This window comes from Sphingobacterium sp. UBA3549 (genome assembly GCF_002376635.1).
In the GTDB taxonomy this organism is placed as follows: domain Bacteria; phylum Bacteroidota; class Bacteroidia; order Sphingobacteriales; family Sphingobacteriaceae; genus Sphingobacterium.
In genome coordinates this window covers 1-48,466 of record NZ_DFOE01000026.1, presented here as the reverse complement: position 1 = coordinate 48,466, position 48,466 = coordinate 1, and the positions used below count along the sequence as shown (strand labels likewise).

Below are 48,466 nucleotides of genomic sequence, written 5' to 3'. Positions count from 1 at the left end.
GACTTTTTCAGTGCCCTCCTTTAAAGTAGCCTGTTTTTTTACATGGCTTTTTTACTATACCGAGGTACACCTCAAATTTCGTCCAACTTAAAGATATCTTTTACCCGTATCCCTTTCTCGGTACGTTGTAGGGTGCAGCATTCGTGAACTGAATCGTGTTCGAAAAACAGGATATATTCGTTATCTACTATTTCGTTCCAGTAGCTATGGCGTTCTTCCATAGTAACTAACGGACGTACATCATATCCCATCACGTAGGGAATAGGTATATGACCTACCGAAGGGAGTAAATCTGCCATATACAGCATTGTCTTTCCTTTGTATTGGACCTGAGGTAACATCATGGATTCTGTGTGGCCATTTGCATAGCGCATGCTGATATCGCTTCCGAACGGATTTTGTACATCTTCAACAAACTTTAATTGTCCGCTTTCTTGTATCGGAAGAATATTCTCTTTTAGAAAAGAAGCCTTCTCCCGGGGGTTGGGATTAGTTGCCCAAGACCAATGGTCTGCATTACTCCAAAAATGAGCGTTTTTAAAGGCTGGAACAAGTTGATCACCTTCTCGCGCTATGGCACCACCACAATGATCGAAATGTAGGTGGGTAAGGATAACATCGGTGATGTCATTTCTGTCAAATCCAATATTTTTTAGTGATTTGTCTAATGTCGCATCACCATGAAGGTAATAATAGCTAAAAAATTTTTCATTTTGTTTGTCTCCAAGGCCCGTGTCGACTAGCATTAATCGATTATTATCCTCGATGAGAAGCAGACGATTTCCCCAGGTACACATATTGTTTGAATCGGCCGGGTTTGTTTTATTCCAGATGCTTTTAGGGACCACACCAAACATAGCACCACCATCGAGTTTAAAGAACCCCGTTTCTATAGCATATAATTTCATCTTCTTATTTTGTATTTACTTTTTGACCAGTACGTATAACCATTGTTTGCTGTTTTGCATAATCAACGTTTGCTTAAGCTCAAAATTTTACTCTTATTAATATATGTAAAGGATGGAACAATTTACGAAAAATAAATTATATTTTTTAATTAGCATCACTTGAGTTGCTAAAAAAGTATGCTAAAAAATGTAATTTATTTTATCTGTGTAAGTGGTTGGTAGTGAGTGTTTTGGTTTTGTGTTTTTTGTACAATAAGCTTGATTTTTAGATGATTATGTTTTGTTTTTAGCGAAAATTGCCTTTAAATTTGAGCACATTTTAAAACAAACAAAAAATATGAAAAAGGGTAACATTGGAAACGCGCCTGATTTGAAATATTTGAAAATTGATAGCACGAAACGTGTATTTTATCAATTACCCGTTTCTGAATTGGTTCAACATGCTTTGGCAAATCAAGAGGGGAGGCTTTCTGATACAGGAGCGCTTGCCGCTGATACGGGAAAATTTACGGGGAGGTCGCCAAAGGATCGCTTCCTTGTAGAGGATTCTTTAACTAAAGACAGCGTCTGGTGGGGGGAAATCAATCAACGGATGTCTCCGGATCATTTTGAGGCGCTATTTTCGCTGGTAGCCTCTCACTTGGCTGAGCGAAATATCTACATAAGAGATTGCGCTGCGGGTGCCGATCCGATTTATCAAATTGGTATCCGTGTTGTAACAGAGACAGCTTATCAAAGTATATTTGCCAACAACTTGTTTTTACGTCAGGAGCCGAATCCAGAAGTTCGGCCACCTTGGTCTATCTTAGCTGCTCCGACCTTGTTTATTAAAGAACCGCATGCATATGGTATCCTTAACGAAAATTTTGTTGCAATTGATTTTACGAAGAAAATTGTATTGATTGCTGGGACGGGTTACACGGGGGAAATTAAAAAGAGTATTTTTTCGATATTGAATTTTATTTTACCATTCGAGCATAACGTCCTTTCTATGCACTGTTCAGCCAATACTTCTAAAGATGGGGATACTGCATTGTTTTTTGGGCTTTCGGGTACTGGAAAGACGACACTGTCTGCTGATAAAAACAGGCGGTTAATTGGGGACGATGAGCATGGTTGGAGTGAACGGGGAGTTTTTAATTTTGAAGGAGGTTGTTATGCAAAATGCGTTGGTCTAACAGCCGATAAGGAACCGGAGATCTATCATGCCATTCGTTTTGGTTCGCTGCTAGAAAATGTGGTTTTGGATGAGCAGGATAAACCTGATTACAATGACATCAGTAAAACCGAGAATACGCGCGTGTCTTATCCAATAGACTTCATGGAAAATGCTGAAGTAAGCGGTATTGCTAATGAGCCGGCTCATATTTTTTTCTTGACAGCAGATGCCTTTGGTGTACTTCCGCCTATTTCATTGTTGTCTACCGACCAGGCTGTCTATCATTTTGTAAGTGGCTATACAGCTAAGGTTGCAGGTACAGAAGTGGGAGTAAAGGAACCTATGGCTGCATTTTCAACTTGCTTTGGACAGGCATTTTTGCCGCTTCATCCCGCGAAATATGCGGCGTTGCTGCGTTCAAAACTTGAACAGAATCGTAATATCAAAGTCTGGTTAGTGAATACGGGCTGGATTGCAGGTCCTTATGGAATAGGGCGAAGAATTAAACTCGCCTATACGAGAGCGTTAATCCGAGCCGCAATCGATGGTTCATTATTAGAATCTCAGTTTAATAGACACGATATTTTTGGCTTAGATTATCCGACCAGTTGCGGAGCGTATGTTCCCGAGCAAATCATGGATGCCCGGGGATTATGGAATAACGATGAGGCTTATGATATGCAGGCAAAACGCTTGGCGAAACTATTCATAGCAAACTTTGAAAAATTTAATAACGAGATGCCAGAGACAGTTCTCGCGGCAGGTCCTAAGATTGACCGTAGTGTCCTCGTTTAATTAAGTTTGCATTCGTACAACAAAAAGAGTAAACATGGGATTTCTCTTTTTGTTGTACGATTTTTTTTGGTGGGGATGAAAATCTTTAATCGTGTTTTTTAACGAAAGAATCTACTTGCTCCTGTTCGCTTCCGACAAGGGTATTGATAATAAGCTTAATAGCCGCCAATCGTGCTTTTTTCTTATTGTCTTTAACAATTTCAAACCAGGGTGATTTTTTTGATCCTGTTTTCTTAAAGAGGTTCCCAATATAATTGGTGTAAATATCCCATTTTTCCTGTGCCTGTTGGTCGAGCGTTCCTATTTTCCATCGTTTAAGAATATCTTCCTGACGCTCTTTTAACCTTTCGGCCTGCTCTTCTTTGCTGATGCTCAGAAATAACTTGATGACAATGATTCCATCGTCAATTAATTGTTTTTCAAATTCTGGCACCTGACTCATAAATAATTCGTGTTGCTCTTTGGTGCAGAATCCAAATATGGGTTCAACTACAGCACGGTTATACCAACTTCTGTCAAAAATTACAATTTCTCCGGCATTAGGAAGCTGTTTGATATAGCGTTGAAAATACCACTGTCCGGATTCTTCTTCGGTTGGCTTCGGTAATGCGACAATGCGAATCTTTTTAGGATTTAAATATTGGGCTACGCGGCCTATTGTGCCGCCTTTGCCAGCAGCGTCCCTACCTTCAAAAATAATTAGTACCCGCTTTCCTTTTTCAATAATTTCGTATTGGAGCTTCAACAACTTGACCTGTAGTTCATAGAGCTCTTTTTCATAATCGTAAACATCGTTGAACTTTTTTATTTCAAGAATGCCATGTTGCTCTAGGTAATTTAAAACATCTTTGTTTTCGTGGATCTTCTGAAGTTCATTTAAATCGTATTCTGCCATAGGATATTTATTTAATCGATCGTTTTTATTAAAGTTACTTATTGAATTGTTAAAAAATGTCAAATTTCAAATAAAATTAATGTATTGTAATACTAATATATGGCTACAGTACGTTTATTAATCAGAACACCAAATGGATGTTCAAATAGATTAGACTTTTCATAAATTTAGGTTAATAATTGGTTAGGTTAGCTCGGAGTTCCCCACTTCGAGCTTTATTTTTTTTAACAATCCGACGGTATCCTTGAGAGCTAGTGTTTTAGCTATCATACGAATGCCCTAAATGTTAAAAAATGTTAAACGGATATTGTCGACATAATGATTAGAAAAAAGCATCGTTTTTACTACAAATACTTTTCATAAATAGGTTAATATATGGCTAACGAAAGCTCAGAGTTCCCCACTCTGGGCTTTTCTATTTAATTATAATTTATCAATAGCCGCAAGATAGGATTGTTGAATATGTTTAGGTATTGCATTATGCTTCTTTCAAATAGATGAGGGATGGTACGGGATTTGAAGATTGATTAAAAAAAAGGCCGAGATTTATAGTCTCGGCCATTGTTTTAAGATATTGTTTTGTGTTGTCAGGCCACTTCCCTTAGATCCACAGCCACTACTCGAGATACACCTTGTTCTACCATGGTAACTCCATAAATGATATCTGTGCTTGCGATTGTTTTCTTATTGTGCGAGACCACTATAAATTGTGAGTTTTTAGAGAAATCCCGGATAATATTGTTGAATTTATCGATGTTGGTATCGTCCAAAGGAGCATCCACCTCATCGAATATACAAAATGGCGCTGGCTTGGAAAGATATAGTGAGAATAGCAAGGCAGTAGAAGTCAATGTTTTCTCGCCACCCGATAGCTGATTAATAGACAATGGTCTTTTCCCTTTTGGTCTAGCGATAATATCGATATCTGAATCCAAAGGATTGCTTGGGTCTGTTAAGATCAGATCACAGCTATCTTCTTCGTTAAATAACGATCGGAATACTTTGACAAAATTATTTCTTACTGCATCGAATGTAAACATGAACTGAACTTTAGCGGTGTCGTCGATTTCTTTGATCGTTGCCATCAAAGAACCTTTTGCTTCGATCAAATCTGCTTTCTCTTTATTGATGAAATCATAACGTTCATTCATCTCATCGAAAGCCTCTTTGGCCATCAGGTTGATGGTACCGAATTCGTCAAGCTGTTTTTTGAGTTTACTACATTTTGCCGCCAGTGTAGCTTGGTCTTCTACAAGCTGAGGTACATCCTCTCGATCGATTAGGTCTTTAAGTTCAATGTTGAATTCGACGGAAAGGCGTTCTTTTAACGCATTCAAATCAATTTGAAGACTTGTTTTTTTATCTTTAATTTCGGAAACAAGGAAATCGCTTTGTTCTTTCGAACGGCGTAATTGCGTTAACGAATCTTCTAGGTTATTGATTTTTTGCTTATCTGCATAATAACTGTCTTCCAATTCTTTCAGTCCATCTTCTAAGGCGATCTTCTGCTCGTACATGGCGATAAGATCTTGATCTTCATCGTCCTCAAATGGAATGGTGGTGCGCAGCGCTGCTTGCACTTCAACCAGTTCTACACTATTTTTTTCGATACGAATCTCGTGGTCGTCTTTTTGTGTTTCTCTAAATTCCAGATCTTTGGTGATATTAGAAACTTTGTTTAACTGTTGGTGGTAAGCAATATTCTCTTGATTATATACAGTCGATTTTTCGTTGAGTATTTCAGAGATTTCATGAAATTGGTCTTGAAGTAGCGCTAACTCAAGAACGCTCTGTTCCTTCTCTAAGCGTAAGTTTTGTATTTGGGGCTCAGCAATTTTTAAATTCGACTCCATCGCTGTAATTTTCTCCTCAATATCTTTTTTGCGTGTTTGGGAGTTGTTGATGAAAGTTTGATATTGCTCTTGCTTTGTTTTGACTGTAATTAATTCATTATTGAGCCGGTTGAACTGAAAGCGCAACTCATTGATCAGCTCTTTCTGGGAATTGCCTCTTAAGGTTTCTAGACGAGCTGTTTCGGCCGTTATCTTATTTTCAAGTTTTACAATTTCTTGGTTGATTGTCTTGATCTCTTGGGATAGTACTTCGAGGTTTTTAGCTCTGCCAATACGTTTTCCTTCAAACAGTCCTACAGATCCACCTGACAGACCCAAATGATGTTTTGCATAACGTCCGTTTTTTTGCAAAATTACCTGTCCTGATTCGGGAAGTTTCTCATCCAGTTCTTTTTCATGTTCATGTTTAAGGATGAAAACCTGTTGGAGTAGTAAGGTGCACAAAGACCTGTACTTTTCGTCTACTGTAATCACATCCAAGGCCGACATCAAATTATTATTCGGTATAGGAGGTGGGGTAGGAGTCGTCTTTATTGCATCTAAAACAAAGAAATTGGCGCGTCCTTTTGCGGCGTCGCTTAGTAGCTGAATGGCTTGAACAGCATCCTGTTGTGTATCGACAACATAATGGTTCATAATGGGCTCGAGATAATTCTCGATAGCCACTCGGTAATCTTCCTGACAAAACAATACATCTGAAAGAAGCGGTGGTTGTTTTTTCCAGCCTGCATTTTTCTTTAAAAAACGGATGGAGTCTGGAAAACCTTCTAAATTGTCAACGAGAGATTTAGTCAGATTATATTCGTTTTGTTTCGCATCTACCAGACGAAGATCTTTGGCAAGTTGGGCTTTGAATTCTTCTAAGTTTGCTTGACATTGACTGATTTGCCCTTGGAGCTCTTCTTCCAGTTGATTTGCCGCATCGTACTGTAATTGCTGTGCTTCTACACGACCTTCCAGCTCTACAACAGCGGAATTGAACTGTTGTAATTCATTTTCTTTCGCTTCGGTATCCTCACTATTGCGAATTAGTTCTTGTAAAAGAGCCTCTTTCTGTATCGTAAACACGGCAAGATCTTTTTCCAATTTATAGATCTTCGCTTGCAAATCGGCGTTACTTTTATTAAAAATATCAAGCTTTCCTTTTGCAGATTGTTGCTGCCCTCGCAGTTCTTCAACTTCTGATTTATTCGACTCCAGGTTACTTTTTAATCCGTCCAGTTTATTTTGTTCGTCAAATAACTCTTCATTTAATCGCTTAATGGTATAGACTACGTGATTAAGTTGTTGTTTGTCGCTGTTAATATCGATGCTTAGACGATTTTCTTTATCTTGGAGATTTTTAACCTTTTCGTTTTTGATCTTTTTTTCAGATTCGTAACCACGAATTTTATTTACGAATTCCTGTGTCGTTTTCTGCTGTACCGACAGGTTTTTTTCCTGCTCTAAATTTGTTTGACGGAGCGATTGGAGTTCATTTTCCGCATGCAAGATATTCTGCTGTGCATTTTGTGCATCTTTTTGGACTTTGGATTCTTGTGTCTGAAGCCGTTCTAGTTCTGTCGAGAAATCTGCTATTTTATAATAGGCCAGATCGATACTGCTCTGTCGGTATTCTGACTTGAGTAAGGTGTATTTCTCTGCTTTTTTAGCTTGATTCTCTAACGATTTAAGGTTTTTTGTGATTTCAAAAAGCAGGTCGTCCACACGACTAAGATCGGCTTCGGTATCTCTTAATTTCGCTAGGGTCTGTTTTTTACGTACTTTATATTTCGAAATTCCGGATGCTTCTTCAAATAGGTTTCGACGAGAGTTATCTTTATTATTGATGATTTCGTCAATCATTTTCAATTCAATAATGGAATAACTATCCGCGCCCACACCGGTATCCAGAAACAAATCAGTAATATCTTTTAAACGACATTTCACATCATTCAACCGATATTCACTATCGCCGTTTCGGAATAATTTTCGGGTGACAGTAACTGTGGAGAATTCAGTTGGTAAAATATTATTGTTATTATTGAAGGTCAGCGATACCTCTGCAAGATTTGCGGGCTTTCTATTTTTTGTCCCGTTGAAAATAATATTTTCCATTTTATCGGAGCGCAGCATCTTCGTACTCTGCTCTCCGAGTACCCAGCGTATTGCATCGACCACATTGGATTTTCCGCATCCATTGGGGCCAACAATCGCTGTGACACCGTCATTGAAGTTGATCGTGATTTTATCTCCGAAACTCTTAAATCCTTTAATTTCTAGTTTGGTTAACTGCATTTATACCAAATTTGTTTGTCGTTATAAGCTTGCGAAAATAGTAAAATTAAACAAGATTTTTTTCTTTGTTTATTCACATTTTCCTGTTTCAGGATCACATGAAGGGCCTTCTTCACCTCTTTGTTGCAGCGGAGCAGATTGGCTTGCTAAGCATTCATTTATGGTATTATGAAAAACTTCCATGGGCTGTGCTCCGGGGATGGCATATTTTCGGTCGAATACAAAGAAGGGAACACCCCGCAGTCCTAAGTTAACGCCTTCTTGGATATCTTGAGCAACATCGTAAGCAAAATCATCCGATTCGAGCAAGTTTTGAATTGCATGAGCAGGAAGTTCGTATTGAGTCGCAATATGGGTAAGAACCTGGTTGTCATTAATATTTAGACCGTCTGTGAAATGCGCTTTAAACAACGCTTTCTTAATTGGCGTACCTTTTTGGTTGCCTTGGGCAAAATGAATCAGGCGATGCGCTTTTCGTGTATTTACGACAACTGCTTTGTCAAAATTCAGGGCAATTCCCAGCTCCCTTCCCTGTGCACTGAGTTGTGATGTCATTGCAACCACATCATCCATACTCATTCCTTTCGTTTGTACGAGATAGTCATAAGTAGGTATTGCCGGTGCATCTTCGGGATAGTCGGGGTTAAGCTGATAAGATTTCCAGATAATTTCAGCCGCAGGCTTATTTGCAGATTCCTGAAGTGCCATTTCGAGCTTTGTCAGACCAATATAACAAAATGGACAAATGATGTCCGACCAAATTTCTATTTTCATATTTCTTTTTTTACTGCGTATATTGTAATCAAAAATACATATAATAACGATGATAATCTGCTTACATTGTTTTTCGAATGTCAACAGATTATTATTTAATGTTTATCCATGTTAGAGAAATCTTTTTTGAATCGTAAAGTTACTCTCGTCCTGGGCGGCGGCGGTGCTAGAGGACTGGTACATATTGGCATCATCAGGCGGTTGGAAGAGCTTGGTTTTGAGATAAATGAGGTCGTTGGCTGCTCTATAGGTGCACTCGTTGGCGGAATTTATGCGCAAGGAAAGATGGATCTTTTAGAAGATTGGATGCTTCGGTTGACGAAGAAGTCGGTCTTTAACATGATGGATTTTAGCTGGAGAGGATTGGGCATGATGAAGGGGGTAAAGGTGTTCAACGCATTAAAGTCCGTCATCCCTGATGGTAATATAGAGACATTTCCAATTTTGTTTAAAGCTGTGGCTACGGATCTCAATTACGAAAAGGAGGTCGTGCTGGATTTTGGGAGCATGTATGATGCTATTCGGGCTTCCATCGCTATCCCGGCAGTGTTTACGGCGGTGGAAGAAAACAAGCATGTGTATGTTGACGGTGGTGTACTGAATCCATTACCCATAAATCATGTGACAAGGAAAGAAAATTTAATCATTGCGGTTAATCTTGAATCGAAACCAGACAAACAATATTCTGTCATCAAAAAACTCGATCCGAAGACGTCAAATTCATTGGATATCCTGCAGGCGTCTTACTATGTGATGCGCAGGAAAATGAGTCAGATGATAGTCGACTTGTATCGCCCGGACGTCGTTGTTGACATACCTTATAATATCTGTAATTTGTGGGATTATCATCGGACTGAATTTCTGGTTCAAAAAGGAAAGGATTATATAGAGCAGGCGCTAAAAGAAACAACGTCCGCGTAAAATAAATTTTAATCCGGACGTTGTTTTGTTCAATGGTGAAGATCGTTGAGCGCTCAATTTTTTGAGTATTTTATGCGAGCATTCGATCTGTTTATTAAAACAAATTGGGATAATCGCTGATGATGCCATCCACTTTCATCGTTTTTAATTGCTCTATTTCTTCTTTGGTATTGACCGTCCAAGGAATTACTTTGATGCCAGCCTTATGGCATTGTTTAATATAATCGTTTGTCACGGTTTTATATTGCGGGCTTATAATATAGGGTGTAAAACCGAGCTCCGTAATTGTTTGTTGGACATTTTTGCGTTCGTCTCCATCAATGAGGTAGGACACCCTGATCTGGGGGTAAGCCTTGTGTAGGTATTTAATTGCTCTACTGTCAAATGACTGAATGATGGTTCTTGTTGCGATTTTTTTATCGGTGATAACCTGAATGATTAGGTCGACAAACTCTTCTACTCGAGGATGCAAGATACCATCTTTACCGTCTTTACTTTTAACCTCGATGTTGTAGAAAATCGGAGCGTTTCTTTTGTGTTGAGCATATGCTTCGGTACTATCAATAAGATCCGACAGTTTTGCGATACGTGTAACTTGTTTTTTCTGTTGCGGAAATGCTTTGTAAAATTTAGATCCAATATCATATTTAATCAAATCTCGATAAAGCATGTTATAAACTTTTAAAGGTTTATCTTTTTCTGAAATTTCAGCACCGTTGGGTTTCAATACAAATTGGGGATTGAGATAGTCATCGTGAAAAACGATCACTTTGCGATCTTTGGTGGTATGGCAATCCATTTCTAACGTGGTCACTTTTTCGATGTCTATCGCGTTTTTCATTGCAGCGATAGACCCTTCAGGATAGAGTCCCCGGCCCCCCCGATGGGCTTCCAAACTTAGTTTAGGGAAATTGTCTGAGTTTGCTTTTACAGACTCTTTCCTGGCTGAACAAGATACAAATGGTAATAATGTGCCCAAAATGGCAAATTTCAGAAAACTACTTTTCATTGTCTATCATATTTAAAAGAATAGGGAAGGTTGTTGTATTGCCCTTTCAAAGGTGCAAATATACGGATATATCTTATTTTTTATGTCTTTTAGATCGCTCAGAAATTTCGTTTTGCAGGTGTTTAACACATTTTTTGAAGCTAATTAGGTTGGAACAAATCTGTTTTATCAGCGGTTGGTGGAATCGTAATGTTTGATGGTAGCAAATTGCTGTAATGCGGTCTGTTATTTGTATTGGTCGAATAGGGGAATGAGGCCTTTGCTTTCAGCGGGATTTGGCGATTATCGTTATGAAATCTATTTTTTTTGTCTTTTTTGCAATAAATTATTGCCATTCCTTTCAGAATTGCCTTTATTTGCACAAATCTCAAATTAGATGGCGAAAAATTTATTGATAGTTGAGTCTCCAGCGAAAGCGAAAACGATAGAAGGATATTTAGGAAAGGATTTTTTGGTTAAGTCGAGTTATGGACATATTCGCGACTTGGTGAAAACCGATGATGCGATTAACACCGAAAATAATTTCGAACAAAAGTATGAAGTTCCATCCGATAAAAAGGCTGTTGTAAGTGAACTGAAGAAATTGGCTAAAGCTGCTGAAACTGTTTGGCTAGCATCCGATGAGGACCGCGAAGGAGAAGCGATTTCATGGCATTTATTTGAGACATTAGGATTGAAAGATGAGAGTACGAAAAGAATCGTTTTTCATGAAATTACGAAGCCAGCTATTCTAAAAGCTATTGACAATCCTCGTAAAATAGACTATAACCTTGTTAACGCTCAGCAGGCCCGGCGCGTGTTGGATCGGTTGGTTGGTTTCGAGTTATCTCCAGTTCTTTGGAAGAAAGTTAAACCTTCATTGTCTGCAGGACGAGTACAATCTGTTGCAGTTCGTTTAATTGTTGATCGTGAACGTGAGATCAATAAATTTGAGCCAGAGGCTGCCTTTAAGATTGTAGCGTTCTTTCATACTGGAAAAGTTAAAGATAGTTTCAAAGCTGAGCTTCCACAGCGTTTTGCTACGGAAGCGGAGGCTACCAAATTTTTGGAAGATTGTAAATCAGCCTTGTTTTCTGTCAAAAATTTAGAAACAAAACCTGCCAAACGTTCGCCATCGGCTCCGTTTACAACGTCAACATTACAGCAGGAAGCCAGTAGAAAACTTGGATTTTCTGTAGCGCGCACAATGCAGGTCGCTCAAAGGCTATATGAGTCAGGACGGATTACCTATATGCGTACCGATTCTGTCAATTTAAGCGATACGGCAATTGAGGCGGCTGAAAAAGAAATTAAATCTGCTTACGGTAACCAATATCATAAGGTCAGAAAATACAAAACGAAGACATCGGGTGCACAGGAGGCACACGAAGCTATCCGTCCGACCTATTTTTCCGAGCATACCATCGATGGAGATGCTTCTGAGAAGAGGTTGTACGAACTTATTTGGAAAAGAGCTATCGCATCGCAAATGAGTGAGGCTGAGTTTGAACGTACGTTGGCAAAGATTTCCATATCAACGCGCTCAGAAGATTTGAGTGCTTCGGGAGAGGTAATGAAGTTTGATGGATTTCTAAAAGTTTATATGGAATCTTTGGATGACGATCAGGAAAATACTGTGGATGAAGATAGTGATAATGCTATCCTTCCACCGTTAACTGCGGGTCAACCATTGACTTTGAAAAGTATGTCAGCAACGGAGCGGTTTACACGCCCTCCTGCACGATATACAGAAGCTGGTTTGGTGAAAAAATTGGAGGAATTAGGGATTGGTCGTCCTTCAACATATGCACCTACTATTTCCACAATTCAAAATCGCGGTTATGTCGTGAAAGAAGAGCGTGAAGGTAAATCGCGTGATTACCGTGTACTGACATTGAAGGATGCTGAATTAACGGCAGTCACAAAAACCGAAATTACTGGTGCTGAGAAAGGAAAAATGTTCCCAACGGATATCGGTGTTGTGGTGAATGATTTTTTGGTTGAACATTTCAATGGCATTGTAGATTTTCACTTTACGGCTAATGTCGAAAAAGAGTTTGATGATATTGCGCATGGTTTGACGGAATGGACAAAAATGTTGCATGATTTCTATGGACCATTTCATTCTGAAGTAGAGGATACTTTAGAAAATGCTGATCGTGCGAATAATGAGCGTGAACTTGGTGTCGATCCGGTTTCGGGAAAACCCGTTTCGGTTCGTATCGGTAAGTTTGGTCCATTGGTACAGATTGGTTCTCCGGACGACGAGGAGAAGCCCCGCTTTGCTTCTTTACGTAAAGGACAGATGATTGAAACCATCACTTTTGAGGATGCCATGGAGCTCTTTAAATTGCCTAAAAAAGTTGGTTTATTTGAGGATAAGGAGATGACTGTTGCGGTGGGTCGATTTGGACCTTATATCCGGCACAATTCGGCTTTTTATTCTATACCGAAAGGTTTGGATCCTTTGGACGTGACTGAGGAAGAAGCAATACAGATTATTAAAGACAAGCGTCAAAAAGATATAGAAAAAGTCATTCGCGTATTTGATGAAAATGAGGAAGCTCAAATTGAGCAGGGCAGATGGGGGCCATTCATTCGTTTTGGTAAGCAAAATTTGAAAATCCCGAAAGGGATGGAAATTGAAAAAATAACGTATGCTGATGTGTTGAAATGGGCTGAGGCTGATGCACCGAAAGGTAAAGCTACTAAAGCAAAAGCAACAGAAAAGAAAAGCGTAGCTAAAAAAGCTCCCGCGAAGAAGGCTCCGGCTAAGAAAACTACAAAGTCTAAATAAGGATGAAAGCAGATTTGCCTGAAAATATTGTCAAAGACATTATGATCGCCGTTGTTTTGGAAGGCGAGACCGTAGAGACAAAAAACTGGACCGTTTATGTAATTAATGATAAGAACATCGCAATTCAGAATGTGTTGATCAGCTCAAAAGGCTATGGCGAAAAGGATGGACGTCAGGTTACTACCACTACTTTACGCCATTTTATAGGAAATATAGCCGCTAAATCTTTTGATCGTGTGGAAGCAATAGACGAGCAGGTTTTTGGTTTGACAAACGAATATTGGGTGAGTTTCTATATCGACAACATCATTTACGATAAGAAATACATTTTCTTGCCCGAAAGCATAGTAGATGGCAACCTGATGAAAGTTCCGTTGGTGAATAAGCCGGGTGTAATTATAGGAGGAAACGAATAATGAGTGGGCGTCACAATTTCATTATCGCAATAGACGGATTTTCATCGTGTGGTAAAAGCACATTAGCCAAATCTTTAGCAAAGAAACTGAAATTTGCGTTTATTGACAGCGGTGCAATGTATAGAGCCGTTACGCTCTATTTTATCCGTCATAACATCGCCCTGGATGACCAGGCAACTATTGAAAGCGCGCTGAAAGATATCCATATCGATTTTATACCCAATGCAATAAAGACGGAAATTCATTTAAATGATGAGGATATCTCTGAAGAGATTCGTCAGATGTATATTTCGGATAAAGTGAGTGATGTGAGCGCAATTAAAGCTGTTCGCGTGGCGATGGTTGCGCAGCAGCAAAAGCTAGGAAGCAGAAGGAACATTATTATGGATGGCCGGGATATAGGGACTACCGTTTTTCCCGATGCTGATCTCAAGATTTTTATGACAGCTGATCCTAAAGTTCGGGCTGCGAGGCGTTACCTTGAATTAACCGAAAAAGGGGAAGATGTGACTTTAGAAGAAGTCGTTGAAAATTTAGCAACCCGTGACCGTATCGACAGTACTCGCGCAGAAAGTCCATTACGGCAAGCAGAAGATGCAATTGTATTGGATAATTCCAATTTAACACCTGAGCAGCAATTGCAATTTGTTGAAGAAGAATATTTGAAAGCGAGAGCTGCAAAAACTCAAGCATAGAAGAAAAAAAGCAGGGGAGATTTATGAATCTCCCCCGCTTTTTTTCTTCTATGTGTTTTTAATTTTACTATTTCACACTATTGATTTGCTGTTGTTCTAATAATTTATTCACATTATTTTTTTCTCCGAATTCCTCTGTTTGCTCTTGAAATGATTCCAGAAGAGCTTTTATAGCATCTGAATTATCTGCTGTACGTTGATAGATATCAGGAATTGTCTTTTCAATATTTTTATCGCCTAGCTCGATGTTATCAACTTCGATTTTGCCTATTTTTTCTAAAACAGCTTGTTGACTATTCCGGACATCTTCTAATTCTCTTGCTATTTTTTCCATCAATTGGAATTTCTTCAATTTATCCATATGCAATATCTTTTAGTTACTACAATAAGAACAAGGTGCTTCAAAAATTTGTTTTGTTTTTTTTAAAAAAGGACACGGGGCATTTTTTTAAAGGAATGAAAATATGGCTAAAGAAAAAGGCGAACCATAGCTGGTCCGCCTTTCCTACTTGCTTTAATTTCATTATTAATTTGTTCGTCCTGGATAAACTTCAAGTGCTTTTTCTAAACAAATCAAGGCATTATTAAGATCAACTTGATTAAGCACGTAGGCGAGTCTCACTTCATTTATACCAGCTCCCTCTGTGCTATAGAAACCCGTAGCTGGAGCCATCATGACTGTTTCATTGTTATACGAAAATTCTTCCAGCATCCATTGGCAGAATCTGTCTGCATTGTCAATTGGTAGTTTGGCGACGACGTAAAATGCTCCTCCAGGATTTGGAGAATAGACCCCTTCAATGGCATTCAGTCCTTTCACAAGGGTATCTCTTCGCGCTGTATATTCCTTCGACACAGCTTCAAAATAGCTGTCGGGTGTATCAACAGCTGCTTCACCTGCAATCTGTCCTTCCAAAGAAGGGCTTAAGCGAGCTTGAGCAAATTTAAGTGCCGTTTGGTATAGTTCTTTATTTTTTGTAATGATACATCCAATACGGGCACCGCATGCAGAGTAACGTTTTGATACCGTATCGAAGATAACGACATTATTTTCGAGCCCTTCCAAGTGCATTGGAGAAATAAACTCTCTACCGTCATAGCAGAATTCGCGATACGCTTCATCCGAGAAAAGGTAAAGATCATATTTTAAGCAAAGCTCGCGTAAAGCCTCTAGTTCGGCTCTGGAATAAAGATAACCCGTAGGGTTATTTGGGTTGCAGATACAGATCGCTTTGGTTTTGGACGTAATTACTTTTTCAAACTCGGCGATAGAAGGGAGGGCAAATCCGCTTTCGATGTATGACATGATAGGTTTTATCACAACATCTGAGGAGCAGGCAAAACCGTTATAATTCGCGTAGAACGGCTCTGGAATAATAATTTCTTCGCCTTCATTCAAGCAGGCCTGCATTGCGATCGTAATGGCTTCCGAGCCACCGTTTGTTACCAATATATCTGTAGGCTCGATATTATAATTCAGTTTATTATAATATTCAGCTAATTTGTTCCGATACGAGGCAGTACCTTCAGATGGCGTGTAGGCCCATACTTTGAACTCAATATTTTTCAAAGCATTAAGCATAACTTCAGGCGTCTGGATATCAGGCTGTCCGATATTAAGGTGGTATATCTTCTTACCTTCTTTTTTTGCTTGATCAGCATACGGCGTCAGTTTTCTGATTGGTGACGCAGGCATATTAAGCCCCTTTTCTGATAGTACTGGCATTATAGTTTTTTTAAAATTAGTCGTGCAAATTTAACCAAAATAAAACGAAAAAAGCCACATCATAATGTGGCTTTTTTCGTTTTATATTTCTAGTATTATTATTCCACTATACCCTTAATATAGAGCGTCTTTACAGGAGTCTTGGTATTTGACTGTACTGTAAAGCTCTTTGTGAATGGAGCTTTGGCAGCTGCGTTATATGTCACTTTGATGGTGCCACTTTCACCCGGTTTAATCGGGGTTTTTGTAAATTCTGCCACAGAACAACCACAAGTCGGCACAACGTTTGAAATGATAATTGGCTCACTACCAGTATTTGAAAATTTGAAATTATACGAAACGGGTGTGCCTGCTGGTATTTTTCCAAAATCGTGGGTTTCTTTTTCGAACTTAAATTCCCCTTGGCCGGCCTGCATAGACGAAAAACCGATAAAGGAAATGATCACTGCTAAAATTGTTATATACTTTTTCATGCTTCTAAGATATTACTTTATGATTAAAATAGAACAACTGATATGCCAAATGTAGTATTTATTGCCAATTAATCTCCTATCTAACAACTTTATTACAGTTATATTATCCCTTCTTTAAGTAGGTCCTGAATATGAATAACGCCGGCATAATAATTTTTGTCGGATACCAATAGCTGCGTGATGTTATTTTCACGCATAATATGAAGGGCATTTGCCGCAAGTTCATTTTTATCAATGATTTTGGGTGATTTTCCCATAATGTCTCCGGCGGTAATTCTCGCTAGATCGTTATGTTTTTCCAACATTCGTCGTATATCGCCGTCGGTGATAATGCCAACAATACGGTCTTCGTCCAGTACAGCCACGGCACCCAGTCTAAACTGTGTAATGGTAATGATAATATCGCTGACAGTAGCCTGTTGTTGGACGCTAGGTTTTCCGTTCTGATCAGACAGGTCGCCCACCCTTAAGTACAATTTTTTGCCTAATGCTCCTCCAGGATGGTATTTGGCAAAATCTCTGTCCGTGAAATCGCGGCATTCCTGTAATACAACAGCAAGTGCATCACCCATGGCTAATTGTGCAGTTGTACTCGAGGTAGGGGCCAGATTGTTGGGACATGCTTCTTTTTCGACTGTGGTGTTCAAGATGTAGTCGGCATTTTTTGCCAAATAGGATTCCGTATTTCCAACCAAAGCAATCAGTACATTTTTCGTTTGCTTTAAAAAGGGGACCAACACTTTAATCTCAGGTGTGTTACCGCTTTTGGAGATGGCAATAATTAAATCATTTTGCTGGATGATCCCGAGATCGCCATGAATAGCATCAGCTGCATGCATGAAGATGGATGGTGTTCCAGTGGAATTTAACGTTGCTACGATCTTCTGTGCAATAATAGCACTTTTGCCAATCCCGGTAACGACAACTCTTCCCTGCAGATTTAATATGCGATTAACAATGGTAACAAAATCATCATCAATATATTGGGCTAAGGCAGCTACTGCTTTGGCTTCTTCTTGAATAGCTTGAATAGCTATATTTTTTATTTCGTAGTTGTTTTTCACAAAAAATACTCTTACTTTTATGTATTAGAATAGATTGCAAAAATAGATTATTTTTCAAGATTATTTCTTCATTTATCTATCTTATTTTTGCCCAAGGCGCAATGGAAATAGAAAAATCACTTTTCGACAATTTACAAGATTTTTTTGGTTTTGATACTTTTAAAGGAGATCAAGAGGCTATTATAACGAGTATTCTTCAACGAAGAGACACGTTTGTAATTATGCCGACCGGTGGGGGAAAATCAATTTGCTACCAACTTCCTGCACTCATGAGTGAGGGGACCGCAATTGTTATCTCTCCGCTGATAGCTTTAATGAAAAACCAAGTAGATCAACTTCGTGCATTCGGTGGCGAAGACAGTATCGCTCATTTTTTGAATTCTTCTTTAAATAAGAGTGAGATTACCAGGGTTAAGGATGATGTGGTCGCTGGAAAAACCAAGTTGCTGTATGTTGCTCCTGAATCGCTTGCCAAGCAAGAAAATTTGGAGTTTTTACATCAGATAAAAGTATCCTTTGTTGCTGTTGATGAAGCGCATTGTATTTCCGAATGGGGGCACGATTTCAGACCAGAATATCGTAAAATTCGCCAGGTAATTAATGAAATAGGGCCGAGTATTCCAATTATTGCGCTCACCGCCACGGCTACCCCGAAGGTACAGTCGGATATTCGTAAAAATTTACAGATGAATGATGCTGTTTTATTTAAATCATCATTTAATCGCAGTAATTTATATTATGAAGTAAGGCCAAAAAAAGATGTCGTTAAAGAGATTGTTCGTTTTATCAAAACAAAATCCGGGAAAACTGGCATCGTTTACTGCTTAAGCCGTAAGAAAGTGGAGGAGATTAGTGAAGTTTTAAACTTAAACGGGATTAAAGCTTTACCTTACCACGCGGGCTTAGATGCTAAAACCCGAGCGGATACGCAAGATAAATTTCTGATGGAGGATGTTGAAGTGATTGTGGCGACAATTGCTTTCGGTATGGGAATTGACAAACCGGATGTTCGCTATGTGATTCATCACGATATCCCTAAATCAATGGAAGGATATTACCAGGAAACTGGGCGTGCTGGACGTGATGGGGGAGATGGTTACTGTTTGGCTTTTTACTCCGAAAAGGACGTAGAAAAACTCACTAAGTTTATGAAAGATAAACCTGTGGCTGAACGGGAGATTGGTACACAGATTTTAAAAGAAGTTATCGATTATTCCGAGTCTGCTGTTTGTCGTCGTAAGCAGATCCTTCATTATTTCGGAGAAAATTTCGATGAACAAGGTTGTAATAACATGTGCGATAACTGTCGTTCCGCGAAGGAATATTTTGAGGCAGAGGAATCGTTGCGTGATGTACTGGGATTTATTCAGGAACAGGGAGAGAAGTTTGACGATCATCATGTGATTAACGTGATGATGGGACAAAATAATCAACCGGTGTCATCCTATAAGCATGATGAGCATCGCTTATTTGGAAAGGGGAAAGACAAAGGCGTTATCTATTGGAAGTCTTTGGTCAGACAGGCTGTTCTCGATAATTTTATTGAAAAAGATATTGATCATTATGGTCTTTTAAAATTGACGGATATTGGCAGGCATTATATAACCAATCCTTATCAGCTAAAATTTGTCATAAATCGTCCTATAGAGGGTAGCGACCATACAAATTCGGACGATGCTGGGCATGGTACAGGAGCTTTAGATACCGTATTGTTGGGCATGTTGAAAGACCTGCGTAAGAAAATAGCAAAGGGAAAAGCTTTACCTCCATTTGTCATTTTTCAGGATCCTTCGCTCGAAGAAATGTGTACGCATTACCCAATTAGCATCGATGAATTGAAACAAATTCAGGGTGTCGGCAATGGCAAAGCGATCAAATTTGGGCCGCCCTTTATTGCCTTGATCAAAGAGTACGTTGAGGAAAATGAAATTGACAGACCTGTGGACCTTGTCATTAAGAGTACAGCGAATAAATCCGCGTTAAAGGTATCTATCATTCAAAATATTGATCGTAAAATAGCTTTGGATGATATTGCTTCGGCTAAGGGGATTACTTATGAGGAAATATTGAAGGAAATTGAAACCATCGTAAATGCGGGTACTAAAATAAATATCAATTATTTTATTGACGAGATTATTGATGAGGATCGTCAGGATGAGGTGTACGACTATTTTAAGACGGCGGAGACTGATTCAATTAACAATGCATTGAAAGAACTTGGAGGCGATGACTATAGCTATGAGGATCTCCAATTGATGCGGATAAAATTTTTATCAGAGCTTGGCAATTAATTTTTTATAATTATATGATTAACAAATACATTCCTGAAATTAAGAACGGGACATCGCAGAACTTCTTTTTAATGGCGGGACCTTGTGCGATTGAAGGAGAAGAAATCGCTTTGCGTATTGCTGAGAAGATTGTTACTATTACAGATAAACTTAATATTCCCTATATTTTTAAAGGGTCTTACCGTAAGGCTAATAGATCTCGCCTCGACTCGTTTATGGGTATCGGTGATGAAAAGGCGTTGAAAATTTTGGAAAAGGTTGGTAATACCTTTGGTGTTCCGACCGTGACGGATATTCATGAAAGCCATGAGGCAGAAATGGCTGCTGCATATGTTGATGTTCTTCAAATTCCAGCTTTTTTATGCCGCCAAACTGATTTGCTAGTTGCTGCCGCAAAGACAAATAAGGTCGTTAATGTAAAAAAGGGACAATTTTTGAGTGCCGGGTCAATGAAATTTGCAGTCGATAAAATTTTGGAATCAGGCAATGAAAAGGTTTTTTTAACTGATCGTGGCAACACATTTGGGTATCAGGATCTTATTGTAGATTATCGTGGAATTCCTGAAATGCGTGCTTTTAATGTGCCTACAGTAATGGACTGCACACATTCTTTGCAGCAGCCCAATCAGACTTCTGGTGTAACGGGAGGGAAGCCAGCTTTAATTGAAACAATAGCGAAAGCTGCAATCGCAGTGGGAGCTGACGGTCTTTTCATAGAGACCCATCCCGATCCAGCAAATGCGAAGTCTGATGGAGCGAATATGTTGCATTTGGATTTGCTTGAAGGTTTGATGGAAAAGCTGATACGGATTAGACAAGCTATTTTATAGTATAATAAATAAATCGCAACAAAAGGGGGCCAATAGGCTCCTTTTTTAATAATCAATTGTATCAAACTTAAAACTCGTTATTGTATGTTCCCAAGAATAGTGTTGACAGTATATTTACTGTTATCTTTTTCTGTTATCAAATCGCAGGAGAATTATCGTTGGTTTTCACCACTTGAAGATGGGCATGTACAGGGTAGATTGGCAAATCAGAAACTCTCTGCCTTCAACCGGCTTCCGGATCAATTGGAAAGTCAAGTACGAAAACCTGTATGGGAGCTAGGTAAGAACAGTGCGGGTTTCTATGTCGACTTTCAGACATCTTCTCCAGAGATTACTGTTCAGTATCAGGTGGCCGGCGGACTCAATATGCCACACATGCCAACAACTGCTGTCAGCGGCGTGGATCTTTATGCCTTTGATACAGCAAAAAAGGAATGGAAATGGGCATATGGCAACTATGATTTTTCGGACACCGTCTCTTATAAATGGAAGAATATCGGTCGTAATGAAAAGTTTAATTATCGCTTATATCTTCCATTATATAATACAGTTAAGTGGTTAAAAATCGGTATTCCAAGCACAGCCAAATTTTCATATACGCATACAACTCCAAAAAAGCCAATAGTCGTCTATGGAACATCAATTGGCCAGGGGGCCTGTACGAGTCGGCCGGGTTTGGCTTGGACCAATCAAGTTGGACGTGCATTTGATCACGAAGTAATAAACTTATGTTTCTCGGGAAATGGCCGATTGGAAAAGCCAATTTTGAATGTGATGAATAGCGTGGATGCGGCCTGTTTTGTACTGGATTGTATTCCCAATCTCGCTATTTCGAATTCTTTAACAGAAAAGCAGTTGGATTCTTTGTTGGTCTATGCGGTAACATTTTTAAGAAAAGAACATCCGACTACGCCTATTATTTTGACACAACACAGTTCTGGGAATATTGAACAGGTTTTTAATGAAGATAAAAATGATGAATATCAGCAAAGCAGCCGGGTACTGAAAGCCACGTTTAGCAAATTACAGTCAAAGGGTGTTCGCCAGCTTTTTTTGTTATCGAGTCAAGAGCTTAATTTGGATCTGAACTCTACGGTTGACTACGCGCATCCAAATGATGAAGGGATGGAAAGAATTGCAAATGCTTATATTAAGTTGTTGAGAAAAGTTTTAAATTACCACTAAGAAGGGAAGTCTAAACTTCCCTTCTTAGTGGTAATTCTTTTTGAATTTCTATTTCTTTTTCATTTTCATGGTCATTTTCGCTTTTTCACCGCCACCATAATTAAAAGTTTTGGCATTGCTTTCTTTCTTTTGGTGAAATGCTCCTCCACGAGAACTATCTGTCTGGTCTTCTTCCTTATTGACCTTTTTCTTCTTATCGGTGGTCGAGTTATATATGGAAACATCTTCGGGTAGCTCTAATATGTCCATCCTTTTACCAACGGCCTGTTCGATTTTTTTCACCATAGGTAATTCCAGGTCCGTAGCAAAAGTCAGTATTATCGTTTCTTCATTCTCTTCATTCTTGAGGAGGTGATTTAAGAATTGTTCCTTTTCATTTGGTAATTCAAATTGGAAAACGAACGGAATAGCGGAAAGATCGATATCATTTGTGTTTTCTCTCGCAATGATCAATACACGGGATAGACTATTTTCTTTGAAGTCTTCAATGGCTTCATAACCGAAATCGTCGTAAAATAATGGATTGAGTACTGCAATTTCTTCTTTATTGCTGCTGAATAAGTGGCTGGCTAATTTCTGGGCCGTAAGTTTGGTGTTTACAAAAACGACTACTTTCTGAAATACTTCTTTATCTTGCAGCAGATGATTTAATAAATTGATTTTCGTTGTGAAATTAGGGACATGATATACGAGCAAATCCAAGGTGTCAACAGTATCGTTTTCGAGTTCGTCTACCTCTATGACGGCATAATCTTCATTCATAAAATTCTCTACCATGTCATAAAGTTTCTGGTGTTCAACCGTACTGTACACGATATGTTGCACCTTACCACAGCTTTCTGCCAATTCGCGTACGGGTGTTTGCATCCCTTGTTTGATAATCTCTTCTGCATCATCGATAATTAACGTTTGAATTCGATTGAGATTTAATGCTAGTTTAAGATAAATCGCTCTAGCACGATTTGGCGTAGCTACAACAATGTCCTTTCCATCAACTAATTCTCCGATTTCCTCTTCCATACTGCCTGAAGCGCGTAATCCAATGATGCGAAGATCTCTATTTTTGCTTAGTTGGTGGAACTTTTCAACGATTTCGTCGATACGTTCTTCATTTGGCGCCAAGATCAAAAACTTTGGAGCTTCATCTGTTGTGAATTTCAACTTCATCAAGGTGGTTAAAACATAAGTTGTGGTTTTACCAGCTCCTTCAGGAGCGATGGCAATGACATCCTGTCCACCAAGAATTCTGGAAATGCACCTACTCTGAATTTCCTTTGGAGCCAGATAACCGAGTTCAGTCATCGTAGCAGTCAATCTTTTGCTAAGTTTTAGTTTCTCTAACGACACGTATCCTTTAATTTATGTAAGTTACAAAAATACAAATTTAGATCTTACATCAGCTAATGTGCTCCCATTTTTGAAAACAGATTGATAACGATGACTCCAGCGATGATTAAGACCATACCAACAATCGCTGCTGTATCGGGAATCTGTTTAAATAAAAACATACCCACTAGTGTAATCGCTACAATTCCAACTCCTGACCAAATTGCGTAGGATATACCCACAGGTAAATATTTCAGGGTGATACTTAAAAAGTAGAATGCAATGATATACCCAACAATACTGATAATAGTAGGTTTTATCAGGGTAAAGCCTTCAGACTTTTTGAGGAAAGTGGTTGCGAAGATCTCAGCAGCTATAGCAAGAAATAAATAGATATACTTCATTATAGCAAAGGTATGATTTTTTGTTTAGCAAGTCCCGTCTGATTTGCATATCGAGCGCATCCGTTTAACTTGTATGTGCGATAATTTATTGTGTATAAAGCTAAATTTATCTAAGTTTGGACTATTCACTTAGCTAGCTGCAACAATTGATTTTATGGGGTATGTTCAGAATATTTGGTATTCAATTCTAATATTTTTTCTTTTTCTGTGTCCATGTTGTGCTGTATTTGCGCAAGAACAGCTGCAGGAGTTAAAGAAATCGTATTACAATCTTCCTTTAGGAAGCAGAGAGCGGTTTGTACTGACGGGAAAATACGCACAGGCCCTGTATTTTAATAATGAGAAAGCCCTGGCTGGTCAACTACTCCATGACAATATTCAGTTGGCTAGAAACTATCCTGATAAGCAGTATTATGCTTACTTGAATTGTATTGCTGCGATGAATAGTTTTAATGATCATGCTTTTGAAAAATCGAGATTTTATTTGGAACATGCTAAATCTGTGCTTCCGATTGTCAATGAAAATGGAACAAAAGGATATGTATATTACTGTGATGGATGGATTATGACACGGCAGAATAGAGAAGATGAGGCCGTTGCCCAATTTCACAAAGCGATTTCTTATTTAGAGAAGGCACCGCAGACAGAGGCAAATATCGCTCGTAAATTGGCCGTTTATAAAGAGCTAACAGCAATCTACGCCAATCAGCGTAATTATGATTTTCAAGAAAAGTATACTTCATTATTGTTGGAAACGGCTAAAGCAGGTGGGAATGTCAATAGCTTATTTGATGCCTACATGCAAGCTGGTTATCTGTTTGAAGAACAGTACAGGTTAAATAAAGCGAATTTTGATCTATTGCGTAAAGCTGAACAACACTATCTTGATGCGTATAGCTTGGTGAACAAGAATGATAAACATCTTATCAATCCAACGGATCGAGCCTATGTTTCCGTTAATCTTGCAAATTTATACCACGAGTTTTATTCGGATAGTGGTGTTAAAAAAGCGATAGCCTACGCTAAGCAAGCTTTAGATATCGCTGCTGAAACTGGACAATATGCCATCACGATACCCGCTTATGGTATCCTCGCGGATGAAGCTTTCAAAGCTGGCGCTCGTGATGAAGGTAAGAAATACCTGCAAAAAGCTTTGGATAATCTTAATCGAGAGCCGCATTATGATTATCAGGTGGGGTTAAGTCTATTTAGCAGACTGGCTGAAGTAAGTGTTGAAGAAGGAAAATATAAAGAAGCGTTCAACTATCAAAAAAGCTATATTGATGTATTTGAAAAAGCTTTTAATTCGGATAAACTAGATAAGACCAAACAGCTGGAGCTGAAGTTTGAGCGAGAATTACAGAACCAAAAGTTAATGCGTCTTCGTTTGGAGGGAGAGAAAAAGGAACAGCAGATTAAGTTGATGAAAGCTTTGAATGACAGACAGCATCAACTGGTTGAGAATTTGAAATTGAATGAACTGAATCGTACCCAGCAGCTTAAAGTATTACAACTCGAAAGAGATAAAAAGGAGCAAGATTTGCAATTAAGCCGACTGGAAAATACACAACGTTTACAAGAGCTTGACGTGTCAAAAAAGAAAATTGCTTTTAAGTCGCGAATGAATTCGATTTATATTTGGTTATTTATTAGTTGTTTGGTTGTCATCGTTTTGCTTTTTTACGCCTATTGGCAGCGTTCCAATGCATTGAAACAGCGGGAGCATTTGCATCAATTAGAAATCGAAAAGAAAAATCAGCAACACGCGATTGAAAGCCTGACAGCAATGCTCGCTGGGGAAGAGAAGGAGCGGACACGCATTGCCCGTGACCTGCATGATGGGTTGGGTGGTTTACTGTCTAGTACGAAGTTAGGTTTATCGGAGCTTAATAAGGCTACTTTAGAAAAGGAATCCGTACAGGAAGGAATAGATCGAAGCATTGATCTGTTGGATGGGGCGGTAGATGAACTTCGTCGGCTTGCCCATAACCTTATGCCTGATCTAATTGTGAAATATGGTTTGAAGGAGACTTTAAGAGACTATGCGAGTCGTATGAGCCAGGTTACATGTCTCGTTGAATGCGAATTTCTACAATTTGAATCAACGTTGAGTACTGAACAGGAAATTTCTTTATATCGAATTATTCAGGAATTGGTCAATAACGCATTGAAGCATGCTAGTGCTTCCAATATTTTAATACAGCTTTCTTCACATAATGAGCGTTTACATATCACAATTGAAGATGATGGCAAGGGTTTTGATATAGAAAGTGTCGATTTGCAGCATGCAGCAGGAATGCATAATGTGCGTTCAAGACTTTCGTTTTTAAACGGCGAAATGAAGCTTATGTCTGATTACGGCTCGGGTACTACGATAGAGTTGGAAATACCCATGGTTTAACTTTTAGAAAAATGATAAAAATAGCGATTACAGACGATCATCCCTTGTTGCTTGAAGGATTGAAAAACATTATCAACGCGCATGAAGATTTTGAAGTTGTCGGCATGTATTCTAGCGCAACCGAGCTGTCGAAGAATATTGCTGTAGACATGCCAATGGTACTGCTCCTCGATATTAATCTACCGGACGCTAATGGAATAGATTTAGTTAAAGGCCTGAAAGAGAATAACAATGGTCTGAAAATAATCGCGTTTAGTGTACACAATGAATTTGCTGTCATCAATAGTATTCTAAACGAGGGAGCCGATGCCTATTTACAGAAAAATGCAAATGGCGATGAAATACTGACTGCTATTTCACATGTTATTGTTGGAAAGCGCTATATCTGTGAGAAAACCCAGACTATTTTGAATAAGAAATCGGAGATAGGGCTAAAGCAGGTGCCAAAATTGACACGTCGTGAAAAAGAAGTGCTCAGTTTCGTAGCGAAAGGTATGACAACTAATCAAATTGCTGAATCTCTCTTTATCAGTTCGCACACAGTAGAAAGTCATCGCAAAAATCTAATGGAGAAATTTCAAACGAAGAGCGTTACTGCCGCTGTAAAATCTGCCCTGGAATATGGTTTAATTCGAGAATCTTAAATGGAATTACCAATTCCCTGATTTCAGGGGGGAAAAAAGCGCTATTTGATTGATATTTTTGATCTCGTTATTTTAAATCTCGCTATTTTTAGGTTGAACGTGTCAAACTCCAATATTGAAAACTAAACACATACTTTATGTCAAAAAGGCAAATAGTTTCATTAGCTGAATTGTAGGATTTTTATACTGAGTTTGCTTCAGCCATAAATAGTGTGGTATAGGTTTCTGTTGGCGTATCCAACGCGATAGATTTAATTCATTGGAAGACTAGGGTTCCCTTTTGACGGGTATTAGATAGGCAACTCACACTTATAGATTGAATCGATATGATAAAAAAGACAATAGTTTGGACGATAGGGATTGTTATACTTTTGATAATTACCGTATGGGGAATATACATACTCAGGCAGCAAGAGTCTTACAAATCATTGGTCCATAAAGAAAGTAAAGCATTATTAACGGTATCATTGGATGATATTTTGTTGAATCAGTTTTTTAATAAATGGAAGATATCACAAAAAGAAAGTTTGAATTTCGGCAAAAGGCTAAGTAAACTTCAAGATAATGGCATTGACATGAAAGCGAATGTCTTTCTTTTTACTTTGGAGGAACATCCAAAAAATTTTTATGCTTTTTTTCAGCTAAAGGATAAACAGCAATTCTTATTTTTTCTAAAAGAAGTCATACAAGTAGATTCTATCGAAAGAGGCGCCGATTCCGGGATGACGTATGCGTATGATCGGGCGAATAAAATGGCATTTTTGTGTAGAGGAAATGATTTATTGATTGGTGTAGGTTTTGATCTTGATAATAAGAAGGAAGAGATGCTGCAGCTCATTCAATCAAAAGGCGATATGGTGACTATCAAACAATTTATCGCCGATCCGAGCACACTTACCGGCCAATCGGTACGTTATAGTGATTTATCCACTAACAATTATGTTGAATTCACATTGAAAGGTGATCAAGTTGATGTTTATGGTGAATTTACCTCAAAAAATTGGAACTTTCCGAAAGAGTTCATTGTCAGGGAACTTGCATCGACACAATATATTGCAAAAGCTTGGGTCAATATCCCTACGAATCAACTGAAAAATAAACTAAAACAAGCGTTTGCAGAATTTCCGATGATGACCGATTCTCTTATCACACATTTGGACGGTAGTTATATTGATATTGAAATATTAAAAAATAAGGTAACTCAGACGGATACTATTGTCAATTATGCGGTTGATGAGAATTTCGAAACGGTCGAAGAGAAAACGCTATATAACACACTTGTTCCAGAAGTAAGAATTACCATGGGGGGAGATAGTAACCTCAATAAGTTTCTGCCAGATAAGCTGTTCTACCAATGGTTTAAAAAGCAAGATAGGGGATTCAGTATGTTGTCGACATCGCAAGACGTAAACAGACTAAACGGGAACTATAAGAAGACTGATGAGTTATCTCATGTTGCGATTCATCTGGCGGACTGGCCAAATGAAGTCAAAGTGTCGCCTATTTTAGGACTGAAAACCCTTGTTTCAGATCTCATCCTTAGTCTAAAAGTCGTAAAACAGGATCGATTGGTTCTGGAAGGTACTCTAAAAGACTATTCGCATTAAAACGTATAAAGGACAAACTTTCTCGACTACTTAATGGTTTGTTGTTGAGATAAAACGCGAAAATATGGCTATCAGAACTAAGAGTAGCAGTAAAATAAAAACGTATTGGCGAATTTTGAAAAGTACTGTTGCGGGATTTCTCAATGAAGATTCAATGAAGTACAGTGCGTCACTATCTTATTATACGGTTTTCTCGATCGGTCCAATATTCGTTCTAATCATTGCCTTGGCTGGAATTTTTTATGGAGAGGATGCCATTGAGGGGAGAGTGTTTATGGAGTTACGCGGTTTTGTGGGGAATAGTGCTGCTAAGCAGATTCAGGAGGTTATTCAGAATTTACAATTGTCAGGAAAGTCAAATCTGGCATTGCTGATCAGTAGTGTTACCTTAATTTTAGGGGCAACAACAGTTTTTGGGGATATCCAAAATTCCATCAACAAGATTTGGCACGTACGCGCGAAGCCAAAGAAAGGTTGGTTAAAGTTAATTCAGGACAGACTTTTGTCTTCATCATTGGTTATAGGATTGGGATTCTTGCTGGTTGTTACACTTATTATTAATGGTGTGATTTTGGCATTAATGGATCAGCTGCAGCGTTATTTTCCAGATATGACAGTTATGTTAGTGAACGGGATTAACTTTGGTTTATCCTTTGGAACTATTTTTCTTTTGTTCAGTGTCATATTTAAAATACTGCCGGATGTCAATATTCACTGGCGAACGGTTCGTGCTGGCGCTTTATTTACCTCAATTTTATTTGTGGTAGGCAGGTACTTAATCGGGGTGTATTTAGAACATTCGGCTACACAAGATACTTATGGTGCAGCGGGCTCGTTTGTGTTGATCTTGTTATGGGTTTATTATACAGCCGCTATCTTATATTTTGGTGCTATTTATACCAGAGAATATGCGACTGTAATGGGTATTCCAATAGAACCTTCGCCATATGCTGTTCATCTCGAAACTCAGGAAATCGAACGAGATGTTGCTGAAATTCCTCCAGCTCCACTAACACAACAAGAACAAACTATAGTGATAGAGGAAGCTCCAAAGTATCCAAAAAAATAATAGCTGTTGAATAGAAACACTTCTATATACGCTGAGCAAAAATGGGACGAAGCGTATATGCAGGAAACTTTATTCAAATGAGTAGAACTATTTAAATCCGATGCGATAATCACAAGTGACTTCGCTAAAATAGCAACCAATGTGGTTTCCCCGCCTGCGGGGGACACCACATTGGTTCTTTTATTTTATTCACTTAGGAAGTCAGTCCACTTTTGTTCAGATTCTGCTGAAGCAAGTACAGTTGCTAAAAACTTCATGCCCCGGACACCATCACTTACGGTCGGGAAGTCAGTCTCTTCTTCTGTCGGAACTTTACCTTCCATGGACGCTAAAAGTGTAGTTGCAAAATTTCTATAGATATTGGCAAATGCTTCAATATATCCTTCTGGGTGACCAGCAGGTAAGCGTATATTATGTTGTGCGAGTGGTGAAAGGTATGGTTGGCCCGTTCTAAAAAGCTGAGTCGGCTGATTGATATGTTTGACGATTAGTGTATTGGCATCTTGTTGGTTCCATTCTAAACCGCCTTCCTCACCATATACTCTAATTTTTAAGGCATTTTCTTCTCCGGCAGCGACCTGCGAGGCAGATAACACTCCTGTTGCACCGTTTTCAAATCGAAGTAAAATATTGCCGTCGTCTTCCAGTTTTCTGCCGTCGACGAAAGTTTGTAAGTCGGCACACATTTTAGTTATTTTCAGGCCTGAGATATATTCTGCTAAATGTGCTGCGTGCGTTCCGATATCACCCATACATCCGCTTTTTCCACTTTTTTCGGGATCTGTGCGCCAGAATGCCAGTGAGAGGCCGTTTTCGATGAGTTTACTGAGCCAACCTTGTGGGTACTCAACCATAATCTTTCTGATTGGACCTAGTCGACCTTCCTTCACCAGTTGACGGGCCTGTTTTACCATTGGATAAGCGGAGTATGTGTATGTCACACAGAGTGTTAATCCGGTTTCTTCCACTTTTTCTTGAAGTAAACTTGCTTGTTCAAGTGTTAAAGTCATCGGTTTTTCGAGGACGACATGAAAGCCATGGTCTAAAGCCATCATTGCCGGTTCAAAATGAGCAAAGTTAGGGGTGACGATGCTGACGAAGTCCATGCGTTCTTGCGCAGGGCGCTTGCTTTCTTGGAAGATCATTTCCTGATAACTTCCATAACTTCTTTCTTTTGGAAGTCCCAAAAGTAATCCAGATTCTTTTGCAACAATAGGATCAGAGTTTAGCGCTCCACAACATAATTCAATATGGCCGTCGATTCCGGCCGCCATACGGTGAACAGCACCAATAAAAGCATTTTTTCCTCCGCCTATCATACCCATTTTAAGTTTTGTAGTGCTCATAAAGTTAAATTTATAATGACGAGATCATTTATTTTACAAACCCAATAGTTTGCGATTGAGGCTATCATTTGTTTCTACTGCCGCGAAATTATCGAATGCCTTATCGGTAACCCGTATAATATAGTCTTTAATGTGCAGGGCACCTTCCCGAGCACCATCTTCAGCATTTTTAAATGCGCACTCCCATTCGAGTACAGCCCAGCCTTTAAAATCATACTGTGTAAGTTTGGTAAATATGGCTTTAAAGTCCACTTGTCCATCGCCAATTGATCTAAATCTACCAGCTCTGGCTTGCCAGTTCTGGTAGCCACCATACACACCCTGACGGCCAGAAGGTGTAAATTCAGCATCTTTAACATGAAACATCTTAATTCGCTCGTGATAGATGTCAATAAATTCGAGGTAATCGAGGCATTGAAGGACAAAATGGGAGGGATCATAAAGGATGTTTGCCCGTTTGTGATTATTTACGTTTTCGAGAAATAGGTCGAAAGTAACACCATCGTGCAAGTCTTCGCCCGGATGTAATTCATAACAGAGATCGACATCATACTGCTCGCATTCATCGAGTATGGGTAACCATAATTTGGCAAGTTCCGCAAATCCTGTCTCAATCAGGTTGGCTGGCCTTTGTGGCCAAGGGTATATAAATGGCCACAATAATGCGCCACTAAAGGTTGCTAATGCTTTCAGTCCAAGATTATGAGAGGCCTGTACGGCATATTTTAATTGTTGTATGGCCCACTGTTGTCGGGCTTGAGGATCGTGATGTACCTGCTGTGGTGCAAAAGCATCAAAGAGATCATCAAAACTTGGGTTTACAGCGATTAGTTGCCCTTGAAGATGGGTTGAGAGTTCCGTGATTTCCAATCCATAGGACTGTACTTTAGCTTTTAGGTCGAGTGCATAGCTTTTATCGCACGCTGCTTTTTCTAGATCAATAAAACGAGCATCTAAGGTTGGCAACTGAATACCTTTATAGCCGAGCGCTGAGGCCCATTGGCAGATATTTTCTAAGGAATTAAACGGGGGTTCATCGCCGATAAATTGTGCGAGAAAGATGGCAGGACCTTTAATTGTTGTCATATTTATTACGTTTAGAAAAGACCATATCTCAGACTGAAAAGATTTATATTCTGATTAGTTTGAAGCAATGATTTAGTCTCTAGTTTATACTATTATAATCTGGTTATTCAAGTTACGTACTTGTTTAATACAATATTACAAAAATTCGCAACCGGTTGCAATTAAATCAAAAAAAAACCTTAAACTTGTTTAGGGAGTCTATTCTACTTTGGTGGTGGGGCGGATAAGCCCTCGGTGCAGGGTAAGTTTACCGACAAACTTTGCAATGTTTTATGTTGGAAAATAACTCATTTTTAAAAGGGAGTTTTCCAACAAGTAATAACCAATTAAACCAACTACAACTACATGGCTAATAATGTATATGATGCTATTGTCATCGGGTCTGGAATCACTGGTGGCTGGGCAGCGAAGGAACTAACAGAGCGGGGCCTTAAAACCATAATGTTAGAAAGAGGACGCAATATTGAACATATTAAAGATTATCCATCCCCCAACAAAGATCCATGGGATTTTCCACATAGTGGCCGTGTACCATTGGATATTGCGCAGCACTATTTGCCATTTGGAATTAAAAATCAATGGATAAACGAAGGAAATATTGATTTCTGGACCAATGAAACTGAAAGTCCATATAAGGAAATAAAACCCTTTAATTGGTTCAGAGGTTATCAGGTTGGAGGGCGGTCGCTTATGTGGGGGCGGCAGAGTTATCGTTTGTCGGATATTGATTTTGAAGCTAATAGCAAAGATGGTTACGGTATAGATTGGCCTGTACGTTATCGGGAAATAGCGCCCTGGTACAGTTACGTAGAGAAATTTGCCGGCATCTCTGGTAATAAAGACGGAATAGCAGTGCTGCCCGACGGTGACTTTATGCCGCCGATGGATATGAACGTTGTGGAAAAAGATCTTGCTGCACGACTGAAATTGCATTACCAAGGCAAACGGCATTTTATAATTGGTAGGGTCGCCAACATAACAGTTCCGCATCATAACCGCATTAATTGCCAATACCAAAATAAATGCTGGCTTGGCTGTAATTTTGGCGCTTATTTTAGCACACAATCTGCAACATTACCTGCTGCGATGAAAACAGGGAAATTAACGTTACGTCCATTTGCCATCGTAAAGAATATTATTTATGACCCTGATACGCAGCGAGCTAAAGGAGTTGAAATAGTTGATGCGGAAACGAATCAGACGTATGAATATTTTGCCAAAATTGTTTTTGTATGTGCGTCGACTTTAAATTCCACCTGGTTATTAATGAATTCCGCTACTAATATATGGGAACATGGTCTCGGAAGTAGCAGTGGGGAGCTGGGGCATAATTTAATGGATCACATGTTAAATAGTGGTGCTGGCGGAAGCGTAGAGGGATTTGAAGACAAATATATTTTTGGACGAAGGGCTAATGGATTATATGTTCCCCGATTCGTTAATGTTCCCGGAGATCGTACGAAGAGAGATTATGTTCGTGGTTTTGGTTATCAGGGCGGTGCTTCAAGGCCACAATGGACGGGTGAGGTGGACAATATGAGCGTGGGCGGGGCCTGGAAAGATGCTATTACTGAGCCTGGCGGCTGGAAAATTGGATTCACTGCTTTCGGGGAAATACTGCCATACCACGATAATAGAGTCGTATTGGATTCGTCTATTCGCGATAAATGGGGACTTCCTGTATTAGCAATAGATGCAGCGATCAAGGAGAACGAGCGGAAGATAAGACGCGATGCCAGTAATGAAATGGTGGAAATGTTAACATCAATTGGTGTCAAAGATGTAAAGACCTACGATAATGGGTTCAGTATGGGGCAGGGAATTCACGAAATGGGAACAGCACGAATGGGCAATGATCCAAAAACATCCGTATTGAACAAATTTAATCAAGTATGGGATGCAAAAAATGTTTTTGTGACAGATGGGGCATTTATGACTTCTTCATCATGTGTGAATCCATCACTAACGTATATGGCATTTACCGCAAGGGCGGTAGATTTTGCCGTCAATGAGCTAAAAAAAGGAAATCTTTAATCTTTTCAAATTCTACCGCCCCCGTTAGCTTAATTGACTGCGGGGTCAATTAGTGAAGTGGTTAAACTCATAAACTTTAAAAGATTTTTGTTATCAAAGATTAGCGTTGTAAAATGCGTTCCCGTTTTCATGGTCAGGCTAGTACCGCCAGGGTAAGCGCTTCCATCATCAAGCATCTTCTGTTTGACTTCGTGACGACTGAATTTTGAGAGCGCATCCTGGAGGGTTGTTTTGTTCATTGCTAGATCGAAAGGTAGCCCCTCGACAACCAAAAACTTATCTTCAGGAATATCAAAAAAAAGTTCATTAACAGTTTTGTCATCGCCGTAATTGCTATACAGTTCTAAACCAGATTTAGTGATCCATTTTGCATACTTTTCCTCATTGGCATCTTCATAAAACTCCGTTTTGACATCCAACGCCGTAGCAATTTTATCCACTGTCTGCGGAAATATAAATTCTCGATTTTTATTTAACATGGTCCGTAGATCCACTTTGTTTTGGGCAAAAGCAGTTGTCGCAAGCAGTAGAGGAATCATGTTTAATGCGAAGCCTTTTATTTTTATCATCATCTTGTTGTGTATTTGAAGTTTTATATTTCAATGCAATTAAAATAATTAAACGGATAAAAATATACAATAGTATACTATATCTTTTTTTTAAAATCCACTAGACGTTCACCTATGGAGATTCAGATAGATAATGGGATTGTATTCTATTATTTAATTTAGCCCCAAAAGTGAATATAATAGGTCTTTTTTATTGCTGGCGATAGGAATAATTTTTCCATTCGAAAGCTGAACGATATTTCCATTTAGCGACTGAATATAATCTGTATTGACAATGAATGCTCTGTGAATTCGAAAGAAACTGGAATTGTGTAAAATTTCTTCCATGGCTTTCAAGGTGGATAATGTCTGGTTCGTACCATTAAGCGTGACAATGGTCAGGTAATTGCCCTGAGCCTCGATATAAACAATATCCTTTAGCATTAATCTGATAAACTTACTTTCACTTTTTATGAAAATTCGATCTGTTTTTACGGGACTATTTTTTAGCTTTTTAAGCGTATCTAGTTGTTCCTTTACTCTATTTACAGCCTTTAAAAACCGATCGAAACGAACCGGCTTAATGAGGTAATCCGCCGCTCCTTTTTCAAATCCGTCAATGGCAAAATGCCGATGTGCTGTGATAAAAATAAAGATGGGTTGCTGCGCTAGGGTTTCCAATAGGTCTAAGCCCGTCAACTTGGGCATTTCAATATCACTAAACACCAAATCAATGGGATTATCTTGCAAGAAGCTCATGGCCTCGACTGGCTTTCCGAATGTTTTTCTCAGTTCCAGAAAGGGTATTTGATTGACGAAATCCGTAATGAGTTCAATTCCTAAAGGCTCGTCATCAATGACGATGCAGCTATACTTTTCAATCATGCTGTAATGTGATATTTAATACAACTTTAAATTCACCGCCAGTATCTGTGATTTGGAGATCGCTCTTTGTCGGATAAATGAGATGGAGGCGTTTTCTTAAATTTTTAATACCGATACCTTTAGACGGAGCTATTTTTGTTCTATCTAAATTATCATAGTCATTTTTAATTTCAAAAATAAATTGATCTTTGGTAATGCTAATAAAAAGTTGGACAAATGAGTCCTCTTCATTTTTAAGTCCGTATTTAAAGGCGTTTTCGATTAGATTAAATGTCAATAATGGCGCAATTGTTAGGCAAGCAGCATGCTGTCGGCCTTCGATTTTCAATACAATTTTATAGTTTTGCGGATGCCGCATTTTTTCCAGTGAGAAGTAATTCTCAATAAAATCGAGCTCTTTGCTTAAGGAGACATATTCTGTATCCGAGTCATATAACGTGTATCCCATTATTTCGGATAAATTTAAAACAACCTCCGGCGCTGTTGGATCTTTTTTCATGGTCAAACGATAGAGATTATTAAGCGTATTGAATAGAAAATGTGGATTAAGTTGAGCTTTCAGAAAGTCCTTTTCTACTTGGATGTTTTCCAGTGACAACTTTAACTTCTGCTCTTGAATTCGCATCCTGTCTTTGTTTATTCTTCTCATATCAATTAATATTTTGGTAAAGAAAAAAGGAGACATCGAATAGATAGCAGATAATGCATTTAATGCAATCACCTTGAAACTGAAAACTGACCAAAGATTCGGAATGAAGTTTTTTTCTTTGCCCATTAATGGGTATAAATTAGATAGGTCATAACCATATTTGTAGGCTAGTACATAAAAAAGATTATTAATAAATAACCAAATAAAAATACATACCGGCGATGCTACAAACGGTAATATCCATAATTTTGAATTTCGCGCATAGGGTATGATCCAATAAAAAAAGAGATAAAATACAACAAGTGATGAAATCAGGACGCGGATCGATAAAAATAAGGATTGATTTGGCGGAATTGCTAACACATAGTAGTAGTTGCAGAACAGGAGCACCGTAAATATGAACCACATACCAAAATGTAACATGATTCGAACACTCGGCGTATAAAATGTTTCAATATTCTTTGTTTTAACGAAGGGATCTACCTGAGCGATAAATTTGGCAAGCTTATACTTTTTCATTGACCCTTATTTATTTTAATTTAGTAGCTCGTTGAGCTGCAAAGATAAAAATTGTTAACATTTATAATCTTCCGTTTTCCTCCATATTACTAGATTCCATTTTTTTCGCCTTAAACGCCGTGCCTTTTTTGAAATTATATAGTAAGGAGATGGAGCAAACCCGTGATTGTTCTTTGTGACTTATCCAAATTTTAGTATCGTTGAAATAACTTGTTGCTGTATAGTTATTCGTATAAAAGATATCACTGATGCTTGCCTTGGCCACCAATTTATCTTTAATAAACTTTTTTTGGATCCCTAAATCTACCGACCCTATGGCTTTAGTTATAATATTTCCAATTAACATTTGAGGTGTATAGAATGCATTTATATTAATACTATAGCCTTTGCCACATGTAATTTCCTGTTCCGTCTGTACGAGGAAAGAGGCTTTTTTTAAATTAAAGTTTGGAGAAGTGGAGCGGGTATGTGTGAACAGAATGGTATTCGTACTTGACCAGAAGGACAAGAAGTTTACCGGCACACTGATGGTAGCGGTCAATACCTTTTGAGTACCGACGTTGTCTTTAATGACGGTCAATAGCTCTTCTTGTGCCTGGTTGCGGATGATTTGTGATATGGCGTTTTTTGTCTGTGAATAATTTAATGCACTATAGTACTTTTCCTTCCACAACCCACCAATTTCTATTGAATTTGTAAATTGTGGTCTCAAATAGGGGTTTCCTGTTTGCACGGAATAATTATCTATATAATATTTATATGGATTCAAATCAAAGTATGAAGGACGTCTAATTCTTCGATTGTAGGAAAAAGTAAGGTAGTTGCTTCCTTCCATATTTAGATCTTTCTTCAGAAAGATGCTTGGAAACCAATTAAAATAATGTTGTGAAAGATCTGCCTGCTGTGCTCCCCAAAGTCGTCCCTGAACGATGGATTTCTCGCCTCTAAGTCCCAATTGATAATCAATTTTTGCCCATTTTCCCGTGTAATTTGCGTAGGTTGCATAAATTCTTTCTTTATAAGCGAATTCGAAATCGAGCGCTGGACTTGGCGTCCAATGTTGATCGAAGACCTGATAATTATTGGTGTTTATGATATCTGTCGCTGTAGACTTTAAGCCAATAGATAAGTTGTTTCCGTTTTTTACTATCCAGTTGTATTTCGCTTCGCCCGTAAATATTTTTGCTGTACTTGGATAATCTAATCTAAACAACGTATCGCTAATCACGCTACCTGTTGCATTCCAATCCGTGCTGTTGCTGATACTATTTCCAGTGCGTTTATTATGCGTATAATCGGCGATTATAGTGACTTTAGAGTGTAAACTGTCTGTTTCCCGAGCATAATTGAATCCAAGGTTTTGATAATTGGATTTCGATTCGGAAGGAAAACTGCCCGACGAAATGATATTTTTAGCTGGATCTTCGTAGCGCACTGTCGCACGGGCGGCGGAGGGCCCCGTAAAATTACTGTATTGGCCCGTGTAGGCTAATCCGAAAGATTCCCTTTTCGAGCGATCATATGTCACAACTGTTCTTATTCGGCTATTATTGTTTGTTTGTGTATTGTCTGTTGTTTGACTGTATAGACCATTATTGGGAAAGTTTCTCTGTTGTTTTAGTTCTTCATAGGATTTAGCGTGAGCGTAAGCATAGCTTGCGGTTAAACCAATTTTGCCCTTTCGATAATTTAAAGCGGTGTAAGGATTGTATGAGGCATATTTTCCGAGGCCTAGTCCATAGTCATTACCGATATAGCCATTGATTCCTTGCTTATCGTTTTTCTTCAAAATAATATTAATTATGCCACCGCTGCCTTCTGCATCAAATTCCGCTGAGGGATGCGCCATGATTTCAATGCTTTGGATATCACTGGAACGTAATGACTGAAGGTAATTCTTAAGATCGCTTCCTGCCAGATTAATACTTTTTCCGTCTACAAGAATGCGTGTGCCCATTATCCCGTTAATTGAAATTTGGCCGTTATTAACAAACACTCCTGGTGCTATTTTAAGCAAATCTAATGCTGATTTTCCAACAGCATTGGCTGTTTGCCCCACATTCATGATGAGACGGTCGATTTTTCGCTGTATGATCGGTCTGCGATGGTTTACCGTTACTTCATCTAGCACGAGGTTGGTTAAGCGTGATTTGGGAACTACAAATGCCATGGTTTCATTCGATTCCTTAATATCGATTTTTTGCTGCATTTTGAGTATTTTTTCAATATGAACTGAAGCGAGGTATGTTCCTTTTTCGTTGATGAATAACTGAAAGTTTCCATACTCATCGGCTATTTTCTCTATTGATGTATCTTTCATTGCATGTAATGGCTTAAATGAAACGGTCGCGTAGGGGACTGGATTTCCAGATTGATCGGAGACCTTTCCGATGACTGTGCTTTGAGCGAATAGCAAACTGTTAGTGAAAAATGTGATAAGAGTTACTACTATTAATTTGTTCATAAGTTTCGAATAATTACCCAAAGCTATATTCAACGATGTTTTTATTCAATTTTTTGGGATATATATTGGTTTTTTCGGGACGAAAGGAGTAAATTTAATGATAAGCTATTTTGAAATCTAAAGCTTTAGTTTTAATAATATGGCAAAGCTTTAGAAATAATTGCCTCGAAAACAAATTGGTGTATTGAACAGTTATAAATTAAGTGTACTTTCACAGCGTTTTTTAATAATGAAAGATATCCATTCTTTATGATCACAACCAAATATTTCAACTATAGGCAAATATTCAATTTAGCAGGGGCACATTTGATATGGCTTACACTTTGGTGCTCACTCGTGGCGGTTATCTATTATTTTTTTAACTGGCAGTGGATGATAATTCCGTGGGTTCCCTTGGCATTGATCGGGACGGCTGAAGCATTCTACGTTGGTTTTAAAAACAATCAGGCCTATGATCGACTTTGGGAAGCCCGAAAAATTTGGGGTTCAATTGTTAATTCTAGCCGGTCATTTACAGCTATGTTATATGCCTTTAACACCGAAAATGGTGATTCTACCGATTTAGTAGAACGGAGAAAAAGGATTGCTTACCGTCATATTGCCTGGCTGTATACGTTGAGGGAGCAATTGTTGGTCCCAACGGAATGGGAGCACATTAGTTTGAAAAAATATATTGGTTCTATGAATGTTAAAAGAAACAGACTTATAAAGGCTGGTTTTCCTGATTACAGTAGGACATCTATTTTTTTGAATAAATATCTTTCTACTGCGGAATTCAATGCACAGCGTCAATACAAAAACTTTGCGACATATTTGATTTCCCAACAAGCTAGGGAAGTAAATGCCTTGAAAAATGATAAGGTCATCTCTGATTTCAATCAAACTCAATTACAGAACTGTTTAAACCAATTTTATGATTATCAGGGGCAGGCAGAGAGAATCAAAAAATTTCCTTCGCCGCGGCAGTTTGCGAGTACAGCATTTGTGTTTAATGTTATTCTTATCATTCTGCTTCCATTGGGTTTAGTGAATGAATTTGCGAAATTGGGAGATTGGGGTATATGGACGAGTATTCCTTTTTGTGTGGTCATAGGATGGATTTATATTGTGATGGAACTGGTGGGTGACTATACTGAAAATCCTTTTGGAGGACTGATGTTTGATATACCGATGCTATCGATCTGTAGAACCATTGAGATTGATATGTTGCAGATCATAGGAGACGAAGATATTCCAGAGCCAATTGCTTCAAAAAATGGAGTTTTAGTTTAGGTTTCTACAGCATTATAGCTATGGTATTTTTGACTTCGGCGATCATAAATGAGCTATGCGTGCTTGCGATATGTTTTAGACTGGTCAATTTCGTTAACATAAAATTACGATAGTCTGCCATATCCTGCACACATATTTTTAATATATAGTCGAAATCTCCACTCACATGAAAGCATTCTGTTACTTCCTGAAGGTTCATCACCTCTTTTTCAAAATGTAAGATAAATTCTTTTTTATGTTGCACTAATTTAACGTGACATAATACCAAGAAATCTTTGTCTATTTTGCGTTTATCAAGTACTGCAACATATCCTTTAATAATTCCCGTATTTTCGAGTTTACGTACACGTTCGTAGACTGCTGTTGCTGATAAGTTAAGTTTGTGGGAAAGCTCTTTGGTTGTTTGTTTTGCGTCTTGTTGTAGGAGGAGCAGTAGTTTTCGGTCAATTTCGTCGAAATGCATAGATTTATTTTTGGTTTAATGATTCTTTTTTTTAATCAGATAGATTTTTTCACTAACAATCCTTTATATAATAGATTTATACTCTAATATAGCTATAATTTATTGTAATCTAATTTAAAATTCCCCAATTTTAAAGATAAAAACATGGAAGATTTTAACGCTGCAAATGAAATTCAAGATTTGCAATATTTTGGTGAGTTTGGAGGTGTGAATCCGTCGATATCGGACAGTTCTACTTATACATTTCTTTCGGCTAAAACGATGTTTGATACGTTCGAAGGAAATGGGGAAGGATGTTATCTTTATTCGAGACATTCATCTCCAATGAATTTATACTTAGCGCAGGCATTGGCAAAAATGGAAAATACCGCTGCAGCTAATGTAACATCTTCTGGGATGGGGGCCATAACTACGGTTCTCTTACAGCTCTGTAAAAGTGGCGACCATATTATTTCAAGCAGGACGATCTATGGGGGAACGTATGCTTTCCTTAAAAATTTTCTCCCACCTTTCCAAATTGAGACGACATTTTTGGATATTGATGATTTCGAAGCATTAGAAAATTCGATAAGACCCAATACAAAAATTTTGTACTGTGAAAGTGTGAGCAATCCGTTGTTGCGTGTGGCGGATCTGAGGAGGTTATCGACTCTCTGTAAAAAGTATAAGCTAAAATTGATTGTTGACAACACCTTTTCTCCTTTGTCAATTTCACCGATACGGTTGGGCGCTGATATTGTCATTCATAGCTTAACAAAGTTTATCAACGGTAGCAGCGATAGCGTTGGTGGTGTGTATTGTGCAAGTCAGGAATTTATCGACGAAACCAAAAACGTGAATAGCGGAGCTTGCATGTTGATGGGACCAACAATGGACAGCCTACGCTCGGCGAGTATACTGAAGAATTTGCGCACACTTCATATACGGATGAAACAACATAGCTATAACGCCCTCTATTTAGCCGAGCGGTTTGAGCAAGATGGATTGAAGATTTCTTACCCTGGACTGAATTCTCACCCCAATCATGAGTTAATGAAGAGCATGATGCATGAGGCGTATGGATTTGGTGGTTTAATGACGGTGGACGTGGAAACGACTGAGAGAGCTAATGAGCTGATGGAGTTGATGCAGGCTGAGAATTTAGGATATCTTGCTGTGAGTTTAGGTTTTTACAAGACACTATTTTCCTGCTCGGGTAGTTCGACCTCATCTGAAATCCCTGAGCAGGAACGTTTAACGATGGGGATTTCAGATGGATTGATCAGATTCTCGATTGGTTTAGATGACGATATTGAGCGGACTTATAGGAAAATGAGGGCATGTATGCAAAAAGTTGGCATATTGTAATGATCATCACTTAGAAAAACTTTAAGACATTATGTCATGTTTTGAATGCATGGAAGGAAATTTCGCTATCAAATGGGGTTGAAATAGAATCAATTGTCACGAGCACATCAGTATTTCGAGCGTAAGCTGCTAGAGGTGCAACGATATATCTTTTGGCATATCATTAGCGGTTCAACATATGTATTTCGTACAATATGGCAAAAAGACTTCTATTCATTTTATTCCTATTCATCGTAGGGGATTTCTATTTTTTTCAGGCTTTCATTACCGTTGCTAAAAGTTCAGTTTTTCACAGCATATATTGGTGTCTGGATTTATTGTTGCTTCTTGGAGTTTTCGCTCTATTTTTCTTGCGGAAGGCAGGTTATGAAATCCAGCGGTCAGCGACCAGTTTGATTACGGCATTTTTGATTGTTTTTATACCTAAATTGATCGCTATTCCATTTTTGCTCCTCGAAGATCTTACGCGTATTTTCCGCTCTTATCCGCCGCGTAGTGTTCTTTTGAGCGAGATCGTCCTACTCTGTGCGGTGCTCATGCTACTGATTATTTTTTTCGGGCTAACGAGAGGTCGTTATTTTTATAGAGTACGAGAAGAAATTGTGAGTTTTCCAGATCTCCCGGAGGCGTTTAACGGCTTTAAAATTACGCAACTATCAGATATCCATTCCGGGAGTTTATCCGATATGAAAAGAGTGCGTAAAGGTATTGAGTTAGCGAATGCTCAGAACAGTGATCTTGTATTGTTTACTGGCGATTTGGTCAATAATAGGGCTTCTGAAATGGAGCCATGGGTTTCAGAATTTAATCGATTGCAAGCTCCTTTCGGCAAGTTTTCAGTTCTTGGAAATCACGATTATGGGGATTATGTGCAATGGGATAGTGTCGAGTCAAAAATTTCAAACCTGAATAGACTTAAGGAAATTCACCATGAAATGGGATTTAAATTATTACTGAATGAATCAATAGCAATTGAAAAGCAAGGAGATCGTATTTCTCTCATTGGCGTTGAAAATTGGGGTAAAGGTGGATTTCATCAGTACGGCGATCTTGCTAAGGCTACTATTGGATTGAATAAGGATACTTTCAAAATTTTGATGTCTCATGATCCTTCCCATTGGGATCATGTTACCTTGGCTCACGATCAACATGTCCATTTAACCCTCGCTGGGCATACACATGGTATGCAGTTTGGGATCGAATTGTTTGGATTTAAATGGAGTCCAATTCAATATTTCTACAAACAGTGGGCGGGGCTGTATCAAAAGCACGGGAAATATCTCTATGTCAATCGTGGATTTGGTTTTCACGGTTTGAGAGGTCGAATAGGGGTATGGCCTGAAATCACTGTTGTTACCTTGAGAAAAAGCGATTAGACGCAATAGATAGTCAAAAAAACGCTAGTAAGATATGCGTTCTAATAGGCTCATATCTTACTAATGGAAATATTACTGACGACCTCAAAATCTGACATTCGATAATCGTCGTCAAAGAATAACCCATTTATATACCGTTGTATGGGGTAGAATAAATCTGCGGGCGCGTTACCGAAAAAGGTTTTAAAATCATTCGGAATAGAATACAATTTATTGTATTGACCTTTCCCCAAGCTGATACCACCGATTTTTTTCAAATAACCGGTTATTTTGTGTTTATGTTGATCAGAAAATATTTCTGTTGTTTCGACAAAATAATCTTCAATATAAAAATTACGGATGTCCTGAAGTTTGAGGGCACTTTTTGGATCTGGTTTAATGCGTCTAGCGTAGGAGACATCCACTAAAGTGCAGCTGGCTTTTTGTACCTTTGAAACATCAATAAAATATCCTTCATCAACCATCAGATGTTTACTGTCTTTATATATCCCTAGCAGCATCTCATTGATCTCCCGGTCGGAGTAATCCGATATATTAGAAGATCTTCCTAACTTCTCAAATGCAAGGCCACTATTACTCCAATGTTTTCTAATTCTATTAAGCTCGTGCTGTTGAAAAGTTTTTATTTTCTCCATAAATACTTTGTATAATTTATCTTTAGGAATTTTAAAGATAAATCTAAAACTTCACTTTCGTTAATTTTCAAGGACGTTAAGTGTAATTTGAAACAAATCTAATTTAACAGAATCCACGTTTCATACGTTTAAAAAATATTAACGATCGAATTTCAGTGTATTTGGAGACTAGAAACAGTCTTATTAAGGGCATTTTATTGAGCCGCTACGCTGCAACAGCTATTTTGTTCCTTTAATCTGTATATCCAATGTGAACTCGTCGTCTATTGCTCGGTTGCCTAAATCGGAGAAGAAACTCGCAGAACGATACTGTATATCAAAATCCAAACGATTTACTTTTACGCCGACAGCTTCTGCGGCTAGACCATCTACCGTCGTGGTGACTTTTGCCGGAAATGATATTGATTTTGTTTTATTCTTGATCGTAAGATTACCTGTTATGATTGGGTTTGCTTTGCTATTGTCAACTTTACTGATGACAAATTTCGCGGTGGGATAGCTCGGGACATTAAAGAAATCTTCATTTTTTAAATGTCCCGTCAATTTGGGAGCATCAGTACACGCCATGGAATTCATATCTATTGTAAAGTTACCGGCTATGATTTTTCCTTTATCGGTTTGTATGCTGCCTTCTTGTAGATTTATAATTCCTACATGTCCACCGACGACTTTTTTGGCGCTCCATTTGATCTTCGAAGATTGGGTATTCACCTTGTAATCGATTTTTTGGGCAAAAGCCATAGATGTAAAGCAAAGAACAGCCAGCGTTAAATTGATTCTTTTCATTGAAATGATTTATATGTACTCAAATATACACGGTCTTTTGCTTAATGTATATGTTGAAACTTACTTTTTTGTTTGTCGAATGTCAATATTCCAATTTGGCTTCTTCATTCATCAGCATGACCTATTAACTTTACACCAGTTAAATGAGGATCGAAATCATTTTCGTATCCAAATGTGGTCTATAAAAAAAGATGATATGATTAAATCGAAAGGTTATGCGGCAAAAGACAGTACTTCTCCACTTGAATACTGGGAATTTGAAAGAAGGGAGCTGGGTGCGAACGATGTATTAATAGATATCTTGTATAGTGGAATCTGTCATTCAGATATTCATCAAGTGCATGATGAATGGGGCGGTACACACTACCCGATTGTACCAGGGCATGAGATTGTCGGCCGCATTAGTGCGGTTGGTGCTGAGGTAACTAAATTTAAAAAAGGTGATCTCGCCGGTGTAGGCTGCATGGTTGCCTCGTGCGGTACTTGCGAAAACTGTAAAGCAGATCAACAACAATTTTGCTCAGAAAAGAAGACCGTCTGGACCTATAATAGCAAAGATGTAATGCATGATCACAGCTATACATTTGGTGGTTACAGCAATAATATTGTAGCGGACGCAAATTTCGTGCTTCATGTGCCAGAATCGTTGGATATTAAAAAAGTTGCCCCATTGCTTTGCGCCGGGATTACAACATATTCTCCATTAAAAAGATGGAATGTCAGCAAAGGCCATAAAGTTGGTGTATTGGGACTAGGTGGATTAGGGCATATGGCTGTCAAGATTGCGGTAGCGATGGGGGCAGAAGTTACCATGATTAGTCATTCGCCACGTAAAAAAGACGATGCGGCTTTGCTTGGCGCGCATAAGTTTTTAAATACGCACGAGGCCAATGAGATCAACGAGTTTTCGTCGTATTTTGATTTCATTATTGATACAGTATCGGCTCCTCACGATTACAACCTCTATTTGGCCCTGCTGAAAACCAAAGGGGTTTACATTTGTGTTGGAATTCCTGCTGCTCCTATGGAGATTAATGGCCGGTCCATTATGGGGGGCAATAAGGTCCTAACGGCGTCCAGTATTGGCGGAATACAAGAAACTCAGGATATGCTCGATTTTTGTGCAGAGCATAATATTCTGCCCGAGACAGAAATGATCGATATTGACTATGTCAATGAGGCTTACCAAAGGGTATTGGACAGTGATGTTAAATATCGATTTGTAATAGACATGTCATCTATCGAAAAGTAAGATATATAAGGGTCGACTCTCATTAGAGTGACCCTTTTTTCTACCCATCATTCGTTACTCCTCCACCGGCGAATGTTCGTTTTCCGCTAGAGTATTGCCCCAGATGCCTAATTGGAGCTTCGTTGTTTTATTAGTTCTTAAAACAGAGAATTCTTAAATTCTTCTTCCGGAATTATGCTCCTTATATTGCATTGGAAGATTGTTTTGTGTACGCCAGTGCTATGTTTTCCGAATTCGTTTTATGACAATTTTATGTGACAGGTTTTTGCGCGAGCGCGCTTCTAATAATGTAACTTTAATTTCTACACAGCGGTGTGATCCAGTTTTTTTAATAAATGGAACAATAAATAAATTGAATGAAAAAGATAGAAATACAACACACAGATTTGCAGATAGCACCACTAAATTTCGGTGGAAATGTTTTTGGATGGACGCTGAACGAACAACAGTCGTTTGAGATTTTAGACCAATTTGTAGGCGCAGGATTTAATTTTATTGATACGGCGGATACCTATTCGTGGTGGGTAAATGGCATAGGGGGGCAATCCGAGGAAATAATTGGTAAATGGTTGAAGAGCCGTGGCAATCGACAGGATATGGTAATTGCTACGAAAGTTGGCTCAGAAACTCAAGAGCATGGTTACGATATTTCAAAAAAACATATTTTAAAATCTGCTGATGATTCTTTGAGACGATTGGGAGTAGATCATATTGATTTGTACTACACTCATTTTGATGATAAGTTAACACCAGTGGAAGAGACACTATCGGCCTATGATGAACTAATTAAAGCGGGTAAGGTTCGATATATTGCAGCATCTAATTTGTCGCCAACAAGATTGATTGAAAGCTTTGATGCTGCCGAGAAGAATGGTTTACCAAAATATGTGGCCTTGCAACCACATTACAATCTCGTTGAAAGATCAAGTTTTGAAACAGATTACGCTCCATTGGTCGAAAAGTATGGTTTAAGTGTATTTCCCTATTGGTCACTTGCGGCTGGTTTTTTGACTGGTAAATACCGAACAGAAGCTGACTTCGACAATACTACTCGCGGCGGTGGGATAAAGAAGTATTTCGACAATAAAGGAAAAGCTGTCCTTAAAGCGTTAGACTCGATTGCTGAAAAACATGGAGTACAGCAGGCTAATGTCGCATTAGCTTGGTTATTGGCCAAACCGTTGATCACAGCACCAATCGTAAGTGCTACAAGTGCGACCCAATTGGAAACATTATTTGCTGCTCCAACGCTTAAATTGGATACAGAAGATATTCAATTGTTGAATGAAGTGAGTAAATGATAACTCTCGGTTTTATCTTTTAAGAACGCTTTGGTTCCCAAGTAATTTTTAAAATCTCCATCCTTCGTGGAGATTTTTTTATTTACTGCTGGGGTTGCAACAAATTAGCCAAGTAGCTATTTACCAAAAATATTGCAGTTTGTTTTAATAAACACTATAACTGATTATAGTTTTATTTAACTTCGGATTTTCAATTTTAATATGGATTTTAATGCGCTATTTTCGAAAAAAAATGCCCTTGATCGTCTTTCGGAAAAGGATATCTTACAGACCCATGACTATCTTGAGTTTGTAAAAGCTTTTTCGCGGATCACCTACCAAAGTATTTACCTGATAGATTATCAAAGTAAAGGCTTTGAATACGTTTCTGATAATCCTCTTTTTTTAGCTGGTTTGACCGCTATGGAAGTAATGGAAATGGGATATGCTTTTTATGAGAAATATGTTCCTGCTGATGATTTTCAGATGCTTATCAATATCAACGAAGCGGGGTTTGCCTTTTATGAAAAAATACCCATTGAAGAGAGAAAATTATACGTTATATCTTATGATTTTCAAATACAAAATGCTCCAAATAGACCAGTTTTGATTAATCATAAGTTGACGCCTGTCTTTTTAACAGAGGAGGGAAAAATATGGAAAGCCATTTGTATTGTTTCGTTATCCACCAATGTTTCTTCAGGGAATGTAGTGATCGAGAAACTTCATACTGATTTATTATGGGAGCTAGACCTGTTAACAGGAAAATGGACATCCCGAAATAAGATAAATCTCACAGCGCGCGAAATAGAAATATTGCGCTTTTATCATCGTGGACTTAGTATTCATGAAACATCCGAACGAATTTTCGTTTCCATCGACACGGTGAAATTTCACCGGCGGAAATTGTTTGAAAAGCTAGGAGTAAGTAATATGAATGAGGCACTCATCATTGCACTGAACAATCGGTTATTGTGATGATGAATGGAGTTGTGATCTCCAAAAAGAAGCTGTCTCAAATTTATT

General features: G+C 38.5%; 39 protein-coding genes. 19 read left to right on the top strand and 20 right to left on the bottom strand.

All coding sequences use genetic code 11. The features are described from left to right. Positions 1 to 71: 71 nt before the first annotated feature. Positions 72 to 908, bottom strand: coding sequence for an MBL fold metallo-hydrolase (locus B2W36_RS13460; protein ID WP_293888168.1), 837 nt, complete (start codon positions 906 to 908; stop codon positions 72 to 74). A gap of 337 nt (positions 909 to 1,245) precedes the next feature. Between B2W36_RS13460 and pckA the strand changes: the two genes are divergently transcribed. Further along, positions 1,246 to 2,862, top strand: a complete 1,617-nt coding sequence (gene pckA / locus B2W36_RS13455; protein ID WP_293888166.1) for a phosphoenolpyruvate carboxykinase (ATP) — start codon at positions 1,246 to 1,248, stop codon at positions 2,860 to 2,862. Between the two features lie 85 nt (positions 2,863 to 2,947). On the opposite strand, the gene ppk2 is transcribed toward pckA, so the two are convergent. The 3 genes from ppk2 to B2W36_RS13440 form a co-directional block, all read right to left on the bottom strand. Then, complete coding sequence (ppk2, locus tag B2W36_RS13450) at positions 2,948 to 3,757, bottom strand: polyphosphate kinase 2 (protein WP_293888164.1); 810 nt, start codon at positions 3,755 to 3,757, stop codon at positions 2,948 to 2,950. A 587-nt stretch (positions 3,758 to 4,344) separates the two neighbouring features. Further along, positions 4,345 to 7,887, bottom strand: coding sequence for a chromosome segregation protein SMC (gene smc / locus B2W36_RS13445; RefSeq protein WP_293888162.1), 3,543 nt, complete (start codon positions 7,885 to 7,887; stop codon positions 4,345 to 4,347). A gap of 69 nt (positions 7,888 to 7,956) precedes the next feature. Continuing rightward, entirely contained in the window at positions 7,957 to 8,661 is a 705-nt protein-coding gene (locus B2W36_RS13440) for a DsbA family oxidoreductase (protein ID WP_293888160.1), read from the bottom strand. A gap of 108 nt (positions 8,662 to 8,769) precedes the next feature. Here B2W36_RS13440 and B2W36_RS13435 point away from each other — a divergent pair, with 108 nt between their 5' ends. After that, positions 8,770 to 9,582: a patatin-like phospholipase family protein gene (locus B2W36_RS13435; RefSeq protein ID WP_293888158.1), complete on the top strand. Its 813-nt coding sequence runs from the start codon at positions 8,770 to 8,772 to the stop codon at positions 9,580 to 9,582. A gap of 94 nt (positions 9,583 to 9,676) precedes the next feature. Here the strand turns inward: B2W36_RS13435 and B2W36_RS13430 are convergent, their stop codons facing one another. Beyond that, positions 9,677 to 10,591, bottom strand: a complete 915-nt coding sequence (locus B2W36_RS13430; RefSeq protein WP_293888156.1) for a glycerophosphodiester phosphodiesterase family protein — start codon at positions 10,589 to 10,591, stop codon at positions 9,677 to 9,679. 376 nt (positions 10,592 to 10,967) lie between these two features. On the opposite strand from B2W36_RS13430, the gene topA reads away from it, so the two are divergent. Genes topA through cmk form a run of 3 tightly spaced genes read left to right on the top strand, consistent with a single transcriptional unit; the run spans position 10,968 to position 14,478 of the window. After that, positions 10,968 to 13,367, top strand: a complete 2,400-nt coding sequence (gene topA, locus B2W36_RS13425) for a type I DNA topoisomerase (RefSeq protein ID WP_293884539.1) — start codon at positions 10,968 to 10,970, stop codon at positions 13,365 to 13,367. A 2-nt stretch (positions 13,368 to 13,369) separates the two neighbouring features. Next, positions 13,370 to 13,783: a hypothetical protein gene (locus B2W36_RS13420; protein WP_293884540.1), complete on the top strand. Its 414-nt coding sequence runs from the start codon at positions 13,370 to 13,372 to the stop codon at positions 13,781 to 13,783. After that, positions 13,783 to 14,478 carry a (d)CMP kinase gene (gene cmk, locus B2W36_RS13415; RefSeq protein ID WP_209579162.1) on the top strand — a complete coding sequence of 232 codons (696 nt, stop codon included), beginning with the start codon at positions 13,783 to 13,785 and terminating at the stop codon, positions 14,476 to 14,478. The genes B2W36_RS13420 and cmk overlap by 1 nt, the downstream gene beginning before the upstream one ends. A 67-nt stretch (positions 14,479 to 14,545) precedes the next feature. On the opposite strand, the gene B2W36_RS13410 is transcribed toward cmk, so the two are convergent. From B2W36_RS13410 to B2W36_RS13395, 4 genes are all read right to left on the bottom strand, one after another. After that, positions 14,546 to 14,839: a hypothetical protein gene (locus B2W36_RS13410; protein ID WP_293888154.1), complete on the bottom strand. Its 294-nt coding sequence runs from the start codon at positions 14,837 to 14,839 to the stop codon at positions 14,546 to 14,548. A 165-nt stretch (positions 14,840 to 15,004) separates the two neighbouring features. Beyond that, positions 15,005 to 16,204, bottom strand: a complete 1,200-nt coding sequence (locus tag B2W36_RS13405; protein ID WP_293888152.1) for a pyridoxal phosphate-dependent aminotransferase — start codon at positions 16,202 to 16,204, stop codon at positions 15,005 to 15,007. A gap of 98 nt (positions 16,205 to 16,302) precedes the next feature. Continuing rightward, entirely contained in the window at positions 16,303 to 16,677 is a 375-nt protein-coding gene (locus B2W36_RS13400) for a DUF1573 domain-containing protein (protein ID WP_209579165.1), read from the bottom strand. Positions 16,678 to 16,775: 98 nt separating this feature from the next. After that, the gene (locus tag B2W36_RS13395; RefSeq protein ID WP_293884544.1) at positions 16,776 to 17,741 is read right to left on the bottom strand and encodes a KpsF/GutQ family sugar-phosphate isomerase; all 966 of its coding nucleotides are present in this window, start codon (positions 17,739 to 17,741) and stop codon (positions 16,776 to 16,778) included. A gap of 101 nt (positions 17,742 to 17,842) precedes the next feature. Here B2W36_RS13395 and recQ point away from each other — a divergent pair, with 101 nt between their 5' ends. The 3 genes from recQ (at position 17,843) to B2W36_RS13380 (ending at position 22,047) form a co-directional block, all read left to right on the top strand. Beyond that, positions 17,843 to 20,032: a DNA helicase RecQ gene (recQ, locus tag B2W36_RS13390; RefSeq protein ID WP_293884545.1), complete on the top strand. Its 2,190-nt coding sequence runs from the start codon at positions 17,843 to 17,845 to the stop codon at positions 20,030 to 20,032. 14 nt (positions 20,033 to 20,046) lie between these two features. Beyond that, positions 20,047 to 20,862 carry a 3-deoxy-8-phosphooctulonate synthase gene (gene kdsA, locus B2W36_RS13385; RefSeq protein WP_209579168.1) on the top strand — a complete coding sequence of 272 codons (816 nt, stop codon included), beginning with the start codon at positions 20,047 to 20,049 and terminating at the stop codon, positions 20,860 to 20,862. Between the two features lie 84 nt (positions 20,863 to 20,946). Next, the gene (locus B2W36_RS13380) at positions 20,947 to 22,047 is read left to right on the top strand and encodes an SGNH/GDSL hydrolase family protein (RefSeq protein ID WP_293888150.1); all 1,101 of its coding nucleotides are present in this window, start codon (positions 20,947 to 20,949) and stop codon (positions 22,045 to 22,047) included. A 48-nt stretch (positions 22,048 to 22,095) separates the two neighbouring features. Here the strand turns inward: B2W36_RS13380 and B2W36_RS13375 are convergent, their stop codons facing one another. Then, positions 22,096 to 23,394 carry a DEAD/DEAH box helicase gene (locus B2W36_RS13375; protein ID WP_293884547.1) on the bottom strand — a complete coding sequence of 433 codons (1,299 nt, stop codon included), beginning with the start codon at positions 23,392 to 23,394 and terminating at the stop codon, positions 22,096 to 22,098. 53 nt (positions 23,395 to 23,447) lie between these two features. Beyond that, the gene (locus B2W36_RS13370) at positions 23,448 to 23,780 is read right to left on the bottom strand and encodes a DMT family transporter (protein ID WP_409530115.1); all 333 of its coding nucleotides are present in this window, start codon (positions 23,778 to 23,780) and stop codon (positions 23,448 to 23,450) included. Positions 23,781 to 23,931: 151 nt separating this feature from the next. Between B2W36_RS13370 and B2W36_RS13365 the strand changes: the two genes are divergently transcribed. From B2W36_RS13365 to B2W36_RS13350, 4 genes are all read left to right on the top strand, one after another. Then, positions 23,932 to 26,178: a sensor histidine kinase gene (locus B2W36_RS13365; RefSeq protein WP_293884549.1), complete on the top strand. Its 2,247-nt coding sequence runs from the start codon at positions 23,932 to 23,934 to the stop codon at positions 26,176 to 26,178. Between the two features lie 11 nt (positions 26,179 to 26,189). Next, positions 26,190 to 26,822, top strand: coding sequence for a response regulator (locus tag B2W36_RS13360; RefSeq protein ID WP_293888148.1), 633 nt, complete (start codon positions 26,190 to 26,192; stop codon positions 26,820 to 26,822). Between the two features lie 326 nt (positions 26,823 to 27,148). Next, the gene (locus tag B2W36_RS13355) at positions 27,149 to 28,429 is read left to right on the top strand and encodes a hypothetical protein (protein ID WP_293884551.1); all 1,281 of its coding nucleotides are present in this window, start codon (positions 27,149 to 27,151) and stop codon (positions 28,427 to 28,429) included. A gap of 64 nt (positions 28,430 to 28,493) precedes the next feature. Continuing rightward, positions 28,494 to 29,498: a YihY/virulence factor BrkB family protein gene (locus B2W36_RS13350; protein WP_293888146.1), complete on the top strand. Its 1,005-nt coding sequence runs from the start codon at positions 28,494 to 28,496 to the stop codon at positions 29,496 to 29,498. 185 nt (positions 29,499 to 29,683) lie between these two features. On the opposite strand, the gene B2W36_RS13345 is transcribed toward B2W36_RS13350, so the two are convergent. Next, positions 29,684 to 30,844: a Gfo/Idh/MocA family protein gene (locus B2W36_RS13345; RefSeq protein ID WP_293884553.1), complete on the bottom strand. Its 1,161-nt coding sequence runs from the start codon at positions 30,842 to 30,844 to the stop codon at positions 29,684 to 29,686. A gap of 33 nt (positions 30,845 to 30,877) precedes the next feature. Continuing rightward, positions 30,878 to 31,930 carry a sugar phosphate isomerase/epimerase family protein gene (locus B2W36_RS13340; protein WP_293884554.1) on the bottom strand — a complete coding sequence of 351 codons (1,053 nt, stop codon included), beginning with the start codon at positions 31,928 to 31,930 and terminating at the stop codon, positions 30,878 to 30,880. A 345-nt stretch (positions 31,931 to 32,275) separates the two neighbouring features. On the opposite strand from B2W36_RS13340, the gene B2W36_RS13335 reads away from it, so the two are divergent. Further along, complete coding sequence (locus B2W36_RS13335) at positions 32,276 to 33,964, top strand: GMC oxidoreductase (protein ID WP_293884555.1); 1,689 nt, start codon at positions 32,276 to 32,278, stop codon at positions 33,962 to 33,964. 29 nt (positions 33,965 to 33,993) lie between these two features. Here B2W36_RS13335 and B2W36_RS13330 read toward each other — a convergent pair whose 3' ends face one another. From B2W36_RS13330 to B2W36_RS13315, 4 genes are all read right to left on the bottom strand, one after another. After that, positions 33,994 to 34,536, bottom strand: a complete 543-nt coding sequence (locus B2W36_RS13330; RefSeq protein ID WP_293884556.1) for a hypothetical protein — start codon at positions 34,534 to 34,536, stop codon at positions 33,994 to 33,996. Positions 34,537 to 34,686: 150 nt separating this feature from the next. Then, positions 34,687 to 35,397 (bottom strand): LytR/AlgR family response regulator transcription factor, encoded by a 711-nt coding sequence (locus B2W36_RS13325; protein ID WP_293884557.1) that lies wholly within the window; start codon positions 35,395 to 35,397, stop codon positions 34,687 to 34,689. Next, a complete protein-coding gene (locus B2W36_RS13320) occupies positions 35,390 to 36,565 on the bottom strand; it encodes a sensor histidine kinase (protein WP_293884558.1) in 1,176 nt (391 codons plus the stop codon). The genes B2W36_RS13325 and B2W36_RS13320 overlap by 8 nt, the downstream gene beginning before the upstream one ends. Before the next feature lie 61 nt (positions 36,566 to 36,626). Continuing rightward, positions 36,627 to 39,029 carry an outer membrane beta-barrel family protein gene (locus B2W36_RS13315; RefSeq protein ID WP_293888144.1) on the bottom strand — a complete coding sequence of 801 codons (2,403 nt, stop codon included), beginning with the start codon at positions 39,027 to 39,029 and terminating at the stop codon, positions 36,627 to 36,629. 249 nt (positions 39,030 to 39,278) lie between these two features. Here B2W36_RS13315 and B2W36_RS13310 point away from each other — a divergent pair, with 249 nt between their 5' ends. Next, positions 39,279 to 40,301, top strand: a complete 1,023-nt coding sequence (locus B2W36_RS13310) for a bestrophin family protein (protein ID WP_209579183.1) — start codon at positions 39,279 to 39,281, stop codon at positions 40,299 to 40,301. A 4-nt stretch (positions 40,302 to 40,305) separates the two neighbouring features. Here the strand turns inward: B2W36_RS13310 and B2W36_RS13305 are convergent, their stop codons facing one another. Then, positions 40,306 to 40,764, bottom strand: a complete 459-nt coding sequence (locus tag B2W36_RS13305; protein WP_293884560.1) for an Lrp/AsnC family transcriptional regulator — start codon at positions 40,762 to 40,764, stop codon at positions 40,306 to 40,308. Between the two features lie 144 nt (positions 40,765 to 40,908). Between B2W36_RS13305 and B2W36_RS13300 the strand changes: the two genes are divergently transcribed. Continuing rightward, positions 40,909 to 42,111, top strand: coding sequence for an aminotransferase class I/II-fold pyridoxal phosphate-dependent enzyme (locus B2W36_RS13300; protein WP_293884561.1), 1,203 nt, complete (start codon positions 40,909 to 40,911; stop codon positions 42,109 to 42,111). Between the two features lie 194 nt (positions 42,112 to 42,305). Then, positions 42,306 to 43,487, top strand: coding sequence for a metallophosphoesterase (locus B2W36_RS13295; protein ID WP_293884562.1), 1,182 nt, complete (start codon positions 42,306 to 42,308; stop codon positions 43,485 to 43,487). 50 nt (positions 43,488 to 43,537) lie between these two features. On the opposite strand, the gene B2W36_RS13290 is transcribed toward B2W36_RS13295, so the two are convergent. Continuing rightward, positions 43,538 to 44,122, bottom strand: coding sequence for a hypothetical protein (locus B2W36_RS13290; RefSeq protein ID WP_209579187.1), 585 nt, complete (start codon positions 44,120 to 44,122; stop codon positions 43,538 to 43,540). Positions 44,123 to 44,341: 219 nt separating this feature from the next. Further along, positions 44,342 to 44,908, bottom strand: a complete 567-nt coding sequence (locus B2W36_RS13285; RefSeq protein WP_293884563.1) for a YceI family protein — start codon at positions 44,906 to 44,908, stop codon at positions 44,342 to 44,344. Between the two features lie 196 nt (positions 44,909 to 45,104). On the opposite strand from B2W36_RS13285, the gene B2W36_RS13280 reads away from it, so the two are divergent. The 3 genes from B2W36_RS13280 (at position 45,105) to B2W36_RS13270 (ending at position 48,418) form a co-directional block, all read left to right on the top strand. Next, a complete protein-coding gene (locus tag B2W36_RS13280; RefSeq protein WP_293888142.1) occupies positions 45,105 to 46,160 on the top strand; it encodes an NAD(P)-dependent alcohol dehydrogenase in 1,056 nt (351 codons plus the stop codon). 356 nt (positions 46,161 to 46,516) lie between these two features. Then, positions 46,517 to 47,461, top strand: a complete 945-nt coding sequence (locus tag B2W36_RS13275; RefSeq protein WP_293888140.1) for an aldo/keto reductase — start codon at positions 46,517 to 46,519, stop codon at positions 47,459 to 47,461. A gap of 201 nt (positions 47,462 to 47,662) precedes the next feature. Next, a complete protein-coding gene (locus B2W36_RS13270) occupies positions 47,663 to 48,418 on the top strand; it encodes a response regulator transcription factor (protein WP_293888138.1) in 756 nt (251 codons plus the stop codon). Positions 48,419 to 48,466 lie beyond the last annotated feature (48 nt).

What these genes read in the sequence shown, in the direction of transcription:
- B2W36_RS13460 (WP_293888168.1), bottom strand. Translation starts at nt 908, where the DNA reads ATGAAATTATATGCTATAGAAACGGGGTTCTTTAAACTCGATGGTGGT.
- pckA (WP_293888166.1), top strand. Translation starts at nt 1,246, where the DNA reads ATGAAAAAGGGTAACATTGGAAACGCGCCTGATTTGAAATATTTGAAA.
- ppk2 (WP_293888164.1), bottom strand. Translation starts at nt 3,757, where the DNA reads ATGGCAGAATACGATTTAAATGAACTTCAGAAGATCCACGAAAACAAA.
- smc (WP_293888162.1), bottom strand. Translation starts at nt 7,887, where the DNA reads ATGCAGTTAACCAAACTAGAAATTAAAGGATTTAAGAGTTTCGGAGAT.
- B2W36_RS13440 (WP_293888160.1), bottom strand. Translation starts at nt 8,661, where the DNA reads ATGAAAATAGAAATTTGGTCGGACATCATTTGTCCATTTTGTTATATT.
- B2W36_RS13435 (WP_293888158.1), top strand. Translation starts at nt 8,770, where the DNA reads ATGTTAGAGAAATCTTTTTTGAATCGTAAAGTTACTCTCGTCCTGGGC.
- B2W36_RS13430 (WP_293888156.1), bottom strand. Translation starts at nt 10,591, where the DNA reads ATGAAAAGTAGTTTTCTGAAATTTGCCATTTTGGGCACATTATTACCA.
- topA (WP_293884539.1), top strand. Translation starts at nt 10,968, where the DNA reads ATGGCGAAAAATTTATTGATAGTTGAGTCTCCAGCGAAAGCGAAAACG.
- B2W36_RS13420 (WP_293884540.1), top strand. Translation starts at nt 13,370, where the DNA reads ATGAAAGCAGATTTGCCTGAAAATATTGTCAAAGACATTATGATCGCC.
- cmk (WP_209579162.1), top strand. Translation starts at nt 13,783, where the DNA reads ATGAGTGGGCGTCACAATTTCATTATCGCAATAGACGGATTTTCATCG.
- B2W36_RS13410 (WP_293888154.1), bottom strand. Translation starts at nt 14,839, where the DNA reads ATGGATAAATTGAAGAAATTCCAATTGATGGAAAAAATAGCAAGAGAA.
- B2W36_RS13405 (WP_293888152.1), bottom strand. Translation starts at nt 16,204, where the DNA reads ATGCCAGTACTATCAGAAAAGGGGCTTAATATGCCTGCGTCACCAATC.
- B2W36_RS13400 (WP_209579165.1), bottom strand. Translation starts at nt 16,677, where the DNA reads ATGAAAAAGTATATAACAATTTTAGCAGTGATCATTTCCTTTATCGGT.
- recQ (WP_293884545.1), top strand. Translation starts at nt 17,843, where the DNA reads ATGGAAATAGAAAAATCACTTTTCGACAATTTACAAGATTTTTTTGGT.
- kdsA (WP_209579168.1), top strand. Translation starts at nt 20,047, where the DNA reads ATGATTAACAAATACATTCCTGAAATTAAGAACGGGACATCGCAGAAC.
- B2W36_RS13380 (WP_293888150.1), top strand. Translation starts at nt 20,947, where the DNA reads ATGTTCCCAAGAATAGTGTTGACAGTATATTTACTGTTATCTTTTTCT.
- B2W36_RS13365 (WP_293884549.1), top strand. Translation starts at nt 23,932, where the DNA reads ATGGGGTATGTTCAGAATATTTGGTATTCAATTCTAATATTTTTTCTT.
- B2W36_RS13360 (WP_293888148.1), top strand. Translation starts at nt 26,190, where the DNA reads ATGATAAAAATAGCGATTACAGACGATCATCCCTTGTTGCTTGAAGGA.
- B2W36_RS13355 (WP_293884551.1), top strand. Translation starts at nt 27,149, where the DNA reads ATGATAAAAAAGACAATAGTTTGGACGATAGGGATTGTTATACTTTTG.
- B2W36_RS13350 (WP_293888146.1), top strand. Translation starts at nt 28,494, where the DNA reads ATGGCTATCAGAACTAAGAGTAGCAGTAAAATAAAAACGTATTGGCGA.
- B2W36_RS13345 (WP_293884553.1), bottom strand. Translation starts at nt 30,844, where the DNA reads ATGAGCACTACAAAACTTAAAATGGGTATGATAGGCGGAGGAAAAAAT.
- B2W36_RS13340 (WP_293884554.1), bottom strand. Translation starts at nt 31,930, where the DNA reads ATGACAACAATTAAAGGTCCTGCCATCTTTCTCGCACAATTTATCGGC.
- B2W36_RS13335 (WP_293884555.1), top strand. Translation starts at nt 32,276, where the DNA reads ATGGCTAATAATGTATATGATGCTATTGTCATCGGGTCTGGAATCACT.
- B2W36_RS13330 (WP_293884556.1), bottom strand. Translation starts at nt 34,536, where the DNA reads ATGATGATAAAAATAAAAGGCTTCGCATTAAACATGATTCCTCTACTG.
- B2W36_RS13325 (WP_293884557.1), bottom strand. Translation starts at nt 35,397, where the DNA reads ATGATTGAAAAGTATAGCTGCATCGTCATTGATGACGAGCCTTTAGGA.
- B2W36_RS13320 (WP_293884558.1), bottom strand. Translation starts at nt 36,565, where the DNA reads ATGAAAAAGTATAAGCTTGCCAAATTTATCGCTCAGGTAGATCCCTTC.
- B2W36_RS13315 (WP_293888144.1), bottom strand. Translation starts at nt 39,029, where the DNA reads ATGAACAAATTAATAGTAGTAACTCTTATCACATTTTTCACTAACAGT.
- B2W36_RS13310 (WP_209579183.1), top strand. Translation starts at nt 39,279, where the DNA reads ATGATCACAACCAAATATTTCAACTATAGGCAAATATTCAATTTAGCA.
- B2W36_RS13305 (WP_293884560.1), bottom strand. Translation starts at nt 40,764, where the DNA reads ATGCATTTCGACGAAATTGACCGAAAACTACTGCTCCTCCTACAACAA.
- B2W36_RS13300 (WP_293884561.1), top strand. Translation starts at nt 40,909, where the DNA reads ATGGAAGATTTTAACGCTGCAAATGAAATTCAAGATTTGCAATATTTT.
- B2W36_RS13295 (WP_293884562.1), top strand. Translation starts at nt 42,306, where the DNA reads ATGGCAAAAAGACTTCTATTCATTTTATTCCTATTCATCGTAGGGGAT.
- B2W36_RS13290 (WP_209579187.1), bottom strand. Translation starts at nt 44,122, where the DNA reads ATGGAGAAAATAAAAACTTTTCAACAGCACGAGCTTAATAGAATTAGA.
- B2W36_RS13285 (WP_293884563.1), bottom strand. Translation starts at nt 44,908, where the DNA reads ATGAAAAGAATCAATTTAACGCTGGCTGTTCTTTGCTTTACATCTATG.
- B2W36_RS13280 (WP_293888142.1), top strand. Translation starts at nt 45,105, where the DNA reads ATGATTAAATCGAAAGGTTATGCGGCAAAAGACAGTACTTCTCCACTT.
- B2W36_RS13275 (WP_293888140.1), top strand. Translation starts at nt 46,517, where the DNA reads ATGAAAAAGATAGAAATACAACACACAGATTTGCAGATAGCACCACTA.
- B2W36_RS13270 (WP_293888138.1), top strand. Translation starts at nt 47,663, where the DNA reads ATGGATTTTAATGCGCTATTTTCGAAAAAAAATGCCCTTGATCGTCTT.